Source organism: Candidatus Rokuibacteriota bacterium, from assembly GCA_016188005.1.
Classification (GTDB): Bacteria; Methylomirabilota; Methylomirabilia; order Rokubacteriales; family CSP1-6; genus UBA12499.
The window spans coordinates 1-56,445 of record JACPIQ010000002.1; the positions used below are offsets into that span (position 1 = coordinate 1).

Sequence of the window (56,445 nt, forward strand, 5' to 3'; positions counted from 1 at the left end):
GCTCCGCGGGCTCATGCTCACCGCCATCGTGCTGGCCTCCATCGACTCGCCGCTGGGGTCGCTGGCCGCCTCGTTCGTCACCGACATCTACCGGCCGCTCCTGGCGCCGGGGAAGAGCGAGCGCCACTACATGCGGGTCTCGCGCCTCTCCGTGGTCGCCTTCGGCCTGATGCTGGCGGCGCTGGCCTTCGCCTTCTCCTTCTTCGACAGGATCCTCTGGCTTGCCTTCAAGATCGCGGGAGTGACCTTCGGCTCGCTGCTGGGCGTCTTCCTGCTGGGCCTCCTGACGCGGCTCAGGGCCGACCGCGCCAATGTCGTCGCCATGGTCGCCATGGCGCTCGTGAACCTCGCCCTCCTCGTCCTCGCCGAGACGCGCGTGATCGCGCTGGGCTGGTCCTGGCTCGTGATCCTGGGCACGGCCGGGACGATGGCGCTGGCCGCGCTCCTCGCCAAAGGGGGTCAGGTCTTGCAATCCGACACATGACCCCCGCCCCACCGTTGGGGCGCTTCCGCCGGCACACGATGACCGGTGCCCTGACCCGAATCCCGACACAAGACCGCACCCCTGCCGATGTCGGAATGCAAGACCTGACCCCCTCTAGTATCATGACGGGCATGGGCGCCGTGTACGAGCCGCCCGCCGACGACGCGCGGATCCGCCTGCGGGCGGGCCTGATCTCGCTCGTCGTGTCCGTGGGGCTCCTCGCCGCCAAGTACGAAGCCTACCGGCTCACCGGGTCCACCGCGATCCTGTCGGATGCGCTGGAGTCCATCGTCAATGTCGTGGCGGCCGTCTTCGCGCTGGGGGGGCTCTACTTCGCCGCTCATCCGGCCGACCGCAACCACCCCTATGGGCACGGCAAGATCGAGTTCTTCTCTGCGGCCTTCGAGGGCGGCCTCATCGCCTTCGCCGCCGTCCTCATCATCTACGAGGTGGTGCTGAGCCTCGTGAGCGGCGCCGAGGTCCGGAGGCTCGACGCAGGGGTGCTCATCATCGCGGCCACCAGCGTCGTCAACCTGGTCCTCGGCCTCTTCCTCGTGCGCACGGGCCGGCGCCACCAGTCGCTGACCCTCGTGGCGGACGGCCAGCACGTGCTCTCCGACGCGTGGACCAGCGCGGGCGTCGTCGGGGGCCTCCTCCTCGTCCGGCTGACGGGGCTCGCGTGGCTCGATCCGATCGTGGCCGCCGTGGTGGCGCTCAATCTGCTGTGGACCGGCTATCGCCTGGTCCGCCACTCGGCGGGCGGCCTCCTCGACGAGGAGGACACGGAGATGCTGGACCGGCTGCTGCAGGTGCTGCGCTCTCACGTCGGCCAGGGCGTGATCCGCGTCCACCATCTCCGCGCCATCCGCGCGGGACGCTTCCACCACGTGGACGCCCATCTCGTGGTGCCGGAGTTCTGGCCCGTGGACAGGGCCCACGACATGGCCGAGTCGCTGGCGGAGCAGGTGATCGCGCAGCTCGGCGTGGAGGGGGAGATCGTCTTCCATACCGACCCCTGCCACCGCATCTACTGCGCCATGTGCGACCTCGAGGAGTGCGGCGTCCGCCGTGAGCCCTTCCGGGACCGGCCGCTCCTCACCCTGGACGAGGCGGTCCAGCCCGATACGCCGCATCCGTCCATCGCCTGACCGGGCGGGCGAGCCCCGTCCGGCTCGCCTCCCCGGCCGGGGGCCCAGCGCCCACCTGCTCCGCTGCTGGCGGGCCCGAACGTATCCTCAGGCGAGGAGGCGGGCGAGACAGGCCTCGAGCTGGCAGGCTCGCCAGCCGTAGCAGGTGACAGCGGCGACGCCGGGGGCGAGGTACTCGGCGTCCCAGGGATCACGCATCAGCACGACGCCCAGCGCAGGCGCCGTCTGCTGGAGCGCCTCGAGCAGCGTGAGGTTCGACGGGTAGAGATGGGCGTCGTAGAGGCAGACGATCGTCGCGCTCGCCTCGCGCGCCGCGGCTGCGGCGCGCGCGATCTCGCCCTCACCTGGCTCGACGCCCACCACGTGCACGTCCGGCTCGATCCCGTGGGGCGACATCACGCGGCGCACGTAGGCCGCTTCCTCCTGCATGGCCGGCTCGACGGTGATCCGGTCGGCCAGCGAGGAGAGCCGCGGGAACACCGCCACCACCGCGCCGTTGAGCCGCTGGCGCCAGCCGGCGGGCGGCGGGGCGACGAGCGTGACGGCGCGGGTGGCCATTGCGCGGGCCCGCGTCTCGCCGTCGCGCTCGGCGCGGGGTGACCCGCCCTCGCAGCGGGCTGCGCGCCTGGCCACGAGCGCGTCGATCCTGGCGCCGCTCGCCTCGAGCCCCGCCCGCGGGAGCGCCCCCGAGCGATACGCCTCGACGAGCGCGGCATGGGCCTGGCGCTGCGCGGTCTCGCTGTGGCAGACGAGCAGCAGGTCGTGGCCGGCCGCCGCGGCGCGCATGGCCGCCTCGCCCACGGGGCACAGCTCGCCGATCGCCCCCATCTCGAGGTCATCCGAGACGATCACGCCCTGATAGCCCAGATCGCCCCGCAGGTGCTCCTCCACGATGCGCCGCGAGAAGGTGGCCGGCGTCTGCGGCGCGGGGTCGAGGCGCGGGTAGAGTGGGTGCGAGGTCATGATGCAGTCCACGCCCACCTCGATGGCGGCCAGGAAAGGCGGAAGATGATGACGCTCCATCGTTTCCCAGTCCGAGTCGATGACGGGCAGGCCGACGTGGGCATCCACCGGCGCATGTCCCTTGCCGGGGAAGTGCTTGGCGCACGCCGAGAGCCCCGCCCGTTGCAGCCCGCGGATGCGCGCCACGCCGAAGCGCGCCACGACGCCAGGGTCCTTGCCGTAGGAGCGGATGCCGATGTTCGGGCTGTAGCGCTCGGTGAGGACATCGAGCACCGGGGCGAAGTTGACGTCCACGCCGAGGCGCCTGAGCTCGCGCGCCTCGATGAGCCCCTGGCGCTCGGCGTGGGCCGGCTCGCCTGCCGCCGCCACGGCCAGGCTGTCGGGGAAGATCGTGACGCCGCGGTTGAGCATGATGATGCGGCCGCCCTCGTGATCAGTGGCGATCAGCAGCCGGCGCCCCAGGCCCTCTTCCAGCCCGCCGATGAGGGCGCGGAGCCGCTCGGGGGTCTCGAAGTTGCGCCGGTAGAGGATGAGCCCGCCCGCCTGCGTCTCGTCGAAGAGGCGGACGTCGGCGTCGGTAAGATCGGGGCCCGGCAGCCCGAAGACGAGCCTGCGGCCCACGAGCGCCTCGAGGGGCATGGCCGGAACGCCCGTCACGGCCGGGCCCCGGCCAGGGGTCGCGCGGCGAGGAGGCCGACCAGCGCGAGGCCGCCCGCGCAGAGCCCCCACAGGAGATCGTCGCGCCCGGCGTCGGTGAGCCGGCCGAAGAGCGCCGTGCCCAGCGCCGAGCCCGAGAAGAGGAACAGGGCGAAGAGGGAGAAGGCCTTGCCGCGCGCCGCCGGGGCGATCTCCGTGCCGCGGAGCTGCAGCGTCGTGTGCAACGCCATGTAGCCGAGCCCCAGGGCCAGCATGGCGCAGGCGTACACCGGCCAGGGCCAGCGCGGGATCAGGGCGGCGAAGCCGGCCCCCATCGTGAGCCCCCCCGCGCGGACCAGCGCGTTCTCGGACAGGACGCGCTGGAGGCGCGGCACGAGCAGTCCGCCGATCATCGTCCCCAGCCCGAATAGCGCCAGCACCAACCCCACCTGGAGCTGGTCGAACCCGTGGCGGCGCGCCGCGAAGGCGCCCAGATACGAGTAGCCGCCCCAGAGGAAGAACGCCTCGGCGGAGACGACGAGGTACACGGCGACGGCACGCCGGTCCATCAGCAGGTCCACGAAGCGGACGGCGGAGTCGTGCGCCTCGGGCGGCGTCTCCGGGCGCGCTGGATCGAGCCTGAACATGAGGAGCGCGGGCACGAGCGTCAGGGCGCCGTAGCCCACGAACATCACGCGCCACGAGACGAAGTGGGCGACGATGCCGCCCACCGAGGCCGACAGCGCCTGGGCCGAGGAGGTCGTCGCCGCCAGACGGCCGATGGCCGTCTGGCGCTCGCCGTAGGCGAAGCGGTCCCCGATATAGGTCAGCGTGAGCGGGATCGCCGCCGAGGCGAAGGCGCCGGTCAGCAGGCGGATCAGCGCGAACTGCGGCACGCTGGCCGCGAGCCCGGCGGCGGCCGTGCAGACGCAGAAGAGGAGCGCCGCCACCCGGACCACGGCCACGCGTCCCTGGCGGTCGGAGAGCGGCCCGTAGAGGAGGGGGGCCGCCCCATAGGCCAGCGCGTAGGTGGCCATGGCCAGTCCCGCCGCCCCCGGGGTGGCTTCCAGCGACATCGAGATGGACGGGAGCAGCGGGGCGATGATCCGGTTGTCCACCGCGATCACGAACGAGACCGTGAACAGCAGGACCAGCGGCGTCACGGGTAGAGCAGGTACGGGCGCCGGGCGCGCGCGAAGCGGGCGAGACCCTGACGCCAGGAGGCCTCGAGCCGACGGAGCGGCATCCCGCGCTCGATGGCGCGCCGGATCCCGTCACCTCCACAGAGGAGATCGAATGGCAGGCGCCGGCGCTCGAACTCGTAGGGTGGCCGCCGCCAGCGGAAGTGGCGGGGGGCCTGGCGGCGCGCTTCCATGATCAGCGCGAGATAGGTCGCGAAGGGGCGGAGGCGCTCGGCGTCCGTGACGTGCAGCTGCACGCCCCCGCAGCGCCGGCCCCGCCACTTGTGGAAGGCGGGCTCGAAGGCGGCAGCGCGGAAGCGCGCCCCGGGCAGGCCGCGACGCTCGAGCGCCCGCGCGAGCCGCGGGCCGTCCAGGAAGGGCGCCCCGCACAGCTCGAAGGGGCGCGTCGTCCCCCGCCCCTCGGAGAGATTGGTGCCCTCGAGGAGGCAGCCGCCCGGATAGACGCGGGCGGTGTCAGGCGCCGGCATGTTGGGCGAGGGCGCGACCCAGGGAAGCCCCGTCTCCTCCCAGCGCATGGCGCGCCGCCAGCCCTGCATCGGCACCACGGTGAGGTCGCAGCCGAGGGCGTGCGTCTCGTTCAGGTACGAGGCCAGCTCGGCGATGGTCATGCCATGGCGCGCGGGGAGCGGGTAGAGGCCGACGAAGGAGGCGAAGCGCGCGTCGGAGAGATTGCCCTCCATCCGCTCGCCGCCCAGCGGGTTGGGCCGGTCCAGCACGATCACGGGCACGCCAGCGTCCGCGCAGGCCTGCATGGCCAGCGTCATGGTCCAGACGAACGTGTAGTAGCGCGCGCCCACATCCTGGAGATCCACCACGAGGGCGTCGAGGCCGGCGAGCATGCGCGGCTCGGGCGCCCGCCGCCGGCCGTAGAGGCTGTGCACGGCGATCCCGTCGCGCGCCGTCTGCTCCGTCCTCACCGCGGCATGGTCCTGCGCCGCCCCCGTGAGACCGTGCTCCGGCGCGAAGAGCGCGCGCAGCCGCACGCGGCGCAGCCCGCCGATCACATGAGCCGCGTGCTCGAGCTCGCGCGTCACCGAGGCCTGATGGCAGAGCAGCCCCACGCGGCGGCCGCGGAGAAGCGACGGGAGGCGGCGGCAGAGCACGTCGAGGCCGGAGCGGACGGGCGTCACGGCCCCCTATGGTAGGCTCTAACCCCGACGAAGCAAAGGACAACGAACCGATCGAGGGGGCATGGCGGCGAGTCGCTACGACAGGGTGATCACGGAGCGGGCCGATCCGCGCACGCGGGCGCTGGATAGACTGTCGCCGCTCCAGATCGCGCGGGTGATGAACCGCGCCGACCGCGAGGCGGTGCGGGCCGCCGGCCGCGCGGCGCCCTCCATTGCGCGCGCGGTGGATCTCATCCTGCGAGCGCTGGGCGGCGGCGGCCGGCTCTTCTTCGTGGGCGCGGGCACGAGCGGCCGCCTCGGCGTGCTCGAGGCCGCCGAGTGCCCGCCCACCTTCGGCATCCTGACCTCCCAGGTCCAGGCGGTGATGGCCGGCGGGCGCCGGGCGATATTCCGCTCGAAGGAGGGCGCCGAGGACGATGCGCGGGACGGCGCGCGGCAGATGCGGCGGCGCCTCCGCGCGGGGGACGTCGTGGCGGGGATCAGCGCCAGCGGCACCGCGCGCTTCGTCCTCGGGGCGCTCGCCGAGGCGCGGCGGCGCCGCGCGGCCACGATCCTCGTCACGTGCAATCCGCGCATCGGCCGTCGGGTCGCCCAGGTCGTGATCGTGCTCGAGACGGGGCCGGAGGTGCTCGCCGGCTCCACGCGGCTCAAGGCCGGGACGGCCACCAAGCTTGCGCTCAACACGCTCACCACCGCCACCTTCGCGCGGATGGGCCACATCCTCGGCAACCGCATGATCATGGTCCAGCCCCGCTCGGCCAAGCTCCGCGCCCGCGCCGTGGGCCTGGTCGGCCACTTCGGCCAGGTGAGCCGGCGCGAGGCCGAGCGGCTCCTGGCGGAGACGCGAGGGAGCACGCTGGTCGCCATCACCATGGCGCGGTCGAAGGTGACGCTTCGCGGGCATCGCCGTCCCCCGCGCGCTTGACGCAGCGGCGCCGCCGTGCAGCGCTGGCGCGTCGTGGCTCGACTCTGGGGTTTGCCCTCCGGGTAGTCGGCGAACCAAGATTCGCGGGGCCCTCAACGGCATGGCCTGCGCGGGGCTATACTGGGTCGAGGCCTCCGTGACATCGGTCCGGTGCTTCGAGACGCGACGCCCGGGGCTGGCCTGGTCGCCTCGGTCGTAGGGGAGGCGTGATGGGTCCGGTGTCGCCGGCCGCTTACCTGATTCTCCCTCTGATGGGGGTCGCTGCCTCCCTGGCGCTGCACAATCTCTGGATGTGGCTCGAGCGAAGGAACGAGCCGCTTCACCTGTGGGTGGGCGCGTGGTGCGCCAACAGCTTGCTCGCCTACTGCAAGAAGGTCAGGAACGACAGCAACTACTGGCAGACCATCGAGGCCTATATCGGCGAACGCTCGGCGGCCACCTTCAGCCACGGCATCTGCCCCGACTGCCGGGAGAAGATCGTCCAGCCGGAGCTGGAGCGCTGGCGGAGGGAGCGGGACAACGACCGCTGACACCCCGGCACCCCCCTCGCATTTCCGGGTGGGATGCGGGCAGAGGAGCTTGAAGTGATGCTGGCCCCGGTTTCTCCCATGACCTGGCTTCTCCCTCCGCTGATGGGCGTGGCGGCGTACCTCGCCGCCCACCACCTGTGGATCTGGCTCGCCCGCCGCGAGCCACTGCACCTCTGGGTGGCCGCCTGGAGTACCACCAGCGTCGTCTACATCGTGAGCCACTACGTCCAGCTGGTCCCCGGCCGACCCGGGCAGATCGTGCTCGGCGGGCGGCTGGCCTGGACGAGCGCCGCCATCCTCATCGTGATCTTCATCGGGTTGAGCCATGCCCTCGCGGGGCACCCGCAGCCCCGCCGGCTGATGTGGGCGGCAGGGGCCGTCACCGCGGCGCTGCTGGCAGTGATCTGGGGAACCGCGCTCCTGGTCACCGACCGCACGTACGTTCGCACCGATCTGCTCGGCTTCCCGCAGCCGACGCCCGTCCCCGGGCCCCTCGTCCCCGCGTTCGTCCCGTTGATTCTCGCCGCGTTCGGCTATGTCTGGCACAGGCTCGGGCTCGCGGGAATGGAGGCGGGGGAGCGGCGGTTCAACCGCGTGGCCCTGGTCGTGTACGCCCTGCTGGGCCTGAACGACGTGCTTCACGAGGGGCGCCTCATCCAGAGCGTGCGCGTCTTCGACTTCGCCTTCGTCGCGGTCGGCGCCGGCCTCACGCACGTGCTGGTGAAGCGCTACGCGCGCCTCTCCGCCCGCCTCGAGGAGGAGGTGGCGGCCCAGACCCGGGAGGCCCATGTCCGACGTGCGGAGATGACGGCGCTGGCCGTCGACAACACGCGTCTCTACGAGGCCGCCCGGCGCCGGCTTCGAGAGTCAGAGGCCCTGCAGAACGTCAGTCACGTGCTCGCCGAGACCGGGGATCTGACGGAGACGGTGCGGCGCGTGGCCCGGGAGGCGGCCCGCGCGCTCGAGGCGGACATGGTGGGCGTGTACCTGGCCGATGACGAAGGATCGGTCTTGCGGCCCGTGGCGGGCTACCACGTCCCGCCGGATCGCCTCCGGGACTTCCTGCAATTCCCCTTCCCGGTCAGGGGGCATCGCGCCGTGGAGGAGGCGCAGGAGACGGGGCAGCCGGTATGGTCCAGCGATGCCGAGACCGATGCCCGGATCGACCGCGAGAGCTGGCAGCGCTTCCCTCACCGCTCGTCGCTCTTCGTTCCCATGGGGAGCCGGGAGGCGCTGCTCGGGGGCATCTTCGCGGTGTGGTGGGAGGAGCGTCGGGAGGCGACTCCCGAAGACCTGAGGCTCGCGCTGGCCATCGGCCACCACGCGTCAGCGATCATCGAGAAGGCGCGCCTGTACGAGGCGCTCGCCCGGCGGCTCGAGCGGATGGAGACGCTCACGCGGCTCAGCCGCATCCTCTCCTCGTCCCTGGAGCGGAACACCGTGCTCCGCGAGATCGCCCGTGCGGCCGCCCAGCTCATGAATGTCCCCGCCGCCTCCTTCTGGCTGGCCGACGAGGCGGCGCAGAGCATCGAGCTGATCGGCTTCTCGGATCCCGCGCTGGAGGCGGACTGGCCCATCAGGGTGCTCCGCTTCCACGATGGCGTGCTCGGTTGGGTGGCCACTCAGCGGCGACCGCTGCACGTTCCCGATGCGTTCGCCGACGGACGGTTCGGGGCCCTGGAGTGGTGGCGGGCGCATGGCCTCAGGAGCTTTCATGGTGTTCCCGTCCTGCACGAGGGGGCGCTCCTGGCCGTCCTCTCGCTGAACGGCACCGAGCCGTTCCGGCTCGGACCCGAGGACGAGGCGCTGCTCGGCGCCTTCGTGGCCCAGGCGGCCGTGGCCATCCGGAACGCCTCGCTGTACGAGGCCGAGGGGCAGGCGCGCCATACTGCCGAGGCGGCGCTGGCGGACGTGAAGCAGCTTCAGGGCCTGCTTCCTATCTGCGCCTACTGCAAGAAGATCAGGAACGACAGCAATTACTGGCAGAGCATCGAGGCCTATCTCGGCGAGCGCTCCCAGGCCACCTTCAGTCACGGCATCTGCCCCGACTGCCGCGAGCGGATCGTGAAGCCCGCGCTGGAGCGCTGGCGGCGGGGCGAGGACGAGCCGGCCTGAGCGCGCACCCCGAGCGGCTGCCGGGGCTCGCCACGAATCGCCACGGTGCCGGAGGCGGCGGGGGGCGCCGCCGGCGGGAGCGGCGGGGCACTCGGGATCCGCTGGGGCATGCTGCCAGCACGACGGACAAGATCCTGGCCATCGTCCCGCCCATCAGCGCTTTCGTCGCGGCGGGCTTCGAGCATTCCATCGCGAACCTGTACTTCATCCCGGTGGGGCTCCTCATCGCGGCCTTCGACCCGGGCTTCGCCTTGTCGAGGGGGCTCGAGCCGCAGGCCGCGGCGCTCAGCGTGGCGGGCTTCCTCTGGCGGAACCTGCTCCCGGTGACCCTCGGGAATGTCATCGGCGGCGTGGTCATGGTGGGCGCGGGGTACTGGTTCGTGTACCTGCGGCCGCGTGCCGGGCGGTGATATCATCGGGGCGCTCGGATCGGGGCCGCGTCGGCAGTCCATCCCAACAAGGAGACCGTGATCCATGAGGCTCGGGGGGAAGGTGGCGGTGGTGACGGGTGGCGGCGCGGGGATCGGGGAGGGCATCGTGCTGTGCATGGCGAAGGAGGGCGCGGACATCGCCATCCCCGACATCCAGGAGGGCAACGCGGCGGCGGCCGTGAAGAAGGTGCAGGCGCTGGGACGCCGCGCCATCTCCATGCGGTGCGACGTGACGAAGGGCGCGGAGGTCCAGGCGGCGCTGGACCGCATCCGCCGGGAGCTGGGGCGGATCGACATCCTCGTGAACAACGCCGGCGCGGCCTCGGCGCCGGGCATGCCCTTCACCAACAACAGCGAGGAGGACTGGGACCGGACCTACGCGGTCAACCTCAAGTCGGTCTTCCTCACCTGCAAGACGATCGCGCCCTACTTCATCGAGCGCAAGGCGGGGCGCATCATCAACATCGCCTCCATCGCAGGCCCGCTGGCGGCGCCGACCATGCCGCCGTACTCGGTGGCCAAGGGCGGCGTCATCACCTTCACGCGCGTCATCGCCAAGGAGCTGGCGCCGCACGGGGTGACGGTGAACGCCATCTGCCCCGGCGTGCTCTGGACGGCCTTCTGGGAGGGGCTCGCCCGGTACATCGCCGACACGAACCCCACCTTCAAGGGCATGACGCCGCGCCAGGTCTTCGACAAGCGCGTGGCCGACCTCATCCCCATGAAGCGCGAGCAGGCGCCGGAGGACATCGGCTGGGCGGCGGTGTTTCTCGCCAGCGAGGAGGCGCGGAACATCACGGGGCAGGCGCTGAACGTCGACGGCGGCTCCGTGATGCACTGATGCCGGGCCAACTGACGTCGCCATACTTCGTTCTCGGTCGGCGCGGGGGCTCAACGTACACCTACGTACGCCTCGCGCCCGCGCCTCCCTCGGGCCTCGTCTGGCTCGTCATTTGGCCCGGCATCGGCCGCGTGTGAGGACTCGCCATGGACTTCGACTTCACCCCCGGGCAGCAGGCCTTCCGCCGCGAGGTGCGGGCGTGGCTCGCGGCCAATGTCCCGGCCGACCTCAAGGGACGCGGCTTCGCCTCCTCGCGCGCGGACCGCGAGCACGTGGACCGGCTCCGGGCCTGGCAGCGCACGCTCCACGAGGCGGGATACGTCGGCGTCGACTGGCCGGCCGAGTACGGCGGCCGCGGCGCCTCGATCATGGAGCAGGTGATCCTCTACGAGGAGATGGCACGGGCCCAGAGCCCGCAGCCGGTGAACCGCGGCGGGCTCTCCGTGCTGGGCCCGACGCTGATGACCCACGGGACGCCGGCCCAGCGGGCGCGCCACCTGGACAAGATCCTCACCGCCGAGGAGATCTGGTGCCAGGGCTTCTCGGAGCCGGAGGCCGGCAGCGACCTCGCCAATCTCAAGACGCACGCGGTGCTCGAGGGGGACCACTACGTCGTCACGGGCCAGAAGGTGTGGACGAGCATGGCGCACGTGTCGGAGTGGGGCTTCTTCCTCGTCCGCACCGATCCCACGGCGCCGAAGCACAAGGGGATCACCTTCCTCCTCATCGACATGAGGAGCCCCGGGATCAGCATCCGGCCGCTGCGCCAGATCACGGGCGAGGCGGAGTTCAACGAGGTGTTCCTGGAGGGTGTCCGGGTGCCCGTCACCAACGTCGTGGGCCGGGTCAACGAGGGCTGGGGCGTGGCGCTCACCACGCTCGCCTACGAGCGCGACGTGCTGACCATGATCCGGCACATCAGCCTGCGCACGGCCCTGGAGCGGCTGATGGCCCTCGCCAGGCGCACGCGGAAGGACGGAGGCATGGCAGCGCACGACCCCGTGGTGCGCCAGAAGGTTGCAGGCCTCGTCATCGGCGAGCGGGTGCTCCAGCTCAACGGCTACCGGAGCCTCACCCGCATCCTCAAGGGCGCGGCCCCCGGCCCCGAAGGGTCCACCTCGAAGCTCTTCTGGAGCCAGGTGGACCAGGACCTGGCGGAGGTCGCCACGGAGGTGATCGGCCCCTACGCGCAGCTGGAGGGCCCGAGTCCCTGGGCGCCGGACGAGGGGCAGTGGGCCTTCTACGCGGTCCTGGCCCGCGGCAGCGGCATCCGCGCAGGCACCTCCGAGATCCTGCGCAACATCCTCGGCGAGCGCGTCCTCGGCCTGCCCAAGGATTGATTGGCGAGCCGCAGCCGAAGGCGAGGCGAGCGGATATGGAAGAGGGCCCGAGCGGAGCGAGGGAGAGGACCATGTCGACCCAGACGGACGAGCTGCTCTATGACGTCAAGGACCGGATCGCCACGCTCACGCTGAACCGACCCGAGAAGATGAACGCCTTCACGGGCCCGATGATCCAGCGCTGGGCCTGGGCGCTCGGAGAGGCGCAGCAGGACCCCGAGGTCAGCGTGGTGGTGGTGACCGGGGCGGGCAAGGCCGTCTGCGCCGGCGGCGACGTCGCGCGCATGGACGAGGGGGAGCCGACGGCGCTGGACCACAAGAACATGCTGTGGGAGCACGTCCACCGGATCCCGAAGGCGCTCGAGGCCATGGACAAGCCGGTCATCGCCATGGTCAACGGCGTGGCGGTGGGCGCTGGCATGGGGATGGCGCTCATGTGCGACGTGCGCATCGCCTCGGAGACGGCACGCTTCTCCACCGGCTACGTGAAGGTGGGGCTGGTGCCCGGGGACGGCGACACGTACTTCCTGCCACGGCTCGTGGGCGGCGCCAAGGCGCTGGAGCTCCTGTGGACGGCGGACTTCATCGAGGCCGCCGAGGCCGAGCGGCTCGGCATCGTGAACCGCGTCGTCCCCCCCGCGCTCCTCGCCGAGGAGACCTATCACCTGGCGCGGCGCATCGCCGAGGGGCCGCAGGTGCCCATCCGCATGATCAAGCGGCTCGTCTACCAGTCGCTGCGACTCGACCTGCGCACCCACCTGGACCTGGTGTCCTCGCACATGGCCGTGGTGCGTGAGACCGCCGACCACCGGGAAGGCGTGCAGGCCTTCAAGGAGAAGCGCCCGCCCCGCTTCACCGGCCGGTAGCGGCGCCGGCCGCCCCCGGCCGTCCGGCGCGAGCCCCGCTCGACGAGAAGCCGGGGTGAGGGCGTCACGGGCGGCGTGCCCCCGGCCGACCGTCCGCGGGCGGGCGGCGCCACCAGGCGCCGATCAGGGCGAGGCCGGCGAGCCCCAGCGCGCCGTTGACGAGCAGCGCGGTGCTCACGCCCCAGCGCTCCGACATGGCGCCCACGAAGAAGGCCCCGAAGGGGAAGGCGCCGCCCCAGACGAGAGTGTAGTGTCCGCCGCGTAGCGCAGCCCGGCCCCGATCTCCTGGGCGATGGAGTCGCGGTGATTCAGCGCGCGAAGCCCGCGCGGAAAGGGCATGGGCGGGAGCGCGCCTGGCGCGCCCCGGGCTCAGGTGGGCCTGACGCCGGTGCGGTGGCGCTGGGCCAGGGCCTGGTAGCCGGCCGGGTTGACTTGCACCCAGCGCTCGGCGGGAGTGCCGGCCAGCGGGCCCCGGACCTTGCACGGCGCCCCGAGCGCGAGCATCCCGTCGGGGATCTCCGTGCCCGGGGTCACGAGCGAGCCCGCGCCCACCATGGCCCGCGCGCCGATGCGCGCGCCGTCCAGCACCGTGGCGCTGTTGCCGATGAGCGCCTCCTCCCCGATCTGCGCCGCGTGGATGGTGCAGAGGTGCCCCACGGTGGCGCCGGCCCCGATCTCCACGCCGGCCACGGGCGTGACGTGGATCACCGCGCAGTCCTGCACGTTGGCGCCCCGGCGGATGACGATGGCGTTGAAGTCGGCGCGGACCACGGCGTTGTACCAGACCGAGGCGTTCTCCTCGATCGTCACGTCCCCGATGATGGACGCCGTCGGGGCGATGAAGGCGGTGGAGTGGATCCGCGGGGCCTTGCCCTCGAACGAGAAGAGCGGCATGCCTGTCTCCTTTGGACTCATTTAGCATCCGTCTCCTGGACATGACAAGGGGCCGGGCGTACCCTGACGCGCATGAGCCCGCCGAGGATCGTCGCGGCGGCGACATCGGTTCCGGCGCACCGCTTCGATCAGGAGACGCTCCTGCGGATCGCCGGCTACACCGACGCGCAGCGGGCCGGCTTCTTCGCCAACAGCCAGATCGAGGGGCGGCACCTCTACCTGGAGTCGGACGTCTTCACCCCCGACGAGACCCTCGACCAGCTCCAGAAGCGCTTCGCGCGCGGCGCGCTCCAGCTGGGGGCGGAGGCGGTGCGGCGGGCGGTCGAGCGCGCCGGGTGGGGGCTGACGGACGTGGACTTCCTCGCCACGACCACGTGCACGGGCCGGCTCTGCCCGAGCCTCGACGCGCGGCTCATCGCCCAGCTCGGACTCAAGCCCTCCGTCCAGCGCGTGCACGTCGGCGACACGGGCTGCGCCAGCGCCATGGTGGCGCTCCAGCAGGCGCACAATCACCTGCGGGCCTTCCCGCGCCACCGCGCGGTCATCGTGGCGGTGGAGCTCTGCTCGACGGCCTACTATCTCGACAGCCGCCTCGAGAGCGCCGTGGCGCATGCCATCTTCGCCGACGGCGCTGGCGCCGTGGCGCTGGCGACGACGGGCGACGGCCCGGCCATCGTCGAGCTGCGGACCATCTTCCGCTCGGAGCACCTGCCGGCCATGGGCTTCGAGTTTCCGGGCGGACGTCTGCGCGTGGTGCTGTCCAAGGACGTGCGGCGGATCGGCGGCGCCATGATGCAGGAGATGGCCGAGACGCTCATGGCCGCCCAGGGGCTCAAGCGGGAGGACGTGCGCCACTACGTCCTGCACTCGGCCGGCCGCCGCGTCATCGAGCAGGCGCGCCGGCTCATGGACCTCGACGAGAGCCAGGTCGCCCACTCGCGCCGGGTCCTCCGGCACTTCGGCAACATGTCCTCGGCGACGGTGGTGTTCGTCCTCGAGGACGTCCTCCGCACGGCCGCCCCGACGCCCGGCGACTGGGGCCTGATGATCGCGCTGGGCCCGGGGTTCGCGGCGGAGGGCGCCCTCCTGCGCTGGTAGCATGCGCTGGCTGTCGCCGGTGCCGCGAGCGGCGGACGCGCTCGAGCTGCTGGACGGGCCGGCGTCCTTCCCGGACCGTCGCCGGAGCCTCCTGGACGTGGCGCGGCTCAACGGCCTCTTCGGCGGCCGGCGCGTCACCCTGGCGCAGGTCAAGCGGCTCCTGGCGCGCCTGCCCGCGGACCGGACGGTCACCATCCTCGACCTCGGGACCGGGGCGGGCGACATCCCCGTGGCGCTGGTCCGCTGGGCCCGGCGCGTCCGCCGGCCCGTGCGCGTGTACGCCCTCGACCGCGACGCGGCCACCCTGCGCGTCGCCCGCGACCTCGTCGGGCCCCATCCCGAGATCGTGCTCGTGCAGGCCGACGCCATGGCCCTGCCTCTCCGTCCCGGCGCCGTGGACGTCGTGATCTCCGCCCTCACGCTCCACCACCTCGAGCCCGCCGCCGCCACCCGCTGCCTCGCGGTCATGGACGAGGCGGCCCGCGTCGGCATCGTCGTGAACGACCTCTCCCGGAGCCGCGCGGCGTGGGCGCTGGTCTGGCTGGCGACGCGCTTCCTCGCCAGGAGCCCGCTGTCGCGACACGACGGACCGCTCTCGGTGCTGCGCGCGTACACCGCGGAGGAGCTCCGCGCACTCGGCGCCCGCGCCGGGCTTGGGCGCGTCGAGATCCGGCGCTACCCGCCGCTGCTGCGGCACTGCCTCGTGAAGGCCAAGGCGCCGTGACCCGCGACGTCGACGTCACCATCGTCGGGGCCGGACCCGCCGGCAGCGCGACGGCGATCCTGCTGGCCGAGCGCGGCTGGACCGTGCGGCTGCTCGACAAGGCCACCTTTCCGAGGCCGAAGGTGTGCGGCGAGTACCTGTCGCCCGAGGCCTCGCGGATCCTGGACCGCCTCGGCGTCCTCAAGGACGTCGACGCCGCCCCCGCCCAGATGCTTCCGGGCATGCGGATCATCGCTCCCGACGGCACGCGGCTGGATGGCGAGTATCGGGCGGCCGGGCCCTGGCGCGCCTATCGCCAGCACGCTCTCGCCCTGCCGCGCGAGAAGCTGGACGCGATCCTGCTGAACCGGGCCCGGAGCTTCCCGGTGGAGGTGGGTGAGCGCCGGCGCGTGACCGGGCTCCTCGTGGAGGGCGACCGCGTGGTCGGGGTGCGCGCCGAGGATCCTGACGGCCGCCGCTGGGAGGCGAGGAGCCGGCTCGTGGTGGGCGCCGACGGTCGCGGCTCCGTCGTCGCCAGGCAGCTCGGGCTCGTCCGGGCGCGGCGCCTGAAACGCATGGCGCTCGTCAGGCACGTGGAGGGTCTCACGGGCTTCGACGGCTGCGGCGAGATCTACGTGGATCCGCCCGACTATGCCATCCTCAACCCGGTCGCCCCCGGGCAGGTCAACCTGAGCCTGGTGGTGCCGTTCGTCCACGCCGTGGCCTTCCGCGGGCGCATGGAGGCCTTCTTCGACGCGCGGCTCAAGCAGCTGCGCCACCTGGACATGCGCCTCGAGGGCATGCGCCCGGCGGGGCGGCTGCGGGTCCTCGGTCCGCTGGCCTACCGGATCGTGGCGCCGCGCCATGCCGGCGTGGCGCTGGTGGGTGATGCGGCGGGCTTCCTCGATCCGTTCACGGGAGACGGGCTCTTCACCGCGCTGCGCTCCGCCGAGTTCCTGGCGGAGGCGGCTCACGCTGCGCTCGGCGAGGGGCCGGTCTCGGCGCAAGCGCTGGTCCCCTACTGGCGGGCCCGCCGCCGCGCCTTCGGCGCGAAGGAGCGCGTCACGCGTGGGCTGCAGGTGGTGATCGCGCATCGGCGCCTTGCCAACCTGGCCGCCCACCTCCTGGCCAGCCGCCCGGCGCTGCTGGGGACGCTCATGGGCGTGATCGGCGACTTCGTGCCGCCCGGGGAGCTGCTGCGCCCCTCCCTCCTGCGCCGCGCCCGCTGACGGACCCCCGGACTCGCACGACGCCCCGGGCGCCGCCTTGCCTTCGGAGCTCCGAGGCGGGACCCCGGGGCTCAGCGCGCCCGCCGCGGTCGAAGCCTCCGGATCGGGGCGGCGGCAGGCTCCGCATCGGCGGTGGCGGCGGGCTGATCGGCCTCGAGGAGCGCGACGTTGGCCTCGCGGAGCGGTCGGCCGATGTGGTCGCGGATCCACTTGCCGTCCCACCACTCGAGCGGCGTCACCGAGATCCCGTGGATGAGGACCTCGTAGTGGAGGTGATCGCCCAGGGCGAGCCCGGTGGCCCCCGAGCGGCCCAGCTCCTGGCCCTTCTGCACCCCGTCGCCGTCCTTGACGCCGATGGTGGACAGATGCCCGTAGAGCGTCATGAGGCCCAGGCCGTGGTCCACGACCACGGTGTTGCCGTAGATCGTGAGCGGCCCGGCGAAGACCACCCGCCCGGCATTGGCCGCGGGCACCACGCTCTGCTTCACCGAGGCCAGGTCATAACCCAGGTGCACCTGAGCGTCCACGTCCCGGCCACCGTAGCGGTACACGCGCGCCTCGGCGAAGTTGGAGAAGACCTTGGTGTTGCGCGGCTGGAGGAAGGCCCCTTGCCACAGCGGGCTTGGCGCGGTCCGCGCCGCCAGCTCCCGCTTGGTCTGCTCGGCCGTCCGGCGCAGGTCCCGGTTCACGGTGAGGAAGGCGGCCAGCACTTGCTCGGGCGGGATGGCGCCGCGCCCCGGCAAGAGCTCGGGCAGCTTGGCCGCGAGAAACTCCGGCTTGAGCTCGACGACGCCGTCCGGGAAGCGCCGGGGCTTGATCTCGGCCGGGACCGGTCGAGAGGTGGTGTTGCCGGCCTCGTCCTGCGCCGTCACCGCGATGGGGGCCGACGGGGGCGCCTCCCAGGGCAGGGCCACCATGGCGGCGTAGAGTCCCGCTTCCGGCTGGCCCACGGGGTAGGCGGGCAGGAAGATGCCGCCCACGTTGACGCCGAGCCGGGCGCCTCCCCTGGCGCGGAAGACCACGAGGCCCCCGCCCCCCTGGGCCAGGTAGCGCGTGCTCGAGATGACCTCCAGCGCGGGGGGCGTGAGGTCGAGCGTGACCGGCACCGTGAGCACGGGCCGGTCGTCCACGCGGAGCGGCCGCCAGAAGCCGTCGCGCGCGAACACCTCGAGCGTGGCCGCGCCCTCGCGCAGGCCGAGTCCCGAGCCGTCGACCGTGAGCTGGATGCGCTGCTGGAGGGCGCCGCCCGCGAAGCTCTGGCGCGCCAGGACGGCGCGGCCCTGCCCCTGGACGAGCCGCAACTCGGCCGACTCGATGCCGCCGCGCGCGGCAGTGAGGGTGATGCCGAGCGGCGTCCTGAGGCCGATGTGGCGCAGCGGCGGTGTCAGCTCGGCGCGGATACTGGGCACGTTCTGCCTCCACGCCAGGAAGGAGAGGCCGCCGACGATCACGAGCACGGAGACGACGACCAACAGGACCCAGAATCGCACGCCGGAGCGAGCCACCGCGCCATCATACCGGCGGCGCCCCGGGGCGTCAATTTGCGCGTCCTCGCGCGCGCCCGCGCGTGGTAGTAAGGGTGGAAAGGGAGGACTCCATGAGTCACGTCGAGCCCACGTGTCGCCTCACCGAGGCCGGCGCCGCCGCCATCATGGCGGCCGCCGTCGCTCAGGCCCATGCCCTGGGCATTCCCATGTCCGTGGCCATCGTGGACGCCGGCTGCCACCTGCTCCTCTTCACGCGCACGGGCGGCGGCAAGCCCCACACCGTGCGCATCGCCCAGGCCAAGGCGCGCGCCGCGGCCTCGAACCGGCTGCCCAGCGGCAAGACCGGCTCCACGGGCCACGAGCTGACCGACTTCGGCGCGCTGGCATTGACCCTGGCGGCGGGGCCCGAGATCTACGCCGGCTTCCCCGGCGGGCTGCCCATCGTGGCCGGGGGGCAGTGCGTGGGCGGCATCGGCGTGAGCGGCGGCACGGGAGAGCAGGACGTGGAGGTCGCGCGCGCCGGCCTGGAGGCCTTCGCGCCCGGCCCATAGAGGCCGGCGCGCCCCGTCGCTCGCTCAACGGTTCGCCTGCCGCCACGGGGAGTTGGCGCCAGCGTCCTTGACACCCACGACCCCTTTGGATAGAGTGATGCGGGTTTGTACCCGAAAGCACAACCATGTCACGACTCGTCTGGCTGATCCCGCTCTTCCCGCTCCTCGGCACGCTCCTGAACGCGCTCTTCGGCCGGCTCATCGGACACCGCGCCCACTGGATCGCCGTGCCCGCGCTGGGCGCCTCCTTCCTCGCCGCCTGCGCCGTCTTCGCGCGGGTGCAGGGCGGGGAGACCTACACCGGCGATCTCTTCCCCTGGATCGCGGCCGGCAGCTTCAAGACCGCCATCACCGTGCAGGTGGACCCGCTCTCGGCCGTCATGCTCCTGGTGGTGACGGGCGTGGGGTTCCTCATCCACCTCTACTCCGCCGGCTACATGCACGGCGACGACGGCTACGCCCGCTTCTTCACCTACCTGAACCTCTTCGTCTTCTCCATGGTGATGCTGGTGCTGGCGGGGAACTTCCTCCTCCTCTACGTCTTCTGGGAGGCGGTCGGGCTCTGCTCCTACCTGCTCATCGGCTTCTGGTACCAGAAGCAGTCGGCCTCGGATGCCGGCAAGAAGGCCTTCATCGTCAACCGCGTCGGCGACTTCGGCTTCGGCCTGGGCATCATGCTCATCTGGACCACGTTCGGCACGCTCGACTACGGGGAGGTCTTCGCCAGGGCCGACGCCAGCGTGAGCGTGCCGACCTACACGGCCATCGCGCTGCTGCTCTTCGCCGGCGCGTGCGGGAAGTCGGCGCAGCTGCCGCTGTACACCTGGCTTCCCGACGCCATGGAAGGGCCGACGCCCGTCTCGGCGCTGATCCACGCCGCCACGATGGTGACGGCGGGGGTCTACATGGTGGCGCGCTGCCACAAGCTCTTCGAGATGGCGCCCGTCTCGCTGGAGGTCGTCGCCTGGGTCGGCGGGCTCACGGCGGTGTTCGCCGCCACCATCGGCCTGGTCCAGACTGACATCAAGCGGGTGCTGGCCTACTCGACCATCAGTCAGCTCGGTTACATGTTCGTCGGCGTGGGGGTGGGCGCCTACGCGGCGGGCATCTTCCACCTCGTGACGCACGCCTTCTTCAAGGCGCTGCTCTTCCTGGGCGCCGGCAGCGTGATCCACGGCCTCTCCGGGGAACAGGACCTGCGGCGGATGGGCCGGCTCGCGCCGCGGATGCCGGCGACGGCCATCACCTTCGTCGTGGGCGCGGCCGGGCTGGCCGGGCTGCCGCCGCTGGCGGGCTTCTTCTCCAAGGACGAGATCCTGGCCGCCACCGCCCACGAGGAGCACACGCTGCTCTTCCTCCTGCTCCTGGCCGGCGCGTTCATGACGGCCTTCTACACCTTCCGCCTCGTCTTCCTGGCCTTCTTCGGCGCCTCGCGCATGTCCCACGAGAGCGCGCGCCACGTCCACGAGTCGCCGGCCGTGATGACCGTGCCGCTGGCAGCGCTGGCAGCGCTGACCGCGGTGGCCGGCCTCGCGCTGGGCTGGCCGTCTGCTCACGGGACCGCCTTCGCGCGCTTCCTGGCGCCGGTGTTCCCCGTGGAGGAGGCGGCCCACGGCTCGGCCGTGGTGGCGGCCTCGGTGGCGGTCGCGGTGGGCGGAGTGCTGCTCGCCTGGCTCATGTACGGCCGCCGGCCGGTCCGTGCCGAGGAGATCGCGGCCCCGAAGCACGCCATCCATTCGCTGCTCCTGCACAAGTACTACGTGGACGAGCTGTACGACGCCCTCTTCGTCCGGCCGCTCTTCGCGCTCTGCCGCTGGTGCGCGCGAGTGTTCGACCTCGGCCTGATCGACGGGGCGGTGAACGGCATCGGGCGGGGGGTCGTGGCCTGGGCGCAGGGGTTGCGCCGGATCCAGACCGGCTTCGTCATGAACTACGCGCTCGGCATGCTCGTGGGGGCCGTGGCCGTCGTGGCCTTCCTCCTCTCCCGCTGATGACTCACTAGCTCATGCTGCTGTCCACCGTCACGTTCCTGCCGGTCGCGGGCGCGGTCGTCATCGCGCTCCTGCCGCGGGCCCAGGAGCGGCTGGCGCGCTCCCTGGCGCTCCTGACGACCCTGGCGGCCTTCGTCATCTCGCTCCCGCTCTACACCGGGTTCGACGCGGGGCAGGCCGGCTACCAGTTCGTCGAGCGCGGGGACTGGATGCCCTCCCTGGGCATCACCTATCACCTGGGCATCGACGGGATCAGCCTGCTGCTCGTGCTCCTCACGACCTTCCTGATGCCGCTGGCGGTCCTGTCGTCCTGGCACTCCATCGAGCGCCGGTGGAAGGAGTTCGCCGTCACCATGCTGCTGCTGGAGACGGGGATGCTCGGCGTCTTCGTGGCGCTGGACCTCTTCCTCTTCTACGTCTTCTGGGAGGCCATGCTGATCCCGATGTACCTGATCATCGGGATCTGGGGCGGCACGAACCGCGTCTACGCGGCCCTTAAGTTCGTCCTCTACACCCTGGCGGGCTCGGTGCTGATGCTGGTCGCCATCCTGGCCCTGTACTTCCAGCACGGCGCCGCCACCGGGATCTACACCTTCGACCTGCCCGTGCTGGCCCGCTACCTCGTGCCGGCGGGGCTCGGCCAGAACCTCCTCTTCCTCGCCTTCGCGCTGGCCTTCGCCATCAAGGTGCCGATGTTCCCCTTCCACACCTGGCTGCCGGACGCCCACGTGGAGGCGCCGACGGCGGGCAGCGTGATCCTGGCGGGCGTGCTGCTGAAGATGGGCACCTACGGATTCCTGCGGTTCTGCCTGCCGCTCTTCCCGCAGGCGAGCCTGGCCTTCGCCCCCTGGATCGTCGCCCTGGCGATCGTCGGCATCATCTACGGTGCCTGGGTCTCCACCGTCCAGCCGGACCTGAAGAAGCTCGTGGCGTATTCCAGCGTGAGCCACCTGGGCTTCGTGATGCTCGGCCTGTTCGTGTTCAACGCCCAGGGACTGGTGGGCGGCATCATCCAGATGGTGAACCACGGCCTCAGCACGGGGGCGCTCTTCCTCCTGGTAGGGATGATCTACGAGCGACGTCACACGCGGCTCATCGCCGACTTCGGCGGGCTCTGGAAGGTGATGCCCGCCTACAGCGCCCTCTTCCTGATCGTGGCGCTGTCCTCGCTGGGGCTGCCGGGCCTCAACGGCTTCGTGGGCGAGTTCCTGATCCTCGTCGGCGCCTTCCAGTGGAACGTGACGGTGGCGGCGCTGGCCACCACCGGCATCATCTTCGCCGCGGTGTACCTGTTGTGGATGTACCAGCGCGTCGTCTTCGGCGAGGTGACGCGGGAGGAGAACCGCCGTCTGGCCGACCTCTCGGCGCGCGAGTGGGTCGTGCTGCTGCCGGTGCTGGCGCTCATCGTGTGGATCGGCGTCTACCCGGCGCCCTTCACCGGGGTGACCGAGGCGAGCGTGCAGGCCCTCCTCGCCCAGGTGCATGCCAAGGCCGCCGCCACCGCCGCCCTGGTGCCGCGGTGAGCCCGACCCTCGTCCTGCCCGTCATCAGTTTCCGCGCCATCGCGCCGGTCACGGTGGTGGCGGCGGCCGCCTGCCTCCTGCTGCTCCTCGATCTCCTGCCGACGCGGGGCCGCAAGGACCACCTGGGCGTCGTGGGGCTGGCGGGCGTCGTCCTGTCCATGATCCTCACGCTGAGCCTCTGGGGGTCCGACGAGCGGGCGTTCAACGGCATGGTGCGGCTCGACGGCTTCGCCCTCTTCTTCGACCTCGTCATCGGCTTCGCCACCGGGCTCGTGCTGCTGCTCTCACTCGACTACCTGCGGCGCCAGGGGATGGAGTCGGGCGAGTTCTACATCCTCGTCCTCTTCGCGGCCGTCGGCATGATGCTCATGGCGGCGGCGGGGGACCTCATCGTGGTCTTCCTGGGCCTCGAGATCATGTCGCTGTCGCTCTACGTCCTGGCCGGCTGGTTCGTGGGGCGGCTCGAGGCGGGCGAGGCCGCCATGAAGTACTTCCTCCTCGGCGCCTTCGCGTCGGGCTTCTTCCTCTACGGCATCGCGCTCATCTTCGGCGCCACGGGCTCGACCAACCTCGACCGGATCGGCGTGGCGGTGGGGGCGGGCGCCGGGCGCGACCCGCTGCTGCTGATCGGGCTCGGGCTCCTGGTGGTGGGCTTCGGCTTCAAGATCTCCTCGGTGCCCTTCCACATGTGGGCCTCGGATGTGTACCAGGGCGCGCCGACCTCCGTGACCGCGCTCATCGCCACCGGCTCCAAGGCGGCGGCCTTCGCCGCGCTCCTCCGCGTGCTCCTCTCCGCAATGCGGGCGGCCCAGCCCGACTGGACGATGCTGATGTGGTGGCTCGCCGTGCTCAGCATGACGGTGGGCAACGTCGTCGCCCTCGCCCAGCAGAACATCAAGCGGATGCTCGCCTACTCCTCCATCGCGCACGTGGGCTACATCCTCGTGGGCGTGGTGGCGGGCGGGGCGCTGGGCGGCGGCAGCGTGCTCTTCTACCTGCTCGTCTATACCTTCACCACCGCGGGGGCCTTCGGCGTCATCCTGCTCCTCGAGCGGGAGGGGCGGGAGGCGGTGGAGGTGGGCGACCTGGCGGGTCTCGCCACGCGGCACCCGGTGCTGGCGCTCGCCTTCTCCGTGTTCCTGCTCTCGCTGACCGGCATCCCGCCCATGGCAGGCTTCGTCGGGAAGTTCTACCTCTTCGGGGCAGCCGTGCGAACCGGGTACGTGTGGCTCGCCGTGATCGGCGTGCTCAACTCGGCCATCGCCGCCTACTACTACCTCCGGCTGATCGTCTACATGTACATGCGCGACCCCGCGGGCGCCCCGACCGTCCTGGTCCCGTCCTTCCCGGCGGGGCTCGCGCTGGCCGTCGCCCTGTGGGGCGTGGTGCAGCTCGGGGTGCTGCCCGCGCCCTTCCTCGATCTGGCCCAGGCGGCCGTCCTCCCGCTGCTCCGGTAGTGCCGGGCCGGCTGGCTTCGCCATGCTCGCTCACGCTCGCATGACTCCCATATCCGCTCGTCTTGCCTGCGGCTGCGCCTCGCTCAGCCACGTTCTCGGTCGTCGCCAGCGCTCAACGTACACCCACGTACGCCTCGCGCCCGCCGCTTCGCTCCCCTCCCGGCTTCGCTCGCCTCGCCTTCGGCTGCGGCTCCCATGGCGATCCTCGGGCCTCGTCTGGCTCGCCATCCGTCCCGGCACCGAGCTGTGACGCTGCGGTTTCCGTACCGGGGCTGGCTCTTCGACCTGGACGGGACGGTCTACCTGGGCGAGCGGCTCATCCCGGGCGCGGCCGAGGCCGTCGCCGCCCTCCGCCAGGCCGGCCGGCGCGTCGCCTTCCTCTCCAACAAGCCGCTCCAGACCCGCGCCGACTACGCCGCCAAGCTCTCCCGCCTGGGCATCCCGGCCCAGGCCGACGACGTCATCAATTCCTCGCTGGTGCTGGCGCGCCACCTCCGCGGGCTCGACCCGGGGGCCCCGGTGTTCGTCATCGGCGAGCCGCCCATGATCGCCGAGATGCGGGCGCACGGCTTCGAGGTGCGGGAGGACGAGCGCGTGCGCTGGGTCGTGATCGCCTTCGACCGGACCTTCACCTATGCGAAGCTCAACACGGCGCTCCAGGCCGTCAGGCGCGGAGCGCGCCTCATCGCCACCAACCCGGACCGCACCTGCCCCGTCGAAGGCGGGGAGATCCCCGACTGCGCGGGCATGATCGCCGCCGTGGAGGCCGTCACCGGGCGCACGGTGGAGGCCGTGGTCGGCAAGCCGTCGCCGATCATCCTCGAGGTGGCGCTCGCCGCCCTCGGCGTGCGGGCCGACGAGGCGGTGATCGTCGGCGACCGCCTGGAGACCGACATCACCATGGGCAAGCGTCTGGGGCTGGGGACCATCCTCGTGCTGAGTGGGATCACCCGGGCCGGCGATCCCCGAATCGCCGCGCTCGCTCCCGACCACGTGGTACGATCGATCGCGGAGCTGATCGCGACACCATGAGCAGGCTGGTGGGACTCGACGGCATGGCCTTCGACGCCGTGGTGATCGGCGGCGGCATGGCCGGCGCGGGCGTCGCGCGCGACCTGGCGCTCCGCGGCGCCTCGGTGGCCCTCTTCGAGAAGGGCGACTTCTCCTCCGGCACCACCTCGCGGTCCTCCAAGCTGATCCACGGCGGCCTGCGCTACCTGGAGCTGGGCGACTTCCGGCTCGTCCGTGAGTCGCTGCGCGAGAAGGCGACGCTCGAGCGACTCGCGCCCCACCTGGTCCGCCCGCTGCCGTTCCTGGTCCCGATCTACCGGGGCGGCCCGCGCGGGCTGATCCGGGTGCGGATCGGGATGTGGCTCTACCATCTCCTGACCCCCGGCAAGCGCACCGAGCGCTACCGGGTCCTCCGCCAGGGGGACACCCTCGCCCTCGAGCCGTCCATCCGCGCCGAGGGCCTGCGCGGCGCGGGCTATTACTTCGACGACCTCCTGCTGTCCCCGGAGAGGCTGTGCCTCGAGAACACGCTGTCCGCGGTGCGGCACGGCGCGCGGGCGCACAACTACTGCCAGGTCGAGGAGCTGGTGCACGGCGGGCGTGGCGTCGAGAGCGTGCGTGTCCGTGATCTGCTGTCGGGGCAGGTGCACACCGTGCGCGCCTCCGTGATCGTCAACTGTGCCGGCCCCTGGGTGGACCGCATCCGGGAGCTCGCCGGCGTCGCCGCCGGGGGCCGGAGGATTCTCCGCACGACGAAGGGCATCCACTGCCTGCTGCCGCGGATGACGGACCGCGCCGTCTACCTCTCCGGCGAGGACGAGCGGATGATCTTCGTGATCCCCTGGCGCGAGTTCACGCTCGTCGGCACCACGGACACCGACTTCGAGGGCGACCCGGATCGGCTCTGGGCCACCCGGGACGAGGTGACCTACCTCCTGGCGGCGGCGGAGCGCGCGCTGCCGGACCCGCGTGTGGCCTTCGACCGCGTCGTCTACGCCTACGCCGGGGTCCGTCCGCTGTCGTGGGAGGAGGGCGTGTCCGAGTCGAAGGTGTCGCGGGAGCACCGGGTCGTCATGGAGGGCCCCGAGGGCCGCTTCATGTCGGTCACGGGGACCAAGCTCACCTGTTTCCGGAGCCTCGCCGAGGAGGTGGGCGACCTCGTGATGGCCCGCCTCGGCCGCTCGCGACCGTCACGGTCGGCCGCGCTCGCGCTGGACGGGCTCGACGAGGAGGCCGGGAAGGTCGAGGCGCGCGTCTGGATGGACGTGTCGGAGGAGACGGCGGCCACCGGCCTCTCGCGCGAGACCATGCAGGTCCTCGTGGAGACGTACGGCCGCGGCTACGGCCGCGTGATCGAGCTGGCCCGCAAGCTGCCCGACGGGACGGACCGGCTCTGCCCCCGGAACGGGGAGATCGTGGCCCAGCTCCACCAGGCCGTGCGCGAGGAGATGGCCGTGTCCCTCCAGGACGTGCTGCTGCGGCGGACGGGGATCGGATTGAGCCCGTGCCAGGGGCTCGACTGCGCCGAGGCCATCGGCCGACGGATGGCGGAGCTCTGCGGCTGGTCGCCCCGGCGGCTCGACGCGGAGCTGTCCGCCTACCGCCTGCACGTGGACCGGAGTCACAGGTTCCGGACGCACTGAGCCGCCGCGGCGAACCGGTTCCCGATCTTTCGTGGTATATTTTGGGCCGCCCGGGCCCGGGCCAGACCGAGTCGCCACGCGACCGCGACCCAGGTGGAACGCGCATCCGTCACAGAGAGCCACCCAGGCTGACCTACCTCATGACGATCGGAGGACACCCATGCGGCGGACAGTGAGATCCTTCATCCCAGGCTTCGCGGCGCTGGCTCTGCTTGCCGCGCCGCTGCTGGCCCCGGCCCCTGCGCTGGCCAAGACCGAGATCCACTTCTGGCACGCGATGGGCGGTCAGCTCGGCGAGACCGTCGGCGAGCTGGTCAGGCAGTTCAACCAGAGCCAGCGAGAGTACGAGGTCAAGGCCCTCAACAAGGGGACGTACCCCGAGGTCCTGACGGCCGCCATCGCCGCGTATCGGCAGAAGAACCCGCCCCACATCGTCCAGTTCTTCGATGTGGGGACGCAGACCATGCTCTCCTCCGGGGCCATCTACCCGGTGTTCCAGCTCATGAAGGAGCAGGAGGTCGCCGTCAACTGGAAGGACTTCATCGCGCCGGTGGTCAGCTACTACTCCAAGGACGGCAACCTCTACTCCATGCCCTTCAACTCGTCGAGCCCGATCCTCTACTACAACAAGGCCGCCTTCAAGAAGGCGGGACTCGATCCGGGCAACCCCCCGGCCACCTGGAAGCAGGTGGGAGAGGTCTCGAAGAAGATCATCGCCGCGGGCGCGGCGAAGTGCGGCTTCACCACCTCCTGGCCGTCGTGGACCATGCTCGAGAACACCTTCCCCTGGCACGACCAGCCCTTCGCCACCAACGAGAACGGCTACAAGGGGCTCGAGACGAAGCTCCTGATCAACAGCGAGTTCGGGATCAAGCACATCGGCCAGCTCGCGGCGTGGCAGAAGGAGCGGGTCTACTCCTACGGCGGGCGCATGGGGCAGCCCGACCCGAAGTTCGTCAACGGCGACTGCGCCATGCTGATCCAGTCCTCCGCCGTGATCGGCGGCTTCAAGCGGTCCGTGAAATTCGACTGGGCGACGGGCCAGCTCCCCCACTGGGGGGCGCCCTACAAGAAGCAGAACGCGATTGTGGGCGGCGGCACGCTCTGGGTCATGAAGGGGCAGAAGGCGGGTGACTACAAGGGTGTGGCCCAGTTCCTCAAGTTCATCTCGGATCCGCATCAGCAGATGTGGTGGAGTGTCACCACGGGCTATGTCCCGATCACCCAGACGGCGATCAAGAACCTGGAGGCGGGCTACCACTTCAAGAAGAACCCCGAGCAGTGGACGGCACTCAGCCAGCTGGGCGCCACGCCCACCGCCAACAGCCGCGGGCACCGGCTCGGCAACATGGCCCAGATCCGGGATGCCATCGAGCCGGAGCTGGAGAACATCTTCGCCGGGAAGAAGACGACGAAGGAGGGGCTGGAGGCCGCCGTGGCGAAGGGCAATGAGATCCTGAAGGAGTTCGCGGCGGCCAACAAGCCCTGAGTCGATGAAGCGGAGCGTCTTCAAGAACCGGGGGTTGCCGTATCTGCTGGTGCTGCCGCAGCTGGCGGTGACCCTCGTGTTCTTCTTCTGGCCGGCCTTCGAGTCGCTCCGTCTGAGCTTCTTCCGGACCTCTGCCTTCGGCGACCGGGTCGTCTTCGTCGGGCTCGAGAACTTCCGCAAGCTCCTGGTCTCCGGTGACTACTACCAGTCGGTCGTCAACAGCTTCATCTTCGCCTTCGGCGTCACGGCGCTGGGGGTGGGGGCGGGGCTCTTCGTGGCGGCGCTGGCCACCCAGAACGTGCGCGGGCTCACGGCCTACCGGACCGCGGTGCTCTGGCCCTACGGCATCGCGCCCCCCATCGCGGGCATCATCTTCCTGTTCATCTTCCACCCCTCCTACGGGGTGCTCCCGTACTGGCTGTCCTTCGTGACAGCCTACGAGTTCAACTGGCTCCTCAAGGGCTGGGTGGCCATGGCGCTGGTGGTGATCGCCACGGCGTGGACGCACGTGGGCTACAACATCGCCTTCTTCCTCGCTGGCCTGCTGGCCGTCCCGACCTCGGTGCTCGAAGCCGCCAGTGTGGACGGTGCGGGGGCCCTGCGGCGCTTCCGCCTCATCGTCTTCCCGCTGCTGGCGCCCATCACCTTCTACCTGGTCGTCGTCAACCTGTTCTTCTCGTTCTTCAGCTCGTTCGGCATGATCCACGCCGTGACCCAGGGCGGGCCGGGCGGGGCCACCGAGATCATGGTCTTCAAGGTCTACAAGGACGGCTTCATCGGGCTCAACCTGGGCTCTTCCGCCGCCCAGTCGGTGATCCTCATGCTCGTCGTCATCGGGCTCACCGCGCTCCAGTTCCGCTTCGTGGAAAAGAGGATCACGTATTGAGCGGGGACGGCGCCCTCGCTGCCCCGGCCCGGGCCGCCTCGCTGCCGGCCGTCCTCGAGACCCGGCGCAGGCCGCTCGACTGGCACGCGCTCGTGGTCCATGCCCTGCTGCTCGCCTGCGTGGCGCTCATCGCCTTTCCGCTCTATTACGCTTTCGTCATCTCCACCCAGACCGTGGAACAGGTCATCGCCCGACCCCCGGTGCTCCGTCCCGCGGGGCATGCGGTGCAGAACTACCTGGAGGCATGGACCCGGGCGAAGATGGGGCGGCTCCTGTGGAACAGCGCCGTGGTGGCCGTGGTCTCGGCCCTCGGCAAGATCGTCATCTCCGTGCTGTCGGCCTTCGCCATCGTCTACTTCAACTTCCGCGGCCGGACCGCCTGCTTCTGGCTCATCCTCGTCACGCTGATGCTGCCGGTCGAGGTGCGGATCATGTCCACCTACGAGGTGATCGGCAACCTCGGCTGGCTCGACTCCTACGCTGGGCTCACCGTGCCGCTCATGGCCTCGGCCACCGCGACCTTCCTCTTCCGCCAGTTCTATCTCACCATCCCCCACGAGATGGTGGAGGCGGCGCAGCTCGACGGGGCCGGCCCCATGCGTTTCCTCTGGTCGTTCCTCGTGCCGCTCTCCTGGGCCAACATCGCGGCGCTCTTCGTGGTGCTCTTCATCTACGGGTGGAACCAGTACCTGTGGCCCCTCATGATCACCAACACCGAGGCGATGCGCGTGGTGGTCATCGGCCTGCAGGATCTCATCCCGCGCACGGGCACCCACATCCCCGAGTGGAACATCATGATGGCGGCGGCCATGATGGCGCTGCTGCCACCGGTGGCGGTCATCCTGTTCATGCAGCGCTGGTTCGTGAAGGGGCTGGTGGAGTCGGAGAAGTGAGATCTCCCGGGCTGGTGGCGACCGGGCTCGGGCTCGTGGCCCTCGTGGCCAGCGCCGGTCACGCGCGCGCCGCCGCGCCCGTCCTCTTCGCGGCCCACCGGGGGGGCTCGCTCCTCTGGGCGGAGAACAGCCTGCTCGCCTTCGGCCGGGCCGCGGCCCTCGGCGCCGACTTCCTCGAGTTCGACGTGCATCTCTCGCGGGACGGGGAGCCGGTGGTGATCCACGATGCCACGCTCGACCGCACCAGCACGGGCCGCGGCCCGGTGCGGGAGCGCACGCTGGCCGAGCTCAAGCAGATCCGGCTCAGGGACAGCGCCGGCACGATGACCGAGGAGCCGGTGCCGACGCTGGAGGAGGTCGTGAGGCTGGCGGCGTCCGGGAAGCGCCAGCTGCTGCTTGAGATCAAGGTGGACGAGCGGAAGGCGCGCTACCCGGGCATCGAGGAGAAGGTGCTGGCCGTCCTGGACCGCCACGCCATGGCGCCCTCCGCCGTCATCATGGCCTTCGAGGCCGACAGCTGGCGCCGGGTGCGGGCGCTCCGGCCCGACATCCGCACCGCGGCCCTCTATGCGCCGCGGATGGTGGAGGGCCACCCCTCGGGGCTGGCCGGGGTGATGGACGAGGTGAGGCAGGCTGGGGTGGCCTTCATCGGGCTGCACCAGGCCCTGGTCGATGCCCGGGCGGTGGCGCTCGCGCGCAAGATGGGACTCGGCTTGGGCGTCTGGACGGTGAACGAGCGCGAGGCCATGCGCCGCTTCATCGACCTGGGCGTCGGCATCGTCATCACCGACCGCCCCGACTGGGCGAAAGACCTCCTCGCCCGATGAGCGCCGGAGGCGCGAAGAGGCCGAGCCGCCACCCGATGTCCTCCACGTTCAAGCAACCTGAATGACCCGGGGGCGTTTCATCCTCGCGCTCGACCAGGGGACCACCGGGTCCACGGTCCTGGTGGTGGACCCCGAGGGGCAGATCCGCGGCCGCGGCTATGTCGAGCTGCCGCAGCACTACCCGCGGCCCGGCTGGGTGGAGCACGACCCGGAGCAGATCTGGCGGACCACCGTCGAGGCCATGGGCCAGGCGCTGGGGGCCGCCCGGATCTCACCGGCCGAGGTGGCGGCCGTCGGCATCACGAACCAGCGCGAGACCACCCTCCTCTGGGAGCGCGGCTCGGGTCGGCCCCTCCACCATGCGATCGTCTGGCAGTGCCGGCGGACGGCGGGCCTCTGCGACAGGCTCAAGGCCGACGGTGTCGAGGCCGAGGTCCGGCGCAAGACGGGGCTCGTCGTGGACGCCTACTTCTCCGGGACGAAGATCGCGTGGCTGCTGGACCACGTGGAGGGCGCGCGGGCCCAGGCCGAGCACGGAGCGCTGGCCTTCGGCACGGTGGACTCGTGGCTCCTCTGGCGGCTCACGGGCGGCCGCGTCCACGCCACCGATCCCTCCAACGCTTCCCGGACGCTCTGTTTCGACATCCGGGCGCTGCGGTGGGACGAGGGGCTCGCGGGGATGCTCGGCGTCCCCATGCCGCTCTTCCCCGAAGTGCGGCCCTCGGCGGGGGTGTTCGGGGAAACTGCCACGGGCGGGCCGCTGCCGGGGGGGATCCCGGTGGCGGGCATCGCCGGCGACCAGCAGGCCGCGCTCTTCGGCCAGGCGTGCCTCGAGCCGGGCATGGCCAAGAACACCTATGGCACGGGCTGCTTCCTCCTGCTGAACACCGGCGAGCGTCTCGTGACCTCCGACCGTGGGCTGCTGACCACGGTGGCCTGGTCGGTGGGTGGGCGCATCACCTACGCGCTGGAGGGCAGCGTGTTCATCGCGGGGGCGGCGGTGCAGTGGCTGCGGGATGGGCTCGGCATCATCGCCCGGGCCGGGGAGACCCAGGCGCTGGCGGAATCGGTGCCCGATACGGGCGGTGTCTATCTGGTGCCGGCCTTCGTGGGGCTGGGGGCGCCGTACTGGGACCCCTACGCGCGGGGAACCATCGTGGGGCTCACGCGGGGAACCACGCGGGCGCACCTGGCCCGGGCGGCGCTGGAGGCCATCGCCTACCAGAGCCGGGATGTGCTGGACACCATGGCCGAGGAGGCGGGCGTGGCGATCCGGACGCTCCGGGTGGACGGCGGCGCCGCGGGCAACGACTTCCTCTGCCAGTTCCAGGCGGACATGCTGGGCGTGGAGGTGCTGCGCCCCTCGGTCACCGAGACGACAGGCCTCGGGGCGGCCTGGCTGGCGGGGGTCGGGGTGGGGCTGTGGAAGACGGAAGAGCTCGGCAGCCGCTGGCGGCTCGAGCGCCGGTTCACGCCCGCACTCGAGCCGGGCGAACGGCATGCCGTCTATGATGGCTGGCGGCGCGCCGTGGAGCGGTCGCGCGCCTGGGTGCAACCAACCGACAGGAGGGCTCCATGACACGGATCATCGCAGTGGCGCTGATGCTGGCCGGACTGGCCGTGACGGAATGGACCGGGCCGGCGGCGGCCCAGGCGCCGATCGAGAGCGAGCTGGCGCTGATCACGCCGGTCTCGAAGTTCATCCACGACGCGGCGCTCAAGGCGTTCGCCGAGTATGCCAAGGAGAAGTGGAAGATCACCGTCAAGGTGAGCGCGATTCCCGCGGGCACGCCGGTGGCCTACGGGCGCATCACCGAGTGGAAGGGCAAGCCCGACGTCGACATCTTCTGGGGCGGCGAGTCGGCGCTCTTCGAGAAGCTGGCCGAGCAGAGGCTGCTCCAGAAGGTCGAGATCTCGAAGGAGGCGTGGGACTCGATCCCGGCCGCCATCGGCAAGCCCAAGCCCATCCCGCTCAAGGACAAGGACGGCTACTGGGTGGGCACGGCGCTGGAGCCCTACGGCCTCGTCTACCACCCGAAGCGGATCCAGCGCCTCGGGGTGCCCGAGCCGAAGGACTGGGAGGACCTCCTGAACCCCAAGCTCAAGGGGGAGGTGGCCCAGTGCGCGCCGACGCGCTCGTCCTCCTCCAACGCGACCTACGAGGTCATCCTCTCCATGCACGGCGAGGAGAAGGGCTGGGACTGGCTCCGCAAGCTGGCGGCCAACACCGGGCACTTCACCGCCAGGAGCCGGGACGTGCCGACGGTGGTGGCCAAGGGGGAGTTCGCGGCCGGCTTCGCCGTGCCCTCCTACATGGCCTTCGAGGAGAAGCTCGCGGGCTTCGACATCAAGTTCGTGGCGCCGAAGAACGCCTTCGTGACGCCCGAGCCCATGGCGGTCCTGGCGGGGGCGCGCAACCCGAAGGCGGCGCGCGCCTTCATCGAGTTCCTGCTGACGGAGCGCGGCCAGAAGGTCTTCATGGAGCGCGGGCTGTTCCCGATCACGCCCAGGTACAAGGTCCAGGGCGCGCCGGGGTCCACGGCGGAGCTGGCGGTGCAGTTCACGGGGGGCGTCCGCTCCTACTTCGACCAGGAGGTCGCCAACGTCTACGACGAGGGCGTGGCGGCCAAGCGCTCCGCGGCGCTCAAGACCAAGTACCGCTCGGACATCGAGGCCAAGTGGGAAGAGCTGAAGAAGAAGTGACGTGAAGATCGCCATCTCGGGGCTCGTCAAGCGCTTCGGGACCGTCACCGCCGTCGACCACGCCGAGCTCGTCGTGGCCGACGGCGAGCTGTTCACGCTGCTGGGCCCCTCGGGATGCGGCAAGACCACGCTGCTCCGGCTGCTGGCCGGCTTCTCACAGCCCGAGGACGGCGAGATCCGCTTCGGCGACCGCGTGGTGAACGGGCTGCCGCCCTACGAGCGCAACATCGGCATGGTCTTCCAGAACTACGCGCTCTGGCCGCACATGACCGTCCGCGCCAACGTGGCCTACGGCCTCAAGCTGCGCCGGCTCTCCGCCGGGGAGATCGAGTCGCGCCTGGGCGAGGGGCTCCGCAAGGTGAACCTGGCGGGGTTCGAGCAGCGCTACCCTGGCCAGCTCTCGGGCGGCCAGCAGCAGCGCGTGGCGCTGGCGCGGGCGCTGGTCCTCAACCCCGACATCCTGCTGCTGGACGAGCCGCTGTCCAACCTCGACGCGAAGATCCGGGTCCAGGTCCGCGCCGAGATCCGCAAGCTCCAGCAGGAGCTGCGCATCACCACCGTGTACGTGACCCACGACCAGGAGGAGGCGCTCTCGCTCTCGGACCGGGTGGCCGTCATGAGGGACGGCCGCGTGCTCCAGATCGGCACGCCGAAGCAGCTCTACGAGCGGCCGCGGACGCGCTTCGTGGCCGACTTCGTGGGGACGAACAACCTGGTGCCGGGGCAGGTGCGGGAGCGGCGCGGGGACCGCCTCGTGGTGGAGACGGCGCTGGGGAGGCTCGAGGCCATGCCCGGCGAGGCCGCGGTCCGGGTGGAGCGCTGCGTGCTGGCCATCCGGCCCGAGAACGTGGCTATCGCCGCGGCTTCGGCCGCGCCTCCCGCCAACGGCAACGCGATCCGGGGGCGCGTCTCCTTCGCCTCCTACCTCGGTAGCACCCTCCGCTACGACGTGGAGACCGAGAGCGGCCAGGTGCTCAAGGCCGACATCCGGGATCCCTGGCACCACGATCCCCTTCCGCTCGGCGCGGCGGTGGCGCTCCACTTCCCGCTCTCCGTCACGCTGGCGGTGGCCGACGATGCGTAGCGCCCGCCTCCCGCTCCTCCTGGGAGTGGGGCTGATCTGGGCGTTCCTGATCCTCTTTCTCGTCTACCCGCTCTGCCGGATCTTCTACGACGCGGTGACGGACGGGGCCGGCCACTTCACGCTGGCGAACTTCCAGGACTTCTTCACCGACGAGTTCTACCGGCGCTCCCTCTGGAACTCCCTGCTCCTGGGCGTGGCGACGGTCATCACCTCCTCCGCCCTCGGCATCGCCGTCGCCTTCCTCCTCGTCCGCTTCGACTTCTGGGGCCGCAGCCTCTTCAGCTACCTCACGATCATCCCCATCATCTCGCCGCCGCTCGTGGGGGTGCTGGGCTTCACCTTCATCCTGGGCCGGGCGGGGACCGTGAACGTGCTCCTGATGGACTGGCTCGACATGCTGCGGCCCGTCAACTTCCTCTACGGGATCCACGGGGTGGTGCTGGTGGAGACCCTCCACCTCTTCCCGATGATCACGCTCAACGTGGTGGACGCCCTCGGCAAGATCGACCCGTCGCTGGAGGAGGCGGCGGAGAGCGTGGGGGCGCGCGGGTGGAGGAAGTTCTGGACCGTGACGCTGCCGCTGACGACACCCGGCTACATCGCCGGCGCGCTGCTGGTCTTCATCTGGACCTTCTCGGACTTCGCGACGCCGCTGGTCCTGGGGGTGCAGGATCTCCTGGCGGCCCAGGCCTACCTCAACATCGTCCAGTTCGTGGACAAGCGGATCTTCCGGATGGGCATCGTGATCTCGGCGCTCATGGTGCTCCTGGCGGTGCTCTTCCTGCTGGCTGCCCGGCACTACGTCGGGCTCAAGGACTACTCCTCGCTCTCCTATTCGAAGATCGCGCGGCGCCGGCTGTCGACGCCGAGGCAGGTGCTGGCGGTCGCGTTCCTCTCCGGCGCGCTCCTCCTCTCCTTCATCCCGTACATCGGCGTGACGCTCGCCTCCCTCGGCAAGGGGTGGTCGCTCACGCCTCTGCCCGTGGCCTACACCATCCAGTACTACGAGCGTGTGATCGTGGAGACGCCGAAGTACATCCTCAACAGCTTCCTGTACTCCGGGATCGCGGTCGGGCTCTGTATCGCCGTCGGGGTCCCGATCGCGTGGCTGCTCGGCCGCTCCACGGTGCCGGGGCGCGGGGCGCTGGACGCCCTCAACACCCTGATCCTGGCCATCCCGGGCACCGCCATCGGCATCGCCTACATCCGGGCCTTCCACTTCGACCTGCCCGGCTTCGACCGGGGGCTCACGTCCTTCTGGATCATCATGCCGCTGGTGCTCGCGGTGCGGCGGCTGCCCTATACGGTGCGGGGCTCCTACGCCTCGCTCCAGCTGGTGCACCTCTCCATGGAGGAGGCGGCCGCCAGCGTGGGGGCCACGGGGTTGCGGTCCTTCCGGGACATCACGCTCCCCCTGATCTGGAAGGGGGTGCTGGTCGGGAGCCTCTTCTCCTTCATGACGTCGCTGCAGGAGGCCTCGGCCGTCCTCTTCCTCGCCCTCGGCGGCTGGGAGTCCATCACCAACGGCATCTTCGCCTTCTACATCGCGGGCAGCGCCAACGAGGCCGCCGCGCTCGGCGTGATCCTCATCCTCGTGGCTGCCCTCAGCACCCTCGTCATCAACCGCATCGCGGGGACGCGGATGGGAGGTGTCTTTGGCTGAGGCCGTGCGCTGGACCCCGCGGAGAAGGGTGGCCTTGTGCGTGACCGCCGCCTCCGCCCTGCAGATTGACCCGAGAAATCAAGGTGTTTGCCCACTTGTGCGGGCGGTGGCGCTGTGATAGTGTTCCTGTTCACATGGGGGTCTCGGAGCCGTCCCCCTGGCGTACCCTCGGAACGCTGGCGACCGTGGGGATCACCTTCGTGGTGTCCACCGCGGGCGCCACGGTGGGAGGGTACTTCATCGATCGGTGGCTCGATACAAGCCCATGGCTCACGCTGATCGGCATGGGCGTGGGAATCGCCGCTGGCTTCCGGGACCTTTTCCGTTCGATCACGCGGGCCGAAAAACAGGAGCGCGATGGACCGTGACCTGGTGATGCGCGTCAGCCGCGCGACGCTCGGCGCGGCGGTGCCGGCGGCCGCCGGGGGCGCCCTCCTGGCGGGGCTCCCCGGCGCCCTCGGGGTACTCGGGGGCGCGCTCGTCTCCGTCGCCAGCTTCCGCTGGCTCGCGCGGGCGGCCTCGCAGCCGACGACCCTGATCGGCGGCGGCCGTCCCCGGCCCCTCCGGGTCCTCGCCCTCGGCCTGCGGCACCTCGTCCTGTTCGGGGTCATCGTGGCGTTGCTCCAGGCCGGGCTCCACCCCGTGGGAGTCATGGTGGGGCTCGCGGTGCTCCCGCCCACCGTGATCGCACTGGGGTGGCAGGGCGCCCGGACGGCTCTCTAGAGGAGTCCATGGAAGCCATCGAGCATCCCCCGCTGCTGCACATCGCGGGCGTCCCCGATCACGTGCTCTACACCTGGCTCGTGATGGCCGTGCTGATCGCCGTCTCCGCCGTCGCCTCCCGGAACGTGCAGCTCGTCCCCCGGGGGACTCAGAACTTCATGGAGGTCGTGCTCGAGCAGTTCCTGTCCCTGCTCGACGACGTGATCGGGCACGAGGGACGCCGCTACCTGCCCTGGATCGCCACCCTCGGCCTGTTCATCCTGGTGTCGAACCTCATGGGCCTCGTGCCGGGCCTCATCGCCCCCACCGGCAACCTCAACACCACGGCCGCCTGCGCCATCACGGTGTTCATCCTCTACCACTCCATCGGCATCCGGAAGCAGGGGTTCGTGACCTACCTGAAGCACTTCGCCGGCCCGGTCCCGTTCCTGGCCCCCCTCATGTTCCCCATCGAGCTCGTGAGCCACTTCGCGCGCCCACTCTCGCTGGCCCTCCGCCTCTTCGGCAACATGTTCGGCGGGCACATCCTGCTGGCGATCATCTTCCTCCTGACCGGCTTCGACGGGCTCTTCGGCTGGGCCCTGACGGGCCAGCTCACGGGGCTCCTCGTGGGCACGCCGGCCGGCGTGCTCATGATCGCGTTCACCACGGGCTTCCTGCTGCCACTCAAGATCCTGGTCGCGTTCCTGCAGGCCTTCATCTTCTGCATGCTGTCCATGCTGTACATCGCCGGCGCGGTCGAGGAAGCCGAGCACCACTAGTCGTTCCCAACCCCACCAAGGAGGCGAAAGTCGTGCGACGCTCACTGATGCTGACGCTGATGACGTTGACCGTTCTCTCCGTTCCAGGGATCTCCCTCGCGGCCGAGGGGGCGGCCCCTGCGACGGGCGGCTGGGTGGGCCCTTTCGCCGTGATCGCGGCCGGGTTGGGCATGGCCCTGGCCTCCGGTCTCTGCGCGCTGGGGCAGGGCAAGGCGGCGGCCGCCGCCGTGGACGCCATGGCGCGCCAGCCCGGGGCCGCCGCCCGCATCCAGACGGCCATGATCATCGGCCTGGCGCTCATCGAGTCGCTGGCCCTGTATGTGTTCGTCATCGCCGCCATCCTCCTCTTCGTGCAGCCGGTGAAGTAGTGATCGGGGACGGGTGTCCCACGACCCGTCCGGGACACCCGTCCCCGTCCACGCTGCACGGCCGGACGCCTGGAGGGACATGACCGCACGCTCCCACTTCAAGATCCCGAAGATCCCGGAGATGACCATCCGTCGTCTGTCGGTCTACACCCGCTGCTTGCTCCACCTGGAGGAGGACGGGGTCAAGACGATCTCCTCCCAGGAGCTGGCCGAGCGTTTCAACCTCAATTCCGCGCAGGTCCGGAAGGACCTGGCCTACTTCGGCGAGTTCGGCGTGCGGGGCATCGGCTACTACGTCTCGGGGCTCAAGGCCGAGCTGCAGAAGATCCTGGGGCTGGACCGGGAGTGGGCAGTGGCCCTGGTGGGTTTCGGGAACCTCGGCTCCGCGCTGTTCCACTACAAGGGCTTCGCCAGGCAGGGCTTCCGGATCGCCGTCGTCTTCGACGACGACCCCGGCAAGGTCGGCAAGTCCGCGGACGGGGTGCCCATCCTGCCGCTCCGCGACCTCCCCAGGGAGGCCAAGGCGCGCGATCTCCAGATCGCCATCGTGGCGGTTCCCGCGGAGGCGGCCCAGTCGGTGACCGAGAAGCTGGTGGCCGCCGGGGTCAAGGCCATCCTGAACTTCGCGCCCACCCGCATCAAGACGGGGCGGGACGTGCGTCTGAAGAACGTGGACCTGTCCATCGAGCTGGAGTCCCTCAGCTTCTACCTCGCCCAGGGCGGCCGGTAGCCCGAGCCCGCCTGGCCGCAGTACATGACGGACGCCTCTTCCGTCCCCCCCGCTCTCTCCGGCTGGAGTGCTCTCAGGGAGCTGGCCGGCGCCGTCGCCTCGGGCACCCCCTGCCTCGGGGCCCACGCGCTCTGGGGCGCCTCCCGCGCTCTCGTCATCGCAGCCCTCCGGACGACCGCGAGGCGCCCGGTGCTGGTCCTGGCGCCGGCCCAGGCCGAGGTGCACCACATGGCCCTGGACCTCGCCTTCTTCCTCTCCTCCCTCGGGGGTGACGGGGACGCCCTCGCCTCCAGAGCCCGCGTCCTCGAGTTCCCGCCGGCCGCGCTGCCGGCCTGGCGGGGTCGCCACGGCGAGCACGACGCCGAGCGCGTCCTCGTGTGTCACCGGCTCCTGGAGGGGGAGGCGCCGGTGGTCGTGTGCACCCCGGCCGCGCTCTCCTCGCCGCTGCCCACGCCTGCCGAGTTCCGCGCCCGGGCCCTGCGTCTCTCGTTCGGCGACACCATCGAGCGCGAGCGCCTGCTCGCGCGCCTCGAGGCGGGGGGATACGAGCGGGTAGAGGCCGTGGCGGAGGTCGGGCAGTGGAGCCTGCGCGGCGGCATCGTGGACATCTTCTCCCCGGCCCGGGAGTGTCCGGTGCGCGTGGAGTTCTTCGGCGACGAGGTGGAGTCCCTCCGCCTGTTCGACCCCACTTCCCAGCGGTCCGTCGAGGAGGTCTCGGAGCTGGTGGTGCTCCCCCTCGGGGGCGCCACCGCGGAGACCACGCTCGCGGCGTACCTGCCGCTGGACACGCTCGCCGTCCTCCCGGACCCGGCCGTGCTCGAGGCGCCGCAGGACGACGCGCCGTCCGCCGTGCCTCTCGCGCGGCTGCTCGCCGCCTTTCAGCGGCTCGACCTGTCTCTCGTCGCCGAGGGGCGTGCCGGCACTCCGGGCATTGCCCTGGGCGCACGCTCCGTCGGCGGGTTCCGCGGCCAGTTCAAGGCCCTGGCCGTGGAGCTCGAGCGCTGGCGGAGCGAGGGCTTCGCGGTGCGGCTCGTGGTCAACGACGAGCCCCAGGCCCAGCGCCTGAGCCGGATCCTCTCGGAGCACGGGCTCGAGGCCTGGCCGGGGACGCACCTCTGGAGCCCCGAGGGCCTCGGAATCCTCGTCGGGGACTGCTCCACCGGCTTCCAGCTCCCGGCCCTGGGCCTCGTGGTGCTCACCGAGGAGGAGCTCTTCGGCGCGCGCCGCCGCCGGTTGCGGCGCCCACTGTTCCAGCGGGGCGCCGCCATCGCGTCCTTCACGGACCTCGCGCCCGGGGACCTCGTCGTCCACGAGGCCCACGGGGTGGGCCGATACCACGGTCTCCGGACCATGTCGGCCGAGGGGCGAGCGGCCGACTTCCTCCTGCTGGAGTACGCCGAGGGCGGGCGGCTGTACCTGCCGGTGGAGAGGCTGGACCTGATCTCCAAGTACATGGGCGCGCCCGAGGGCGCCGCGCGTCTCGACCGTCTCGGCGGTGGCGCCTGGCAGCGGGTCAAGGGGTCGGTCCGTGCCGCGCTCCGTCAGATGGCCGAGGAGCTCCTCCGCCTCTATGCCACCCGCGCGCTCGCCGAGCGAGAGGCGTTCCCGGCCGACACGCCCTGGCAGCGCGAGTTCGACGCGGCCTTCCGGTTCGAGGAGACGCCTGGCCAGCTCCGCGCCATCGAGGATACCAAGGCGGACCTGGAACGGGCCCAGCCCATGGACCGGCTCGTCGCGGGCGACGTGGGCTACGGCAAGACCGAAGTGGCGCTGCGGGCCGCGTTCAAGGTGGTGGCCGACGGGCGCCAGGTCGCCGTCCTGGTGCCCACGACGGTGCTGGCCCAGCAGCACTTCAACACCTTCACCGACCGCTTCGCCTCCTTCCCCGCTCGGGTCGAGCTGCTCTCGCGCTTCCGGAGTCCCAGGGAGCAGAAGGCCGTGCTGGCGGGGCTCAGGAGCGGCACGGTGGACGTCGTCATCGGCACCCACCGACTCCTGTCCAGGGACGTGGAGTTCAAGCGGCTGGGGCTCCTCGTGGTGGACGAGGAGCACCGTTTCGGCGTCACCCACAAGGAGCGCGTGAAGCAGCTGCGGGCCTCGGTGGACGTCCTCACGCTCACCGCCACGCCGATCCCGCGCACCCTCTACATGGCCATGTCCGGGGTGCGTGATCTCTCGGTGATCGAGACGCCGCCGCTGGACCGGCTGCCCGTCGAGACGGTCGTGACCCGCTTCAGCCGGAGCGTGATCCAGGAGGCGATCGAGCGGGAGCTGGGCCGCGGGGGGCAGGTCTTCTTCGTCCACAACCGGGTGCAGTCGCTGCCGTCCATGACCGCCTTCATCCGGGGGCTGTGTCCGGAGGCGCGTGTCGTGATGGCGCACGGGCAGATGGCCGAGCGCGAGCTCGAGGCCGTCATGGTGAAGTTCGTGGACGGCCAGGCCGACGTGCTGGTCTCCACGGCCATCGTGGAGTCGGGGCTCGATATCCCCGCCTCGAACACCATCATCATCAACCGGGCCGATCGCTTCGGACTGGCGCAGCTCTACCAGCTCCGGGGCCGGGTCGGGCGGGAGCGTCTGCAGGCCTACGCGTACCTCCTCATCCCCGCCGACGGCCGGCTGGACGAGACCGCGCAGCGGCGGCTCCGCGTCGTCGAGGAGCTGACGGAGCTGGGCGCCGGCTTCAAGCTGGCGCTCCGCGACCTCGAGATCCGCGGGGCGGGAAACCTGCTCGGGCCGGAGCAGCACGGACACATCGCCGCGGTGGGGTTCGACCTCTACACCAAGCTTCTCGAGGAAGCTGTGAGAGAATTGAAGGGCGAGCCCGCCCCGGCCTCCGTGGACCCGACCGTCACGGTGGAGGTGGAGGCGCTGCTGCCCGAGGACTACGTTCCGGAGGTCAACCAGCGGCTCGCGCTCTACAAGCGGCTTGCCGACATCGTCGAGGGGGAGGAGATCGGGCGTCTCCGATCGGAACTGCTGGACCGCTTCGGGCCCGTGCCGGCCGCGGTCGAGGCCCTGCTCGACGTCGTGGGGCTGCGCGTGACGGCGCGCGCCCTGGGGGTCGAGCGGGTCGAAGCGCAGGGGGGCCGGGCGCTCCTGACGTTCGCGCCGTCGACGCCCGTCACCCCGGAACGGCTGCTGCAGGCCATCAGCCGGAGCCGTGGGGCCATGAGGATGCTCAGGGAGTTCACCGTGGAAGCGAAGATCCCAGGAGGGCCGTGGCCGGCGGTCCGGACGGCGCTCATCGCCCTGCTGGAGTCGGTGCGGCCGTGACGGGCTCCTGCGCGGCGCTGGTCGTGCTCCTGGCCGTGTCCCTCGCGGGGTGCTCCATTCCCTCCTGGGTCCCGCTGATCGGCCAAGCCAGGGCGGTGCCGAATGTGCCGCCGGGAGCGGCCCCGCCCCCGGCCTCCCCGCTGCAAACGAAGGCGCCCACGGGCGCGCCGGTCTTGCCGGGGGGACCCGTTGCCCGGGCGCCGCAGGCGGAGGAGGTCCTGGACCGGGTGATCTGCGTCGTCAACAACGACGCCATCACGCTCTTCCAGCTCGACGAGGCCGAGGCGTACCAGGTTTACGAGAGCAAAGAGGAGCCGAAGGACGCGGCGGCCCGGCAGGCGCTGCGGGATCAGCTCCTCCAGCGCCTCATCGACAACCGCCTCCAGCTCCAGCAGGCGGAGCGGGACCGGATCGTCGTGGAGGAGGCCGAGATCGCCGAGCAACTGGCCGAGATCAGAAAGAAGCTCGGCGCCGCCACCGAGGCCCAGCTGGAGGAGACGCTGAAGGCCCAGGGCGTCACCCTCGAGGGCGTCAAGCGCCGCGTTCGCGACCAGCTGATGGTCCAGCGGGTGGTCCGCCGGAAGGTCTCGCTGCGGGTCAGCGTGACCGAGCAGGAGATCGACCGCTACCTCGCCGAGAACCGCGAGAAGCTCGAGACCGGTCTCTCCTTCGGAGCCCGGCACATCCTCTTCCTGCCCGAGGCCGGTCGGGGAGAGGACGGGTGGACCGTCGCCCGCCGGAGGGCCGGGGAGGTCTACGCCCTGCTGCTCGGTGGGACGGACTTCCCCGAGATGGCCCGGAAGCACTCCGACGACGGGTCGGGGAAGGACGGGGGAGCGCTCGGCACGCTCAAGCGCGGCGAGCTGGCGCCCGAGATCGAGGCGGCCATCCTCAAGCTCCAGCCCGGGGAGGTGTCCGCGCCATTCCGCTCCGAGGTCGGCTATCACCTCTTCAAGCTCGAGTCGAAGGAGACGCTGGTGGGCGACGGCCTGGTGCAGGCCAGGAACCAGATCCGCGAGATCCTCTTCCGGGAGAAGCACCAGGCCCGGTTCCGGGATTGGCTCGCCGAGATCAAGCAGCGGGCCATCATCGACCGGCGGCTGTGAGGCGGGCGGCAAGAATCCGGTTGACAGTTACGCGGACGGTGTGGGAGAGTGGCTTCAGTAGAGCGGCACCGGTGTAGCGGTTGAACCCCTCGTACACAGCGTAACCCCCCGGAGACAGCCATTTCGCCGCGCATTCCTAAGCGAAACTCGCCGAGGATGTCCGCGAACTCCGCTCCGACCCCATCGGAAGCCGGAGGGGGAGGAGGCATGAAGATGAACCTGTCCGAGCTCAAAGACAAGACCATCACCGAGCTGAACCAAGTCGCCAAGGACCTTGGCGTCCAGGGCTTCAGCGGCCTCCGCAAGCAGGAGCTGATCTTCAAGATCCTCCAGGGGCAGGCGGAGAAGGACGGGCTCATCTTCGCCGAGGGGGTGCTCGAGGTGCTGCCGGACGGTTTCGGGTTCCTCCGGGCGCCCGACTACAACTACCTGCCCGGGCCGGATGACATCTACGTGTCCCCGTCTCAGATCCGGCGCTTCGACCTCCGGACCGGCGACACCATTTCGGGTCAGGTTCGACCTCCGAAAGACAGCGAGCGGTACTTCGCCCTGCTCAAGGTCGAGGCCATCAACTTCGAGACGCCCGAGCAGGCGAAGGACAAGACGATCTTCGACAACCTCACACCGCTCTACCCGATGGAGCGGCTGCGGCTGGAGCACGATTCCGACAACCTCACGACGCGCGCCATGGACCTGCTCTGTCCCATCGGCAAGGGCCAGCGCGGGCTCATCGTCGCGGCCCCGCGGACCGGCAAGACCGTTCTCCTGCAGAACCTGGCCAACGCCATCGCCAAGAACCACCCGGAGGTCTACCTCATCGTGCTTCTCATCGACGAGCGACCCGAGGAGGTCACCGACATGCAGCGCTCCGTGAAGGGAGAGGTCATCTCCTCGACCTTCGACGAACCGCCGCAGCGGCACGTGCAGGTGGCCGACATGGTCATCGAGAAGGCCAAGCGTCTGGTGGAGCACAAGCGCGACGTCGTCATCCTCCTCGACTCCATCACCCGGTTCGCCCGGGCCCACAACGCCGTCATCCCGTCCTCCGGCAAGGTGCTGTCGGGCGGGCTGGACGCGAACGCGCTGCAGCGGCCCCGGCGCTTCTTCGCCGCCGCCCGGAACGTCGAGGAAGGCGGCTCGCTCACCATCATGGCCACCGCCCTCATCGACACGGGCTCCCGGATGGACGACGTGATCTTCGAGGAGTTCAAGGGCACGGGCAACATGGAGGTCCATCTGGACCGCCGCCTGATGGACAAGCGCATCTTTCCCACCATCAACATCGAGCAGACCGGCACCCGCAAGGAAGAGCTCTTGCTGGAGAAGGACGAGCTCCAAAAGGTCTGGCTGCTCCGGAAGGCCCTGTCCCAGCTGAATCCCGTGGAGGCCATGGAGCTCCTGCTGGACAAGCTCCGGCTGACGAAGACGAACCGGGACTTCCTCAACCAGATGAACCAGCTCGGCTAGGTCTCTCCCCCGGGGCGGGCTCCCGGGCTGTCGCCCGCCCGACCCGGGCGTACCGCGACGCTCGGTCCTTCTCGCGGGCGCCGCCGGCCGATCCCAGCTCGGTGGTCACCCCCGCATGGCCGTGGCAAGTGGCGCAATTCCTTGCTTTTTCCCACTTGCGCTGGTACCGTATGTGCTTCATCCAGGAGGTGAGCCGTGAAGGCTGGCATTCATCCCGACTATGTCGATACGACCATCACCTGCAACTGTGGAGAGGTCATTCAAACCCGCTCCACCCAGGCGGCCATCCGGGTCGAGGTCTGCTCGAAGTGCCATCCGTTCTACACGGGCAAGCAGAAGTTCCTGGACACGGCGGGCCGCGTCGAACGCTTCCAGCGGAAGTACAACAGGAAGCCGATCGCGGAGGCGTAGGGCAGCGATCCGGCGCCGGCAGCCGCGGTTCGACCCGAGCACCGCCCGTCCCCGCGCGTCGTCGATGTGCCCACTGTCGTGGCGGCCTGCCCCGTCCCCCCGCCTCTGAGGGCGCGCGATGTTCGACAGGCTGCGGCAGCTGGAAGAGCGCTACCGGGATCTCTCGCGCCGGCTGTCCGATCCCCAGGTGATCGGACAACCGGCGGAGTACGCCCGGACGGCCAAGGCGGCCTCCGAGCTGGCCGAGGTGGTCCAGAAGTTCGACGACTACAAGACCCTGCTCGCCCGGATCTCCGAGGCGCACCACATCGTGGCCGAGGACACCGACCGGGAGATGCGCGAGATGGCCCAGGCGGAAGTCGATCTCCTGACCGCGCGCCAGACGGCGCTCGAGGAGGAGCTCCGCGCGCTGCTCCTGCCGCGGGACCCCAACGACCAGAAGAACGTCTTCGTCGAGATCCGCGCCGGCGCGGGCGGGGACGAGGCCGGGCTCTTCGCCGCCGACCTCGCGCGGATGTACGGCAAGTACGCGGAGAGCCAGCGGTGGAAAGTTGAGGTGATGGACAGCCACCCCACGGGCGTGGGCGGGTTCAAGGAGATCGTCCTCTTCGTGCAGGGGCGCGGTGCGTGGAAGCGGATGAAGTTCGAGCGCGGCGTGCATCGCGTGCAGCGCGTGCCGGCGACCGAGTCGAGCGGCCGGATCCACACCTCCACGGTGACGGTGGCCGTGCTCCCGGAGGCGGAGGACGTGGACATCAAGGTCGAGGAGAGGGACATCCGCGTGGACGTCTACCGCTCCTCCGGCCCCGGCGGCCAGGGCGTGAACACCACGGACTCGGCCGTGCGGCTGACTCACCTGCCCACCGGGCTGGTCGTGACCTGCCAGGACGAGCGCTCGCAGATCAAGAACCGCGCGAAGGCACTGCGGGTGCTCAAGGCACGGCTGCTCGAGCGCGCCCAGGAGGAGCAGGCGGCGGCCATCGCCGCGGACCGGCGGAGCCAGGTCGGGACCGGCGAGCGGAGCGAGCGTATCCGGACCTACAACTTCCCGCAGGGGCGGGTGTCGGACCACCGCATCGGTCTCACGCTGCACCGGCTGCCGGCCGTCATGGAAGGCGACCTGGACGAGATCATCGACGCCCTCACGGCGTGGGACCAGGGACGCAAGCTGGCCGAGACCACGGCATGACGACGGCGCTGTCGGCTCTGTCGGTGGGAACGCTGCTGCGGGAGAGCGTGCGACGTCTCGAGGTGGCGGTCGCTCCGAGCGCCCGCCAGGACGCCGAGTGGCTGCTCGCCGCGGCCCTCGGCGTGGAGCGTTTCCATCTCTACCTCGAGCCGGCCCAGGAGGTGGCGGCGTCCGTGGCGGCCCGCGTCCGGGGGTTGGTCGAGCGACGCGCCGCCCACGAGCCGCTCCAGCACCTGCTCGGCTTCGAGGATTTCCGGGGACTCAGGCTCCGGGTCACCCCCGACGTGCTCATCCCGCGTCCCGAGACGGAGGGGCTGGTCGAGTGGGCGCTGGAAATGCTCGCCCCGCTGCCCCGGCCCGTGGTGGCGGACGTGGGAACGGGGAGCGGCGCGATCGCCTGCGCGCTCGCGGCCGCCTGTCCGGCCCTCGAGGTGGTGGCCATCGACTCGTCTCTGGCCGCCCTCGCCGTGGCCACGGCCAACGTGCGCGCGCTCGGGCTGGCCCCGCGCGTTCACATCGTCGCGGGCGATCTGCTGGCGCCCCTGGCGGCGCTGGCCGGGGCGGTCGACGCGATCGTGGCCAACCCACCGTACCTGCCGAGCGGGAGCCTCCCGTCGCTCCCTCCTGAGGTCGCGCGGTTCGAGCCGCGGCTCGCCCTGGATGGCGGGCCGGACGGGCTCCGGGTCATCCGGCGGATCGTCGGCACGGCGCCGCGCGTGCTGCGGCCGGGAGGGGCGCTCGTCATGGAGATCGGCGAGGAGCAGGCGGGGAGCGTGGCCTCGCTCCTGGCGGCCGAGGGCTTCTCCGGCATCGAGGCCCGCCGCGACCTGCGTGGGGTCGAGCGATACGTCGCCGGGTGGCTGGGCGACTGATGCCGGCGCGCCTCGTGATAGAAGGGGGAGTCCCGCTCCGCGGCGCGGTCGCGGTGAGCGCGGCCAAGAACGCGGCACTGCCGGCGCTGGCCGCGGCGCTCCTCACGGTCGAGCGGGTGGAGCTGGACAATGTCCCGCTGCTGGCCGATGTGACGACGATCCGGTCCCTGCTGGAGCAGCTCGGGGCCCGGATCACCGACGAGGCGGACGGCAGCACCCGCGTGCAGGTGCCCTCCGTCGCGAGCCCCGAGGCGCCCTACGAGCTCGTCTCCACCATGCGCGCCTCCGTCCTGGTCCTCGGGCCCCTCGTGGCGCGGGCCGGCGTGGCGCGGGTGGCCCTCCCGGGAGGCTGCGCGATCGGCCCGCGCCCCATCGACCAGCATCTCAAGGGGCTCCAGAAGCTCGGCGCCGAGGTCACGATCACGAGTGGCTACGTGGAGGCTCGGGCGAGCCGGCTGAAAGGGGCCCGCATCACCACTGACCTCGTCACGGTCACCGGGACCGAGAACCTGATGATGGCGGCGACGCTGGCCGAGGGGACCACCGTGCTGGACAACGCCGCGCGCGAGCCCGAGGTGACAGATCTGGCCCGGCTGCTGGTGGGTATGGGGGCGCGGATCGAGGGTGCCGGCACGGAGCACATCGAGATCGAGGGCGTCGCGGAGCTGGGCGGCGCCCGCCACCGCGTCATCCCTGACCGCATCGAGGCCGGCACGCTGCTGGCGGCGGGGGCCATCACGGGGGGCGATGTCACCGTCACCGGCGTCCGGCCGCAGCACCTCTCGGCAACGCTCGCCACGCTGGAGGAATGCGGCGCCAGCATCACGGTGGAGGGGGACCGGGTCCGCTGCCAGGGCCCCGCGCGCCCGCAGCCGGCCGACGTCATCACGAGCCCATTCCCCGGATTTCCCACCGACATGCAGGCGCAGATCATGGCGCTACTGGGGCTGGCCGACGGGCAGTCGACGATCACCGAGACCATCTTCGAGAACCGCTTCATGCACGTCGCTGAGCTGTGCCGCCTGGGGGCGCGCATCGAGGCCGACGGGTCCAAGGCCATGGTCCGTGGCGTTCCGGGTTACCAGGGGGCGCAGGTGATGGCCACGGACCTCCGCGCCTCGGCCTCGCTGGTGCTGGCCGGACTCGCCGCCCGGGGCACGACGGAGGTGGCACGCGTCTACCACCTGGACCGCGGGTACGAGCGCCTGGAGAGCAAGCTCCAGAGCCTCGGCGCCCTCATCACGAGGGCCAGTTGATGGGCGAGCCGCAGCCGGAGGCGAGGCGAGCGGATATGGGGATTCCCCGAGCGGAGCGAGGTGGCGAGCCGCAGCCCGCCGTGCGAGGCGCAGCCGAAGGCGAGCCGAGCGACGTGGATCGAGAAGCGCGAAGCGCGCCGAGGCGAGCGGATATGGGGATTCCCCGAGCGGAGCGAGGTGGCGAGCCGCAGCCCGCCCTGACCCTCGCCCTGCCCAAGGGGCGGCTCCTCGAGCCGGCCCTGGCCCTGCTTGCCTCGCTCGGGATGCGTGGCCTCGGCGGGGAGTCCAGGCGCCTCGTCGTGACCGACGAGACCCGCGAGCTGCGCTTCATCTTCCTCAAGCCTGCGGACGTCCCCACCTACGTGCAGTACGGGGCGGCCGATCTCGGCATCGTGGGCAAGGACATCCTGGCCGAGCAGGAGCCGGACGTCTACGAGCCGGTGGATCTCGGCTTCGGGCACTGCCGTCTCGTCGTCGCGGAGTCCCGGGCACTCTGGGAGCGGGACGATCCGGCCCGGTGGTCCTGGGTGCGCGTGGCGACGAAGTACCCGACGCTGACCGAGCGCTACTTCTCCGAGCGGGGTATCCAGGTGGAGATGATCCGCCTGGACGGCTCCATCGAGCTGGCGCCGCTCGTCGGCCTCGCGGAGCGGATCGTGGACCTCGTTCAGTCGGGGGAGACGCTGCGGGCCAATGGTCTCGTGGAGGTGGCGCAGATCATGAGCTCCACGGCCAGGCTCATCGTCAATCGCGCCTCGCTCAAGACGGCGCACGCCCGCGTGAGCGCGCTGATCGCTGCCGTCCGCCGGGCGGTGTCCGCTCCAGGCGCGTCCGTCGGCGCCCCCGCCACGAGGCCCGCGCCATGATCCGGCGGCTCGACACCGGCGCGCTGGGAGTGGAGGGCGTGGCCCGGGCCCTGGACCGGGCGCCTGCAAACGTGGACCCCGAGGTCCGCGGGCAGGTGGCGCAGATCGTGGCCGCGGTGCGGGAGAAGGGCGACGCAGCACTCCTGGAGCTGACGGAGCGCCTCGACCGGGTCACCCTGATGCCGGGCGAGCTGGCCGTGACCCCCGCCGAGTGGGAGGCCGCGGAGCGCCAGGTCGGGGCGAGGACCGTCGAGGCCCTCCGCTACGCGGCGGCGCGGATCGAGCGCTTCCATCGGGCGGCCATGCCCCGCTCGTGGAGCACGACCGACGGCGACGGCTCGGTCGTGGGGCAGGAGGTTCGCCCGCTGGAGCGTGTCGGCATCTACGTCCCCGGAGGTCGCGCGGCGTACCCCTCCACGGTGCTGATGACGGCCGTGCCCGCGCGCGTGGCCGGTGTGAAGGACGTCGTGCTGGTCTCGCCGCCGGGACCTGACCGGTCGCTCCCCCCGGCCGTCCTCGCCGCGGCCCGCATCGCCGGGGTGACCGAGGCCTACCGTGTCGGCGGGGCCCAGGCCGTCGCGGCGCTGGCCTATGGCACGGAGACGATCCGCCGCGTGGACAAGATCGTGGGCCCGGGGAACATCTACGTGGCGCTCGCCAAGGCCCTGGTCTTCGGCGACGTGGGGATCGACATGCTGGCGGGGCCCAGCGAGGTCGTGGTGATCGCCGACGGGGAGGCGCAGGCCGGATGCGTCGCCGCCGATCTCCTGGCTCAGGCCGAGCACGACCCCATGGCGCGCGCCGTGCTCCTGACGCCGTCGCGGGGGCTGCGGGACCGGGTCCAGGCCGAGACGGAACGCCGGCTGGCGAGGCTCCACCGGCGGGAGATCGCCTCGAGCGCGCTCCGCGCGCACGGCGCGCTCGTGCTGACGGCGAGCCTGGAGGAGGCGGTGGAGGTGGCCAACCGGCTGGCGCCAGAGCACCTCGAGCTGGCCGTGGCGGATCCCGAGGCCCTGCTCGCCCGCGTGAGGCACGCCGGCGCGGTGTTTCTCGGGGGATTCACGCCCGAAGTGGTGGGTGACTACGTTGCGGGGCCGAGCCACGTGCTGCCCACCGGCGGGACCGCGCGCTTCTCCTCCGCGCTGGGCACCGAGGACTTCGTCAAGCGGCTGAGCGTGATCCGGTACTCGCCCCGCGGGCTCGCGGCGGCCTGGCCCCATCTGGCCGAGCTCGCGCGCGTGGAGGGGCTCGACGCCCACGCCGCGGCCGCCGGTGCGCGCATCACGAACACGGGAGGCGAGCCATGAGTGGAGAGCGCCGGGCCCGGGTGGAGCGCAGGACCAAGGAGACGGAGATCGTGCTGGCGCTCGGCCTCGACGGGACCGGTGTGTCCTGCGTCGAGACGACGATTCCCTTCTTCAACCACATGCTCGAGGCGTGGTCCAGGCACGGCCTCATGGACCTGACGGTGGAGGCCAGGGGTGATACGGAGGTGGATCTCCACCACACGGTGGAGGACGTGGGCATCTGCCTCGGCCGTGCCTTCAAGGAGGCCGTGGGCGACAAGAAGGGGATCGTCCGCTACGGGGCCTCCTTCCTCCCCATGGACGAGGCGCTGCTCCACGCGGCGGTGGACATCTCGGGCCGGCCGTACCTGGTGTTCAATGTGCCGCTCGGGCGGACGCGGATCTCGACCTTCGACCTGGACCTGCTGAAGGACTTCTTCCGGGCGTTCGCGGTCAACGCTGAGGTGACGTTGCACGTGAACATGCACTACGGCGAGAATCTGCACCACATCGCCGAGGCCACCTTCAAGGCGGTGGCCCGCGCGCTGGCCCAGGCCACGCGGCTCGACCCCCGCATCGCCGACGTCCTCTCCACCAAGGGCACGCTGTGAGTGGCACGCGCGTGGAGAGGGCGCCCCGATGAGCGCTTGCGCGAAGAGGCCCAGCCGCAACGCGATGTCATCCACGGTCAGGCGAGACACATGATCGCCGTGGTGGATTACGGGCGGGGGAACCTCGGCAGCGTGGAGAACGCCTTCGGACGCCTCGGTATGCGGGCGCTCGTCACCCAGGACCCCCGCGCCGTCGAGGACGCGGAGGCGGTGGTGCTGCCCGGCGACGGTGCCTTCCACGACGCCATGCGAAGTCTCGAGGGGATGGGGCTGCAGGCGGCGCTGCGGGCGGTCCTCGCGGACGGGCGCCCGTTCCTCGGGATCTGCCTTGGCTACCAGCTCCTCTTCAGCGAGAGTGAGGAGTTCGGCCAGGGCAAGGGGCTCGACGTCATCGAGGGGCTCGTCCGGCGCTTCCCGTCTGGGCTCAAGGTGCCGCACATGGGATGGAACCAGGTGGAGCATGCCGGCGACTGCCTGATCTTGGACGGGATCCCGAGCGGCACCAACTTCTACTTCGTGCACTCGTACTACCCCGACACGGCGGATGCGTCGCTGCGCATCGCGACCTGCACCTACGGGATTACCTTCCCGGCTGCAGTCGAGCGCGGGGCGCTGTTCGGCACCCAGTTCCACCCGGAGAAGAGCCAGCGCTGGGGGCTCCGGCTCTTGGAGAACTTCGCCGCCTGCGTGAAGGACCGCCGCCGCGCGCCATGAGCTTCCTCGTGATCCCCGCCATCGATCTGAAGAACGGGCGCTGCGTGCGTCTCGTCCGGGGCCGCGCCGAGGACGAGACGGTCTTTTCCGAGGACCCGCTGGCCCGGGCGCGGCAGTGGGAGGAGCAGGGCGCCCCCCGCCTGCACGTGGTCGATCTCGACGGGGCCTGGGCGGGCGCGCCGGCCCAGGCGGCCCTCGTACGGGCCATCGTGGGCGCACTCTCGATCCCTGTCCAGGCGGGCGGCGGGCTGCGGGACCGCTGGGCGGTGGAGCAGCTGCTCGACGCCGGGGCACGGTGGGCAGTGGTCGGCACGCGAGCGGCCCTCGATCCGGGCTTCCTCGGGGAGATCTGCCGGGCGTGCGAGGACCGGATCATCGTGTCCGTGGACGCCTCGGACGGCAGGGTGGCCGTGGACGGCTGGACGCGGGTCCTCGATCTCGATGCCATCGCCCTCGCGCGCGACGCCGCCGCCGCCGGAGCGGCGGCCATCCTCTACACGGACATCGCGCGCGACGGCACCCAGGAAGGCCCCAACCTGTGGAGCACCGGGGCCGTGGCGAAGGCTGCGGGCATTCCCGTCCTCGCCTCCGGCGGCGTGTCGTGTCTGGACGACCTGCGCCAGCTTGCCGGCATCCCGGGAGTCGACGGGGCCATCGTCGGGCGCGCGCTGTATACCGGAGCCGTGGACCTGCGCCGCGCCCTGTCCGAAATCGGCGGGGGTGGAGCATGATCACATGCTCTGCAAGCGCCTGATCCCCTGCCTCGACGTGCGGGATGGGCGCGTCGTCAAGGGCGTGCGCTTCGTGAACCTGCTGGACGCGGGCGATCCGGTCGAGGCCGCCCAGGCCTATGACCAGCAAGGCGCGGACGAGCTCGTCTTCCTGGACATCACCGCCTCCCACGAGGCGCGCGCGATCATGCTGGAGGTGGTGCGGCGCACGGCTGAGGGCATCTATATGCCGCTGACCGTGGGCGGGGGCGTGCGCGCGCTCGAGGACATCCGGACCCTGCTGCGGGCGGGGGCCGACAAGGTGTCGCTCAACACGGCGGCGCTGGAGCGCCCCGAGCTCGTCCGCGAGGCGGCGCGCGCCTTCGGGAGCCAGTGCATCGTGGTGGCCATCGACGCGAAGCGGGAGCCGGCGAGCCCTGGCGCGCCCCCGCGGTGGGGGGTCTTCACCCATGGCGGGCGGCGGGCGGCGGGGCGCGACGCCCTGCGCTGGGCGGGGGAGGTCGAGGGGCTCGGCGCCGGCGAGATCCTGCTCACGAGCATGGACCGCGACGGGACGGGCGACGGCTATGACCTCGAGTTGACGCGCGCGGTGTCCGAGGCGGTGTCGGTCCCCGTCATCGCTTCCGGCGGCGCGGGCACCCTCGAGCACCTCTACGACGGCGTGGTGGCGGGCCGGGCGGACGCGGTGCTCGTGGCCTCGATGTTCCACTTCGGCCGCTACACCATCCGGGAGGCCAAGGCCTATCTGAAGGAGCGTGGGGTCCCGGTGCGGATCGAGCCATGAGCGGCGATCTGGCGCTCAGGTGGGACGCGGCCGGTCTCCTCCCGGCCGTGGTGCAGGAGGCGGACACGGGCGAGGTCCTCATGGTCGCGTGGATGGATCGAGCTGCCCTGGGGAAGACGCTCGAGACGGGCCTCGCGCACTTCTGGTCGCGTTCGCGCCAGGCGCTGTGGCTCAAGGGAGAGACCTCCGGACATGTCCAGCACGTGGACGGCGTCTACGCCGACTGCGACCGGGACACGCTGCTCCTGCAGGTCCACCAGGAGGGCGTCGCCTGCCACACGGGCGCCCGCTCGTGCTTCTTCACGCGGGTGTCGGGACCCGCGCCGGAGGAACGCGCCGCCGAGCGGCCCGGGCCGATGCTGCTCGAGGTGATCGAGCGCGTCATCGTGTCGCGCAAGGTGGAGCGCCCCGCCGGGTCCTACGTGGCCGGGCTCCTGGACCGGGGCGAGGCCCAGATCTGCCGGAAGATCGGGGCAGAGGCCACGGAGGTGGTGACGGCGGCGCTGGGGGGCGAGGGCGACGAACGCGTGGTGTCGGAGATCGCCGACCTGTGGTTTCACTGCATGGTCCTCATGGCGGGGCGCGGCATCCCGCTCCGCCGGGTGTTCGCCGAGCTGGAGCGCCGCCACGGGAGGCGGCCGCCGGGGGCCGCTGGGCAGCGCTCCGGGGAATGAAGGCCCTCGCCGCAGCGTGCGGGTTTCTGCTCCTCGTGGGCTGCAGCGCTGACCGGATCGAACGGGGCGTGTTCCACTCGAGGAAGGGGTACGAGGTGAGGCTTCCGGCCGGCGGGTGGCTCGTGGCGCCGGGGGGAAAGGCGGATCTCGAGCTCAGGCGGGAGGGCGCCCCGCCTGCCGGCATGCTGGCGGATGCGACGTGCGAGGGGCGCCCGCTGCGGCGCCCGCTCGGCGTGCTGGCGCGGCACCTCTTCTTCGGCCTCGCGGATCGCTCGGAGGAGACGAGCCACGAGACCGTCGTCCGGGGTCGGCCCGCGATCCGCAGCCTCGTGCGCGGCCGGCTCGACGGCGCCCTCGTGGCGGTGGAGGCCGTGGTGGTGAAGGACGAGCGCTGCGTGTACGACTTCGTGTACGTGGCCCCGGCCGCCCACTTCGAGGCGGGGCGCGGCGACTTCCGGAGCTTCGTCGAGAGCTTCGCGGTCGGAGCGGAGCCATGACCCTGGGCGGGTATCTCCAGAAGCAAGGGCGGGAGGCGGTGATCTGGTACGGGGGCCTCGGGCTCCTGAGCGCCCAGGTCGCCCGGAACCTCGTCCTGCCCCGCGCCTACCTCTCCATCGTCGCGCGGGAGATCGACACCATTGGCATCCGGTCGGTCGCGGTGGCGCTCACGGCGGCGCTCTTCACCGGGATGGTCCTGGCGCTCCAGAGCGCGGTGAACATGGCGCGCTTCGGCGCCGAGAACTACGTGGGGCCCGTCGTGGCGCTGTCCATCCTGCGGGAGCTGGGGCCCGTCCTGACGGCCATCCTCGTGGGGGGCAAGGTCGCCTCGGGCATCACGGCCGAGCTGGGCTCCATGCAGGTCACGGAGCAGATCGACGCGCTGCGCGCCATCGGCGTCAACTACATCAAGCGGCTGGTGGTGCCGCGCCTGATGGCTGCAGTGCTGGTGTTCCCACTGGTGACCATCCTGGCCGACGCCGTCGGGATGTTTGGCGGCATGCTGATCGTCGTCTTCGAGCGCGACGTGGATCCGTACCTCTACTGGAACACCATCTCCTACTGGGTCGTGCTGAAGGACTTCCTCACGGGGCTCGTCAAGAGCGTGGTCTTCGGCGCCATCGTGACGCTGATCGGTTGCTACAATGGGCTCAACACCACCGGCGGGACGGAGGGGCTGGGGCGCTCGACGACGGCCACCGTGGTGCAGGTCGCCATGGGTGTCATCATCTCCGACTTCTTCCTGACGAAGCTCCTCCTGTTCCTCTTCTGGTGACGCCATGAGCGTGCGCCCGTTGCCCGTGGAGATCCGGGAGGTGTGGAAGTCGTTCGAGCAGAAGCCGGTGCTCTGCGGGCTGAGCTTCGCCCTGGCGAAGGGCACGACGCTGGCGGTCATGGGCGGAAGCGGATCCGGCAAGACCGTCCTCCTGCGGATCGTCGCCGGGCTCCTGCGGCCCGACGCGGGCCAGGTGGCCCTCTTCGGCACGCAGATCGGCCCCCTGCGGGAGGAGCAGATGCTGGCGCTCCGGCGGCGCACGGGGTTCGTGTTCCAGGGTGCGGCGCTGTTCGACTCGCTGTCGGTCTTCGAGAACGTGGCCTTCCCGCTGCGGGAGCACACGCGCATGTCCCTGGGCGAGATCACCGACCGGGTGCACCGCTTCCTCTCCCTGGTGGGATTGCCCGGGACAGACGACCTGCTGCCGGCAGCCCTGTCCGGCGGCATGCGGAAGCGGGTCGGCATCGCGCGGGCCCTCGTCCTGGAGCCGGAGGTGGTCTTCTTCGACGAGCCCACGGCGGGGCTCGACCCCACCAACGCGCGGCTCGTGGCCGAGCTGATCGCCGAGCTGCGGACCGGCGTCTGCGACACGGCCATCGTCGTGACCCACGACGTCGAGTTCGCGGAGATGGTGGCGGATCAGATGGCCATTCTCCACCAGGGACGGTTCGCCGACATGGGGACGCCCGCCGACATCCGCCGCTCGGCCAGCGATGCCGTCCAGCGGTTCCTGGCCGGCGAGCTCCGGGAGGACTGAGACCATGGACGGCCGCGGCTACGCCCTCCAGCTGCGCATCGGCGCCTTCGTGGTGATCTCGCTCGTCGTCTTCCTGGGCATCATCTACCTCCTCGGCGCCCAGGCGCGGTACTTCGAGCGGAAGTACGACCTCGTCGCCGAGTTCATCGAGGTGGGCGGCCTCATCGAGGGGGCCACCGTGAGGCTGGCGGGTGTCCAGATCGGCCGCGTGACGCGCGTGGCGCTGGCCCCCCAGGCCGGCGGGAAAGTACGGGTCACGCTCACGATCGCGCGGCGCTTCTCGGACCGTATCCGCAAGAACTCGGAGGCGCGGATCGTGACCCAGGGGCTCCTGGGAGACAAGCTCGTGGAGATCACCATGGGCGCGCCCGACTCGCCGGCGCTCACGCCGGGCGAGGCCCTCCAGGCCCGCGAGCCGGTCGAGATGGGACGCATGGTCGCTGAGGGCACCGACACGCTCGCCGGGATCCGCAAGCTGGTGCTCTCGCTCCAGGCGAGCCTCGACCGGCTGGGCCAGGCGGGGACCCTCGAGGACCTGGGCGCCACGGTCAAGTCCACGCGCCGCGTCGCGGAGCAGCTCGAAGGGCTCGGGCGAGACGGCGCCCTGGGCGACCTGGGCGCGGCGGCACGCTCGGCCCGCCGGATCACGGAGCAGGTGGAGAAGGGCGGCGGGTGGCTGCACGCGCTCATCTACGAGGAACCCGAGACCCTGCGCCGTCTCAATGCTCTGCTCGCCTCGGCGCAAGAGATGCTGGCCCGGGCCGGGCAGGGGGAGAGCGCGGTCTCGCTCCTCCTCTCACCGGAGAGCGGCCGCGCGGTGCGCGGGCTCCTGGCCGCCATGGACGCG

Annotated in this window: 54 protein-coding genes (1 of these 54 only partly in view); 49 read left to right on the top strand and 5 right to left on the bottom strand. The window is 71.2% G+C overall.

The window, feature by feature from the left end; genetic code table 11:
• Nucleotides 1–484, top strand: a 484-nt coding sequence (locus HYV93_00055; GenBank protein ID MBI2524359.1) for a hypothetical protein, incomplete at its 5' end; no start/stop codon positions are given.
• Nucleotides 485–579: 95 nt separating this feature from the next.
• Entirely contained in the window at nt 580–1,632 is a 1,053-nt protein-coding gene (locus HYV93_00060) for a cation transporter (protein MBI2524360.1), read from the top strand.
• An 87-nt stretch (nt 1,633–1,719) separates the two neighbouring features.
• Here the strand turns inward: HYV93_00060 and nagZ are convergent, their stop codons facing one another.
• From nagZ to HYV93_00075, 3 genes are read right to left on the bottom strand one after another with little or no spacing between them, the layout of a single operon-like run.
• Entirely contained in the window at nt 1,720–3,252 is a 1,533-nt protein-coding gene (gene nagZ / locus HYV93_00065; GenBank protein MBI2524361.1) for a beta-N-acetylhexosaminidase, read from the bottom strand.
• Entirely contained in the window at nt 3,249–4,394 is a 1,146-nt protein-coding gene (locus HYV93_00070) for an MFS transporter (protein ID MBI2524362.1), read from the bottom strand. Before HYV93_00070 ends, nagZ begins: the two co-directional genes overlap by 4 nt.
• Nucleotides 4,391–5,563 carry a DUF1343 domain-containing protein gene (locus HYV93_00075; protein MBI2524363.1) on the bottom strand — a complete coding sequence of 391 codons (1,173 nt, stop codon included), beginning with the start codon at nt 5,561–5,563 and terminating at the stop codon, nt 4,391–4,393. Before HYV93_00075 ends, HYV93_00070 begins: the two co-directional genes overlap by 4 nt.
• A gap of 61 nt (nt 5,564–5,624) precedes the next feature.
• Here HYV93_00075 and HYV93_00080 point away from each other — a divergent pair, with 61 nt between their 5' ends.
• The 7 genes from HYV93_00080 (at nt 5,625) to HYV93_00110 (ending at nt 12,611) form a co-directional block, all read left to right on the top strand.
• The gene (locus tag HYV93_00080; GenBank protein ID MBI2524364.1) at nt 5,625–6,488 is read left to right on the top strand and encodes an N-acetylmuramic acid 6-phosphate etherase; all 864 of its coding nucleotides are present in this window, start codon (nt 5,625–5,627) and stop codon (nt 6,486–6,488) included.
• A gap of 209 nt (nt 6,489–6,697) precedes the next feature.
• Complete coding sequence (locus HYV93_00085) at nt 6,698–7,018, top strand: hypothetical protein (GenBank protein MBI2524365.1); 321 nt, start codon at nt 6,698–6,700, stop codon at nt 7,016–7,018.
• Nucleotides 7,019–7,075: 57 nt separating this feature from the next.
• Complete coding sequence (locus tag HYV93_00090; protein ID MBI2524366.1) at nt 7,076–9,133, top strand: GAF domain-containing protein; 2,058 nt, start codon at nt 7,076–7,078, stop codon at nt 9,131–9,133.
• Between the two features lie 212 nt (nt 9,134–9,345).
• Nucleotides 9,346–9,543 carry a formate/nitrite transporter family protein gene (locus tag HYV93_00095; protein ID MBI2524367.1) on the top strand — a complete coding sequence of 66 codons (198 nt, stop codon included), beginning with the start codon at nt 9,346–9,348 and terminating at the stop codon, nt 9,541–9,543.
• Between the two features lie 64 nt (nt 9,544–9,607).
• Complete coding sequence (locus HYV93_00100; protein MBI2524368.1) at nt 9,608–10,405, top strand: SDR family oxidoreductase; 798 nt, start codon at nt 9,608–9,610, stop codon at nt 10,403–10,405.
• A 146-nt stretch (nt 10,406–10,551) separates the two neighbouring features.
• A complete protein-coding gene (locus HYV93_00105; protein ID MBI2524369.1) occupies nt 10,552–11,745 on the top strand; it encodes an acyl-CoA dehydrogenase family protein in 1,194 nt (397 codons plus the stop codon).
• A 71-nt stretch (nt 11,746–11,816) separates the two neighbouring features.
• A complete protein-coding gene (locus tag HYV93_00110) occupies nt 11,817–12,611 on the top strand; it encodes an enoyl-CoA hydratase (protein MBI2524370.1) in 795 nt (264 codons plus the stop codon).
• Between the two features lie 369 nt (nt 12,612–12,980).
• On the opposite strand, the gene HYV93_00115 is transcribed toward HYV93_00110, so the two are convergent.
• Entirely contained in the window at nt 12,981–13,505 is a 525-nt protein-coding gene (locus tag HYV93_00115; GenBank protein MBI2524371.1) for a gamma carbonic anhydrase family protein, read from the bottom strand.
• 72 nt (nt 13,506–13,577) lie between these two features.
• Here HYV93_00115 and HYV93_00120 point away from each other — a divergent pair, with 72 nt between their 5' ends.
• Genes HYV93_00120 through HYV93_00130 form a run of 3 tightly spaced genes read left to right on the top strand, consistent with a single transcriptional unit; the run spans nt 13,578 to nt 16,535 of the window.
• Nucleotides 13,578–14,603, top strand: a complete 1,026-nt coding sequence (locus tag HYV93_00120; protein ID MBI2524372.1) for a type III polyketide synthase — start codon at nt 13,578–13,580, stop codon at nt 14,601–14,603.
• Between the two features lies 1 nt (nt 14,604).
• Nucleotides 14,605–15,327: a methyltransferase domain-containing protein gene (locus tag HYV93_00125; protein ID MBI2524373.1), complete on the top strand. Its 723-nt coding sequence runs from the start codon at nt 14,605–14,607 to the stop codon at nt 15,325–15,327.
• The gene (locus HYV93_00130) at nt 15,324–16,535 is read left to right on the top strand and encodes an NAD(P)/FAD-dependent oxidoreductase (GenBank protein ID MBI2524374.1); all 1,212 of its coding nucleotides are present in this window, start codon (nt 15,324–15,326) and stop codon (nt 16,533–16,535) included. The genes HYV93_00125 and HYV93_00130 overlap by 4 nt, the downstream gene beginning before the upstream one ends.
• A 71-nt stretch (nt 16,536–16,606) precedes the next feature.
• On the opposite strand, the gene HYV93_00135 is transcribed toward HYV93_00130, so the two are convergent.
• Nucleotides 16,607–18,040: a M23 family metallopeptidase gene (locus HYV93_00135; protein ID MBI2524375.1), complete on the bottom strand. Its 1,434-nt coding sequence runs from the start codon at nt 18,038–18,040 to the stop codon at nt 16,607–16,609.
• Nucleotides 18,041–18,132: 92 nt separating this feature from the next.
• Here HYV93_00135 and HYV93_00140 point away from each other — a divergent pair, with 92 nt between their 5' ends.
• The 37 genes from HYV93_00140 to HYV93_00320 all read left to right on the top strand — a co-directional run.
• Nucleotides 18,133–18,573 carry a heme-binding protein gene (locus HYV93_00140; protein MBI2524376.1) on the top strand — a complete coding sequence of 147 codons (441 nt, stop codon included), beginning with the start codon at nt 18,133–18,135 and terminating at the stop codon, nt 18,571–18,573.
• Nucleotides 18,574–18,698: 125 nt separating this feature from the next.
• Nucleotides 18,699–20,564, top strand: a complete 1,866-nt coding sequence (nuoL, locus tag HYV93_00145) for an NADH-quinone oxidoreductase subunit L (GenBank protein MBI2524377.1) — start codon at nt 18,699–18,701, stop codon at nt 20,562–20,564.
• 14 nt (nt 20,565–20,578) lie between these two features.
• Nucleotides 20,579–22,087, top strand: a complete 1,509-nt coding sequence (locus tag HYV93_00150; GenBank protein MBI2524378.1) for an NADH-quinone oxidoreductase subunit M — start codon at nt 20,579–20,581, stop codon at nt 22,085–22,087.
• The gene (locus HYV93_00155; protein ID MBI2524379.1) at nt 22,084–23,544 is read left to right on the top strand and encodes an NADH-quinone oxidoreductase subunit N; all 1,461 of its coding nucleotides are present in this window, start codon (nt 22,084–22,086) and stop codon (nt 23,542–23,544) included. The genes HYV93_00150 and HYV93_00155 overlap by 4 nt, the downstream gene beginning before the upstream one ends.
• Before the next feature lie 195 nt (nt 23,545–23,739).
• Complete coding sequence (locus HYV93_00160) at nt 23,740–24,576, top strand: HAD-IIA family hydrolase (protein ID MBI2524380.1); 837 nt, start codon at nt 23,740–23,742, stop codon at nt 24,574–24,576.
• The gene (locus tag HYV93_00165; protein MBI2524381.1) at nt 24,573–26,198 is read left to right on the top strand and encodes a glycerol-3-phosphate dehydrogenase/oxidase; all 1,626 of its coding nucleotides are present in this window, start codon (nt 24,573–24,575) and stop codon (nt 26,196–26,198) included. The genes HYV93_00160 and HYV93_00165 overlap by 4 nt, the downstream gene beginning before the upstream one ends.
• 160 nt (nt 26,199–26,358) lie before the next feature.
• On the top strand, nt 26,359–27,687 hold the full coding sequence (gene ugpB, locus HYV93_00170; GenBank protein MBI2524382.1) for a sn-glycerol-3-phosphate ABC transporter substrate-binding protein UgpB: 1,329 nt from the start codon (nt 26,359–26,361) through the stop codon (nt 27,685–27,687).
• Between the two features lie 4 nt (nt 27,688–27,691).
• Nucleotides 27,692–28,573, top strand: coding sequence for a sugar ABC transporter permease (locus HYV93_00175; protein ID MBI2524383.1), 882 nt, complete (start codon nt 27,692–27,694; stop codon nt 28,571–28,573).
• Nucleotides 28,574–28,614: 41 nt separating this feature from the next.
• A complete protein-coding gene (gene ugpE, locus HYV93_00180; GenBank protein MBI2524384.1) occupies nt 28,615–29,466 on the top strand; it encodes a sn-glycerol-3-phosphate ABC transporter permease UgpE in 852 nt (283 codons plus the stop codon).
• Nucleotides 29,463–30,293 (top strand): glycerophosphodiester phosphodiesterase, encoded by an 831-nt coding sequence (locus tag HYV93_00185; GenBank protein ID MBI2524385.1) that lies wholly within the window; start codon nt 29,463–29,465, stop codon nt 30,291–30,293. The genes ugpE and HYV93_00185 overlap by 4 nt, the downstream gene beginning before the upstream one ends.
• Nucleotides 30,294–30,354: 61 nt before the next feature.
• Nucleotides 30,355–31,872, top strand: a complete 1,518-nt coding sequence (gene glpK, locus HYV93_00190) for a glycerol kinase GlpK (GenBank protein MBI2524386.1) — start codon at nt 30,355–30,357, stop codon at nt 31,870–31,872.
• Nucleotides 31,869–32,996: an extracellular solute-binding protein gene (locus tag HYV93_00195; protein MBI2524387.1), complete on the top strand. Its 1,128-nt coding sequence runs from the start codon at nt 31,869–31,871 to the stop codon at nt 32,994–32,996. Before glpK ends, HYV93_00195 begins: the two co-directional genes overlap by 4 nt.
• A 1-nt stretch (nt 32,997) precedes the next feature.
• On the top strand, nt 32,998–34,080 hold the full coding sequence (locus HYV93_00200; GenBank protein MBI2524388.1) for an ABC transporter ATP-binding protein: 1,083 nt from the start codon (nt 32,998–33,000) through the stop codon (nt 34,078–34,080).
• Nucleotides 34,073–35,743: an iron ABC transporter permease gene (locus HYV93_00205; protein ID MBI2524389.1), complete on the top strand. Its 1,671-nt coding sequence runs from the start codon at nt 34,073–34,075 to the stop codon at nt 35,741–35,743. The genes HYV93_00200 and HYV93_00205 overlap by 8 nt, the downstream gene beginning before the upstream one ends.
• 134 nt (nt 35,744–35,877) lie before the next feature.
• On the top strand, nt 35,878–36,111 hold the full coding sequence (locus HYV93_00210; protein MBI2524390.1) for an AtpZ/AtpI family protein: 234 nt from the start codon (nt 35,878–35,880) through the stop codon (nt 36,109–36,111).
• Entirely contained in the window at nt 36,101–36,466 is a 366-nt protein-coding gene (locus HYV93_00215; protein ID MBI2524391.1) for a hypothetical protein, read from the top strand. The genes HYV93_00210 and HYV93_00215 overlap by 11 nt, the downstream gene beginning before the upstream one ends.
• Nucleotides 36,467–36,474: 8 nt before the next feature.
• Nucleotides 36,475–37,227 (top strand): F0F1 ATP synthase subunit A, encoded by a 753-nt coding sequence (atpB, locus tag HYV93_00220; protein ID MBI2524392.1) that lies wholly within the window; start codon nt 36,475–36,477, stop codon nt 37,225–37,227.
• A gap of 59 nt (nt 37,228–37,286) precedes the next feature.
• On the top strand, nt 37,287–37,595 hold the full coding sequence (locus HYV93_00225; protein MBI2524393.1) for an ATP synthase F0 subunit C: 309 nt from the start codon (nt 37,287–37,289) through the stop codon (nt 37,593–37,595).
• A 79-nt stretch (nt 37,596–37,674) separates the two neighbouring features.
• The gene (locus HYV93_00230) at nt 37,675–38,325 is read left to right on the top strand and encodes a redox-sensing transcriptional repressor Rex (protein ID MBI2524394.1); all 651 of its coding nucleotides are present in this window, start codon (nt 37,675–37,677) and stop codon (nt 38,323–38,325) included.
• Nucleotides 38,326–38,349: 24 nt separating this feature from the next.
• Nucleotides 38,350–41,601, top strand: a complete 3,252-nt coding sequence (mfd, locus tag HYV93_00235) for a transcription-repair coupling factor (GenBank protein ID MBI2524395.1) — start codon at nt 38,350–38,352, stop codon at nt 41,599–41,601.
• Nucleotides 41,598–42,707 (top strand): peptidylprolyl isomerase, encoded by a 1,110-nt coding sequence (locus HYV93_00240; protein ID MBI2524396.1) that lies wholly within the window; start codon nt 41,598–41,600, stop codon nt 42,705–42,707. Before mfd ends, HYV93_00240 begins: the two co-directional genes overlap by 4 nt.
• A gap of 213 nt (nt 42,708–42,920) precedes the next feature.
• The gene (gene rho / locus HYV93_00245) at nt 42,921–44,174 is read left to right on the top strand and encodes a transcription termination factor Rho (GenBank protein ID MBI2524397.1); all 1,254 of its coding nucleotides are present in this window, start codon (nt 42,921–42,923) and stop codon (nt 44,172–44,174) included.
• Between the two features lie 195 nt (nt 44,175–44,369).
• Nucleotides 44,370–44,585 (top strand): 50S ribosomal protein L31, encoded by a 216-nt coding sequence (gene rpmE / locus HYV93_00250; protein MBI2524398.1) that lies wholly within the window; start codon nt 44,370–44,372, stop codon nt 44,583–44,585.
• 118 nt (nt 44,586–44,703) lie between these two features.
• Nucleotides 44,704–45,774 (top strand): peptide chain release factor 1, encoded by a 1,071-nt coding sequence (gene prfA, locus HYV93_00255; protein ID MBI2524399.1) that lies wholly within the window; start codon nt 44,704–44,706, stop codon nt 45,772–45,774.
• On the top strand, nt 45,771–46,646 hold the full coding sequence (gene prmC, locus HYV93_00260) for a peptide chain release factor N(5)-glutamine methyltransferase (GenBank protein MBI2524400.1): 876 nt from the start codon (nt 45,771–45,773) through the stop codon (nt 46,644–46,646). Before prfA ends, prmC begins: the two co-directional genes overlap by 4 nt.
• Nucleotides 46,646–47,902, top strand: a complete 1,257-nt coding sequence (murA, locus tag HYV93_00265) for a UDP-N-acetylglucosamine 1-carboxyvinyltransferase (protein MBI2524401.1) — start codon at nt 46,646–46,648, stop codon at nt 47,900–47,902. The genes prmC and murA overlap by 1 nt, the downstream gene beginning before the upstream one ends.
• Before the next feature lie 152 nt (nt 47,903–48,054).
• Complete coding sequence (locus HYV93_00270; protein MBI2524402.1) at nt 48,055–48,768, top strand: ATP phosphoribosyltransferase; 714 nt, start codon at nt 48,055–48,057, stop codon at nt 48,766–48,768.
• The gene (hisD, locus tag HYV93_00275; protein MBI2524403.1) at nt 48,765–50,075 is read left to right on the top strand and encodes a histidinol dehydrogenase; all 1,311 of its coding nucleotides are present in this window, start codon (nt 48,765–48,767) and stop codon (nt 50,073–50,075) included. Before HYV93_00270 ends, hisD begins: the two co-directional genes overlap by 4 nt.
• On the top strand, nt 50,072–50,665 hold the full coding sequence (gene hisB / locus HYV93_00280; GenBank protein ID MBI2524404.1) for an imidazoleglycerol-phosphate dehydratase HisB: 594 nt from the start codon (nt 50,072–50,074) through the stop codon (nt 50,663–50,665). Before hisD ends, hisB begins: the two co-directional genes overlap by 4 nt.
• 90 nt (nt 50,666–50,755) lie before the next feature.
• Nucleotides 50,756–51,379, top strand: a complete 624-nt coding sequence (gene hisH / locus HYV93_00285; GenBank protein ID MBI2524405.1) for an imidazole glycerol phosphate synthase subunit HisH — start codon at nt 50,756–50,758, stop codon at nt 51,377–51,379.
• Nucleotides 51,376–52,110, top strand: coding sequence for a 1-(5-phosphoribosyl)-5-[(5-phosphoribosylamino)methylideneamino]imidazole-4-carboxamide isomerase (hisA, locus tag HYV93_00290; protein MBI2524406.1), 735 nt, complete (start codon nt 51,376–51,378; stop codon nt 52,108–52,110). Before hisH ends, hisA begins: the two co-directional genes overlap by 4 nt.
• A 4-nt stretch (nt 52,111–52,114) precedes the next feature.
• A complete protein-coding gene (gene hisF, locus HYV93_00295; GenBank protein ID MBI2524407.1) occupies nt 52,115–52,894 on the top strand; it encodes an imidazole glycerol phosphate synthase subunit HisF in 780 nt (259 codons plus the stop codon).
• Nucleotides 52,891–53,568: a bifunctional phosphoribosyl-AMP cyclohydrolase/phosphoribosyl-ATP diphosphatase HisIE gene (locus HYV93_00300; protein ID MBI2524408.1), complete on the top strand. Its 678-nt coding sequence runs from the start codon at nt 52,891–52,893 to the stop codon at nt 53,566–53,568. Before hisF ends, HYV93_00300 begins: the two co-directional genes overlap by 4 nt.
• On the top strand, nt 53,565–54,065 hold the full coding sequence (locus HYV93_00305; protein MBI2524409.1) for a hypothetical protein: 501 nt from the start codon (nt 53,565–53,567) through the stop codon (nt 54,063–54,065). Before HYV93_00300 ends, HYV93_00305 begins: the two co-directional genes overlap by 4 nt.
• Nucleotides 54,062–54,841, top strand: coding sequence for an ABC transporter permease (locus tag HYV93_00310; protein MBI2524410.1), 780 nt, complete (start codon nt 54,062–54,064; stop codon nt 54,839–54,841). Before HYV93_00305 ends, HYV93_00310 begins: the two co-directional genes overlap by 4 nt.
• Nucleotides 54,842–54,845: 4 nt before the next feature.
• The gene (locus tag HYV93_00315) at nt 54,846–55,598 is read left to right on the top strand and encodes an ATP-binding cassette domain-containing protein (protein MBI2524411.1); all 753 of its coding nucleotides are present in this window, start codon (nt 54,846–54,848) and stop codon (nt 55,596–55,598) included.
• A 4-nt stretch (nt 55,599–55,602) separates the two neighbouring features.
• On the top strand, nt 55,603–56,445 hold the 5' portion of the coding sequence (locus HYV93_00320; protein ID MBI2524412.1) for an MCE family protein. The gene runs 423 nt beyond the window's last position; 843 of the gene's 1,266 nt are visible here — the first part of the coding sequence; the start codon lies at nt 55,603–55,605; its stop codon lies beyond the right edge, outside the window.

Excerpts from the sequence above, each read along its gene's own strand:
- prmC (MBI2524400.1), top strand. The coding sequence starts at position 45,771 with ATGACGACGGCGCTGTCGGCTCTGTCGGTGGGAACGCTGCTGCGGGAG.
- HYV93_00165 (MBI2524381.1), top strand. The coding sequence starts at position 24,573 with ATGAGCAGGCTGGTGGGACTCGACGGCATGGCCTTCGACGCCGTGGTG.
- HYV93_00105 (MBI2524369.1), top strand. The coding sequence starts at position 10,552 with ATGGACTTCGACTTCACCCCCGGGCAGCAGGCCTTCCGCCGCGAGGTG.
- HYV93_00305 (MBI2524409.1), top strand. The coding sequence starts at position 53,565 with ATGAAGGCCCTCGCCGCAGCGTGCGGGTTTCTGCTCCTCGTGGGCTGC.
- HYV93_00300 (MBI2524408.1), top strand. The coding sequence starts at position 52,891 with ATGAGCGGCGATCTGGCGCTCAGGTGGGACGCGGCCGGTCTCCTCCCG.
- HYV93_00210 (MBI2524390.1), top strand. The coding sequence starts at position 35,878 with ATGGGGGTCTCGGAGCCGTCCCCCTGGCGTACCCTCGGAACGCTGGCG.
- HYV93_00085 (MBI2524365.1), top strand. The coding sequence starts at position 6,698 with ATGGGTCCGGTGTCGCCGGCCGCTTACCTGATTCTCCCTCTGATGGGG.
- HYV93_00120 (MBI2524372.1), top strand. The coding sequence starts at position 13,578 with ATGAGCCCGCCGAGGATCGTCGCGGCGGCGACATCGGTTCCGGCGCAC.
- HYV93_00100 (MBI2524368.1), top strand. The coding sequence starts at position 9,608 with ATGAGGCTCGGGGGGAAGGTGGCGGTGGTGACGGGTGGCGGCGCGGGG.
- hisF (MBI2524407.1), top strand. The coding sequence starts at position 52,115 with ATGCTCTGCAAGCGCCTGATCCCCTGCCTCGACGTGCGGGATGGGCGC.
- HYV93_00125 (MBI2524373.1), top strand. The coding sequence starts at position 14,605 with ATGCGCTGGCTGTCGCCGGTGCCGCGAGCGGCGGACGCGCTCGAGCTG.
- hisH (MBI2524405.1), top strand. The coding sequence starts at position 50,756 with ATGATCGCCGTGGTGGATTACGGGCGGGGGAACCTCGGCAGCGTGGAG.
- hisB (MBI2524404.1), top strand. The coding sequence starts at position 50,072 with ATGAGTGGAGAGCGCCGGGCCCGGGTGGAGCGCAGGACCAAGGAGACG.
- HYV93_00225 (MBI2524393.1), top strand. The coding sequence starts at position 37,287 with ATGACGTTGACCGTTCTCTCCGTTCCAGGGATCTCCCTCGCGGCCGAG.
- HYV93_00115 (MBI2524371.1), bottom strand. The coding sequence starts at position 13,505 with ATGCCGCTCTTCTCGTTCGAGGGCAAGGCCCCGCGGATCCACTCCACC.
- HYV93_00215 (MBI2524391.1), top strand. The coding sequence starts at position 36,101 with ATGGACCGTGACCTGGTGATGCGCGTCAGCCGCGCGACGCTCGGCGCG.
- hisD (MBI2524403.1), top strand. The coding sequence starts at position 48,765 with ATGATCCGGCGGCTCGACACCGGCGCGCTGGGAGTGGAGGGCGTGGCC.
- HYV93_00230 (MBI2524394.1), top strand. The coding sequence starts at position 37,675 with ATGACCGCACGCTCCCACTTCAAGATCCCGAAGATCCCGGAGATGACC.
- rho (MBI2524397.1), top strand. The coding sequence starts at position 42,921 with ATGAACCTGTCCGAGCTCAAAGACAAGACCATCACCGAGCTGAACCAA.
- glpK (MBI2524386.1), top strand. The coding sequence starts at position 30,355 with ATGACCCGGGGGCGTTTCATCCTCGCGCTCGACCAGGGGACCACCGGG.
- HYV93_00175 (MBI2524383.1), top strand. The coding sequence starts at position 27,692 with ATGAAGCGGAGCGTCTTCAAGAACCGGGGGTTGCCGTATCTGCTGGTG.
- nuoL (MBI2524377.1), top strand. The coding sequence starts at position 18,699 with ATGTCACGACTCGTCTGGCTGATCCCGCTCTTCCCGCTCCTCGGCACG.
- atpB (MBI2524392.1), top strand. The coding sequence starts at position 36,475 with ATGGAAGCCATCGAGCATCCCCCGCTGCTGCACATCGCGGGCGTCCCC.
- HYV93_00270 (MBI2524402.1), top strand. The coding sequence starts at position 48,055 with ATGGGGATTCCCCGAGCGGAGCGAGGTGGCGAGCCGCAGCCCGCCCTG.
- HYV93_00315 (MBI2524411.1), top strand. The coding sequence starts at position 54,846 with ATGAGCGTGCGCCCGTTGCCCGTGGAGATCCGGGAGGTGTGGAAGTCG.
- prfA (MBI2524399.1), top strand. The coding sequence starts at position 44,704 with ATGTTCGACAGGCTGCGGCAGCTGGAAGAGCGCTACCGGGATCTCTCG.
- murA (MBI2524401.1), top strand. The coding sequence starts at position 46,646 with ATGCCGGCGCGCCTCGTGATAGAAGGGGGAGTCCCGCTCCGCGGCGCG.
- HYV93_00080 (MBI2524364.1), top strand. The coding sequence starts at position 5,625 with ATGGCGGCGAGTCGCTACGACAGGGTGATCACGGAGCGGGCCGATCCG.
- HYV93_00060 (MBI2524360.1), top strand. The coding sequence starts at position 580 with ATGCAAGACCTGACCCCCTCTAGTATCATGACGGGCATGGGCGCCGTG.
- HYV93_00310 (MBI2524410.1), top strand. The coding sequence starts at position 54,062 with ATGACCCTGGGCGGGTATCTCCAGAAGCAAGGGCGGGAGGCGGTGATC.
- HYV93_00150 (MBI2524378.1), top strand. The coding sequence starts at position 20,579 with ATGCTGCTGTCCACCGTCACGTTCCTGCCGGTCGCGGGCGCGGTCGTC.
- HYV93_00205 (MBI2524389.1), top strand. The coding sequence starts at position 34,073 with ATGCGTAGCGCCCGCCTCCCGCTCCTCCTGGGAGTGGGGCTGATCTGG.
- hisA (MBI2524406.1), top strand. The coding sequence starts at position 51,376 with ATGAGCTTCCTCGTGATCCCCGCCATCGATCTGAAGAACGGGCGCTGC.
- HYV93_00090 (MBI2524366.1), top strand. The coding sequence starts at position 7,076 with ATGCTGGCCCCGGTTTCTCCCATGACCTGGCTTCTCCCTCCGCTGATG.
- mfd (MBI2524395.1), top strand. The coding sequence starts at position 38,350 with ATGACGGACGCCTCTTCCGTCCCCCCCGCTCTCTCCGGCTGGAGTGCT.
- ugpB (MBI2524382.1), top strand. The coding sequence starts at position 26,359 with ATGCGGCGGACAGTGAGATCCTTCATCCCAGGCTTCGCGGCGCTGGCT.
- HYV93_00140 (MBI2524376.1), top strand. The coding sequence starts at position 18,133 with ATGAGTCACGTCGAGCCCACGTGTCGCCTCACCGAGGCCGGCGCCGCC.
- HYV93_00160 (MBI2524380.1), top strand. The coding sequence starts at position 23,740 with ATGGCGATCCTCGGGCCTCGTCTGGCTCGCCATCCGTCCCGGCACCGA.
- HYV93_00110 (MBI2524370.1), top strand. The coding sequence starts at position 11,817 with ATGTCGACCCAGACGGACGAGCTGCTCTATGACGTCAAGGACCGGATC.
- HYV93_00195 (MBI2524387.1), top strand. The coding sequence starts at position 31,869 with ATGACACGGATCATCGCAGTGGCGCTGATGCTGGCCGGACTGGCCGTG.